Source organism: Cupriavidus sp. 05N38 (assembly GCF_056397345.1).
Genome location: NZ_JBFTNF010000063.1, coordinates 1 through 42460, shown reverse-complemented (window position 1 = coordinate 42460; position 42460 = coordinate 1). Strand labels below are relative to the sequence as shown.

The window sequence follows — 42460 nt, the reverse complement described above, 5'->3', positions numbered from 1 at the left end:
CGGCGCCGTCTTGCGCTCGATCAGCGATAACAGTTCCTGTCTTTCTTTCTTCGCCAACTTCACTGGCGTTGCATGGCGGCCTCGACTCATCCCGCCATGATATCCGAGGCGATTATTTATTCAAGCTATTTACGGGATGTTGTACTAGGTCCCATCGGCGGCATGAATTGTTCTGCAGCCCTAGCTTTTACGTCGCCCTCGAATCGCGGCCTCTGAAACAATGGATTGGCACGATCGTTCGTCCACCGGATATTTCGCTTCGGTAAGATGCAGGCCCCACACTCCGGTATCGAGGCGTTCTTTCCCGAAAGGGGCGATTCCGATGATGGCCGGCATCTCGCCGTCATTTCGCCCGGCAACTTGTGAAAATGTCCCCAAAGGCGATTGAGCCTCTAACGAGCGGCCATTTCTGGGCCACGCCCCGCGCACCCTTTCCACTAGACGGTCCGAATGGACATGATGGGGTCTTCCCTGGGGCCCGCTGTGTGAGCGACGGCAAATGGGTCACGTTCTAGGCTGAGGGAGGGGGGGGATGTCAAACCGCGTGCTCGCATCAACCACCTTTCGATACTTTGGCGCTGCTTCACTCTGCGGCAGTGCCGCATATATCTGACTTGATGCCGGCGACGAAGACGTTTATTGTGTCCGTTCGGCGCGCGCTCCCAGCGCACCGAACGCTCCTCGCACCGATACGCACCCACTGCCGTCGCCACCATCCACTGTGGAATCGAGCTCGGGGCAGCAGTCGTAGTTCGTTTTTCCAGCCACGACAAAGGAGGCCGATATGCTAAGCCCGCATGAAATCGCCGCGCTGCTGCTGCTTGGCGACACGCAGGAGATCGACGACCTCGAGCCCGAGCAATTGGACACCTTATTGGCTCACAAGCTGGTCACGTTGGAGCGTGGTCATGATAGCGGCGATGCCTACCCCCGCCTGACAAGTCAGGGGCATTACATGCTTGAAGCCGTGCGCCGCATTCGGTAATGCGTCCGTCAGCTTGTGCCGAAGGCCAAGCGGAGCGCGCTTGGCACTTTCCGGCCTGGCAAACGCCGCCCTCCCGATTGCGACGCCCGACGCGCTTCCTATCGATGAAGTAGCGTGAGAGCGTGCCGGCAGACGTTCTCGGCGGTAAAGCCGTATTCGCGCAGCATCACCTCACCGGGCGTCGACGCACCGAAACGATCTACCGCCAGCACGTCGCCACCCTCGCCGATAGTCGAGGCACACCCGCTCTGCCGTGGAAGACAGGCCACGAAGCCTCGCTGCAAGTGACTCTCCGGCCGGCTACCGCCTGATTTCGCTCCAATAGTACGGCTACCCCACATAGACAACGGACAACGCCACAGGGAATTCCTCGAATTTTGCACCGTCAGGCTCATGCCACGCCTTGCGCAAGGGGCCGGCGGCTTCCTACCATGAACTTCAGGTGCCAAGGTTGCCAAAAGTGGAGTGCGTCATGAGTGAGGACACAGTCGTTACCGTTACCGTGCAGGATAATGGGCCCTTGCGTATCAAGGGCCCTGTCAAGATCGTGACTCCGACAGGCGAGCCATTCGTCTTCGAGGGCGAGCAGGTTTGGCTGTGCCGCTGCGGGCATTCCGAGAACAAACCGTTTTGCGACGGTTCGCACAAGCGCGTCGGGTTCTCCAGCATGCCGAGACCGAAGCCAGAGTAAGGTTTGGCAGTTGTCAGTGCTCTACTGTCGGCCGGCTCGATTGCGATGCGACGTCGGCGGATCTGGCGAATGCGAATGTCTCGTCCGCCGGCGATAGCATCAGAACCTCCAGAAGAGGAACTGTCGATGCCGTGGCTTATGAACCGTGCGAGGAGGCCGGGTCTCGGGGCCGAGCTGCGCATCCGGATCGATCACTCGCGCGCGCAGCGCCATGTCGTAGAACGCGCCCACCATCGGCAGGGCGCTGTGCGCGCCCTCGCCCCAATAGTTTCCGAGCGTCACACGTCCATCGTCGAAACCCACCCACGCGCCCGCGACCAGTTGCGGATGCATCAGGATGAACCAGCTATCCGCGTTGTCCTGCGTCGTGCCCGTCTTGCCGGCCACGTCGGCGCGAATCCTGAAGCGCGTCCGGATGTCCGCGCCGGTGCCCCGGCTAACGACATCGCGCATCACGTCGACTAGCGTTTGCGCTGCACCGGCTGGCAGCGCCTGTTCCGGCGATGTGCTCGCGAATGTGGCGAGCACTTTGTGGTCGTGATCCTCGATGCGCGTGACCATGCGCGGTTCGATATAGGCACCGCGGTTCGCGATCGTGCTGTACGCCGACACCATTTCCTTGAGCGTGACCGGGCTCGTGCCGAGCGCGAGCGACGGCACCGCTTCGAGCGGACTTGTGCGCACACCCATCGCGTGCGCTAGCCGTGCGACCTTCTCGGGCCGTTCCTTTTGCATGAGCTGAGCGGTGACGCGGTTGCGCGAATACACAAGCGCGTCGCGCAGCGTCATCGGCCGGCCGGTGGGCGGTTCCGCGTCGGTAGGCCGCCAGATCGCATCGCCGGTCAGCGCAATGGCGACGTCCCGGTCTACGATCGTATCGCTCGGCCGCGCGCCGTCCGCGAAGGCCGCGCCGTAGACGAACGGCTTGAACGTGGAACCCGGCTGACGCCGGGCCTGCTGCACGTGATCGAACGGTTCGTCACTGAAGTCGCGGCTGCCGACCCATGCCTTGATATCGCCGTTGCGCGGATCGATCGCGACAAAACCCGCCTGGATCTGCGTCTTGCTCCGGCAGAGCGCACGGACGAACGTGGGGTTCGTTCCAAGCTTCGCGAGCGCGGTCTGATCCGATTGACCAGCATCGCGCGCGGCGCGGTAGTCGGGCGTCTGCCGGATGAATGCCCGGAACAGGTCGCTGCCCGGCCGGCAGCCCGTGCGTTCGTTCCATGCGCCGTTCGCGATCCATTGCAACTGGTTCGTCTGCCAGTCCATCGCCTGCGCTGCCATGGTCTGCAGACGCGAATCGATCGTCGTGCGCACGACCAGCCCGTCGGCATAGATGTTGTAGCCGTTGCGATCGGCCCAGGCGCTCAGCCACTTGCGCAATTGCGCCGAAAAATGCGGCGCGGCGCCCGGCGGCGCAGTCTGCAACTCGAAATTGACGTTGAGCGGTTGTCGCTTCAACCAAGTGTAGGCATCGGGCTTGAGCTTCCCGTACTTGTTCATCTGCCCGAGCACCGTGTTCCGCCGCTGCAATGCACGCTCGGGATTGAGCACAGGGTTGTAAGTGCTGTTGGCCTTGAGCATGCCGACGAGCGTTGCGCTTTCAAGAACGTTGAGCTGGCTGGCCGATTTGCCGAAGTAGGTGCGTGCGGCCATTTCCACGCCGTAGGCGTTGTACAGGAACGGCACCGTGTTCAGGTACGTCTCGAGGATCTGATCCTTGCTGTACACGGCTTCGATCTTGAAGGCCGTGATGGCTTCCCTGAGCTTGCGCGTGAGGGTTGGTGCGCGGCCGATCTCGTCGGGATACAGGTTGCGCGCCAGCTGCTGCGTAATCGTCGAGCCACCTTGCCGGTCGCCGGAGAACGTATGCAGCGCGGCCGACGCGGTGCGCTTCCAGTCGATGCCAGGATGCTCGTAGAAGCGGCGGTCTTCGGTCGCGATCAACGCGTCTACCATGTACGGCGAGATCTGCTTGAGCGGCACCCACTTGCGGTTGACCGGCTTGAACTCGTCGAGCAGTTTGCCGTCGGCCGACACGATCAACGCTGGCCGATCGACCCGGGCTTTGCGGATGTCGTTGATGCTGGGCGTAAACGGCACGAGCGCAAGCCCATACAGCACGAAGAGCGCCGGCAATGCGGCGAGCATCAGCGCGATGCCGCGTCGCGTGGGGTGGCGAAGGCGGCGCAGCGCGCTGTTGAAAACGCGTCTGGTTCTCGTGCTGCCGGCGGCTGCCAGCGGTTGGACGCGGGCGAGCCACCGTGCGCAATGCTCACGAAACAACGATGCATATCGGCGATTCACGGTGGGGGGGCGCTGGCGGAAAGAGCGGGATCGTACCAAAGCGCAAGGACGCTTCTGTCGTCAAAGCGGGGTGCGGCACGCGGAACTGACAAACAATTACAATTGTTTCGTGTGGGCAACGTTCGCCATGGCAGAGGAAGCAGCGATCACCAACCTTGAACTGAATGAACGCTCGCCCCCATGCTGGACAGATGCCGCACCTCGATATCCGGATTCGCCGTCAGCAGTTCCTGCACGACATCTTCGTTTGCGCCTTAGAAGATACGTTAGCTTGCGCGGAAGTGCCTTGCATGGCGCTTTTAAAGGAGCGCTGCTCTTTAAGGAAAATTGTTACCGTCGCCCTGCATCGCATAGCCGGCGGGCGACCAGCGGGAGCAAATTTGTACAGACCGAAGGGAACACTTTAAGTGGCGCGTGCGATCTGTGTTCTGTAAGGCAGCTTGGAGTAAACAGGCCGATCGGTGACGCTCCCGTTAGCCGACGGGATGCAAATCGACGCGTAGCGGCATTCAGAGGCCGAACCAGTTCGCCAGCCGCAAACCAGCCAACTCCGCAAAATCCTTCGTATTACGCGTCACCAGGGTTAGCCCGTGCGCTATCGCAACCGATGCAATCTGCCCATCCACGAATGGCAATGTGAATCCAGCCCGCTCGCGCGACTGGCGCAGCTCTGCGTGGATCCGCGCTGCGGCAGCGTCATAAGGCAAGACTGGCAAAGTGCCCACGACATCTTGCACAAAACGGCCAATAGCGTCCTTCCGTTGGTCATCCGGCATGCGCAACCAACCAAAACGGAGCTCGTGCCAGACCGGGGCTGAAATGGCTAGCTCCCCCTCGTAGCGGGCCAAATTTTCCATTACCGCGACGTCTGGTCTCGGCCGCATGGCCTCTGAAACAATGTTGATGTCCAGCAACCAGCTCACGGCGCTCACCATGAGAATTCTCTTCCCCCATCGGGTTGACGTAATTGCGCGAAGGGATCGGTCTCATCCTCCCCTGTCACATGTCTTTGGCGCCACTCGGTCAAACGCGCAGAAAAGCCAGAGGAAGACCCAACCAGCTGCCGATATTGTGACCACGACATCAAGACGCCGGCAGCCTGCCCGCGCCGGGAGATCACCAGGGGCTCTTGTGCCACTTCCACTCCGCGGAGCGCATCGGCGAGATGCGCTCTTGCCTCAGAGAACGGGATAGTCTGCATGGAAAGGTGCTCCTTGCTTGATGTGTACATTTCAATTGTACATTAGGAGAGGGAATCAAGCAGAAGTTCCAAGTCAAGGCGCGCCCCTTGTTTCCGCGACACCGAGGGCGGGGATTCGGAACGGCACCTGGATCAGTTCTCGAGATCATTCYGGGCATAGCTGACGGGGTTGGAGCTGGGCTACGAGTTGCAGGCATGGCGGGATTGACTGTGTTCGAACCGCCGATCGAAATCCCCGGCTTTACCCAGAACCGCCGCCTGGCACGAACGCACGCATCGCGACGCTGCGCATCGTTGGCTGCGAGACCTGCTGTTCGAGACCAGCGCCGATACTCGGGGTCATGCACGAGCTGGCGCGTAGCGCCACTCAGGGCCCCGTGAACAACTACACCACGCCGGTCATATTCTGGTTACCCAGCCCCTTCTGGCCATACGCGAGCGCGGCGCGCATGGCCTGCACGGCCTCCGCATGCTGCCCCGCGCTATGCAGGGCGAGCGCCAGCATCACTGGAATCTGGACGGACAGGTACTGCATACCCGCCGCACGCAACTCCGCTTGGACACCCTGCAGGAAGGGCATGGCTCGCGTTCGCGGCGGCGCCAGCTTCTTGCGCCTACATTGCCGAAGACCTGGACTGGACTACCCCCCCCACTTAGGGAGGATCCTTGCCAACGCCGCAACGATACGCGGATCATTGCGTTGGCGATGCTTGTTTCTTCAAGCTGACGACGAATCTCGCCTTCCCACAAGCAACGACTCGCGAAGGGAATCGCAGGCCTGAGAGTGACACGTGTAGTTCCAAGCATTCGTGCCTGCCCTCGATTTCCGTCTCAGTGATGCCGAAATCGCTGACCTAGCCACCTTCATCCGGAGCGCCTGGGGAAACCGCGGCGCGCAGGTGGAGGGCAATCGCGTTACTCGACTCCGCCGCGAACTGCGGGCCGAGCCTGGCCCGGCAGGCGCGAGATGAATTCAACCAAGGAGCCTGCCATGTCGACAATCTCAAGACGTTCCTTCGTCCAGTCCATCGGTGCCGCAACACTCGCGCCGGGCGTATTGCTCGCCTCGTCCGAGGCTGAGGCTGCGGCCGAAAGCGCCGCACCGCCCCAGGGGGGCGGTGCGAACTACGCCGATTACAAGCATATCCAGGTCACCCAGGACCGCGGCGTCGCCACCGTTACGTTGAACTACCCGCCGTTCAACCTGCTCGACGAGGTCCTGTCGGAGGAGTTCGACGGGCTGACCCGACAACTGGAACAGGATGCGAGCGTACGCGTCGTCATCCTGCAGAGCGCCGTGCCGAAGTTCTTTATCGCGCACTCAGGCCTGCACCGTGTCGGCTCGGCGCCGAAGACGACTTCGAATACACGCACCTTCCGCCTGACCCAGATGCTTGGCGAGCGCCTGCGCAACATGCCCAAGGCTGTGATCGCCAAGGTCGAAGGCATCGCCCGTGGCGGCGGCTGCGAGATCGCGCTAGCCGCGGACATGTGTTTCGCCGCGACCGGCAAGGCTGTGTTCGGCCAACCGGAAGTCGTCTGCGGACTCGTCCCTGGCGGCGGCAATACACAGCGCCTGCCGCGGCGCATGGGGCGCGCACGCGCCCTCGAGGTGCTGCTGGTCGGCGGAGACTTCTCGGCGGAACTGGCCGACCACTACGGCTATATCAATCGTGCACTGCCGGCCGGGGAACTGGGGCCATTCGTGGACAAGCTCGCACGCCGCATTGCGACCTTCCCCCCGACCACGATCGCCCACCTGAAAAAGGCCGTGGACATGGGGTCGGACACCTCCTTCTCCGAAGGGTTGTTGGTAGAAGCGCACGAGGCCGATCTTTGCGTAGCCAACGAAGCGATACAGGCGCGCGTGAAGGCGATACTAAAAGCCGGCGCCGAGACCTACGAAGGCGAACTCCACTTCCCCGAACTCTCCGCGAAGCTGCCGCCCGCCGATTAAGCGATCGACCTGCCTCCGAACGGTGGCTGCCGGTGCAAAAGCCGGTAAAAACCAAGCTCCAAAACCCGTTATTCTTTCAGAAGGAAGCCCATCATGACGTCCCAGACCGACAGCAAGCAGCCGACGCCTGATCCAGCCGAGCGCAAGGCGTTCTTTCCCTCCCCTTACTCACTCGCACAATTCACATCGCCAAAGTCTGATCTCTCCGATGCCGACTATCCGGACGCTTATCAGGGCGGCCGCTGGAAAGTACTGCTAGTCGCCGCGGATGAGCGCTATCTGCTGACCGGAAACGGTACCTTCTTTTCGACTGGCAACCATCCCGTCGAGACCCTCCTGCCCATGTATCACCTGGACCGCGCAGGCTTCGAGTTCGACATTGCCACCTTATCAGGCAATCCGACCAAGTTCGAATGGTGGGCGTTCCCTTCTGAAGACGCCGAGATAAAGGCCCTCTACGCGAAGTACGAGCAAAAATTCCAGCAGCCGCTCAAGCTTGCTGACGTAGTAAATTCCTTGGACAAGGATGCAAACTACATTGCCGTTTTCGTCCCTGGGGGACATGGTGCCCTGATGGGGCTACCGTTCAGCGCGGACATGAAGGCCACCCTGCAGTGGGCTATGCAAAACGATAGGTACATCATCACGCTGTGTCACGGGCCCGCCGCCTTACTTTCGGCCAGCGTCGACGAACCCAACGGCGGAGATCTTTTCCGCGGCTACCGCATCTGCGCATTCCCAGATGCTATGGACAAGCAGACGCCGGATATTGGCTATATGCCCGGTCCATTGCGCTGGTTCTTCGGTGAAAAACTTGCTGCTATGGGAGTCGAGATCGTAAACACTAAAATTGATGGAAGCACGTTTCGAGACCGGAAGCTCCTCACGGGTGACAGTCCCTTCGCGGGCAACAATCTTGGCAAGCTGGCTGCGCGCGCGTTACTGGACGAAGTGCAGAATACAGGTGGGCGCTAGTTCTCACGCCATCAGAGACCTTGTCTGCTCAGGCGCTTGAATTGGCACTGCCTGCGTAGACTATCGAGTCGCCTTTAGTCGCGGCGCGGGATGTTTCACTCGTCCCGCGCCGCGAGGCTTTCCGGTGGAATCTGAATGTGATTATTTGGTCCTGGAAAACTATCATGGCAATCACGCCGAGGCCGAGCGTGACACCGCGCACGCCGAAGCGGTTGCTCTGTCGGCGCAGTTAATCGAAGGGTCCCGCCCAGGTGCGCCGTCAAGCGAGCAAGCGCAACGTCGGACGGCCGGCGACCAGGCGGCCGATACCTGAGCAATGTCCGCTGGCACCCCCTCCCCCCTAATTTGCCGACTTGGTGACGTTGCAGTCGACGCCAGCGGACGTGCCGCCGCCGGCATTCTTCAGTGTAAGGGTAAGCCTGCTTCCTTTCGCCGCCGTGATGGTCTGCCCATAACTAACCGTCGGCATGAACTGAATATCCGGTGCRACTGCCAGCGGAGGGTTCTTTGTGCCGTCGACGGTCAGGTCAAGCTCCACGGTAATGGAGTCAAAAGCAATGCCCCAATCCTGCTTCCTTCCCTCCAGATTCTTTTTGAAAGTGCACAGGCCCTGGGCCACTTGTTCGAGTGCCGTGGGAATATCGACTGGCTTGCCCGGGGGAATCGGCGCCGTATTGCAGCCGACCAACAGGAATGGCAAGAGAAATAATGGGAGAAAAAGGTAGGAGCGCATCAGGATCCCGCTGGACGCTATACGAAGCGTCAATCTGTGCCTGCGTCGCCCCCGCGTCCGTACGCTGTCGAACAGACACGTTGGGTGTCCGTGCCCTTGAGAACTGTGCGCCCACGGCAAACCACATCTGCATGACCTGCCAGGAGCCACGATGCCAGGTGTCAGCAGCATGACTGCCACGCAAAGGCACCCGGAAGCCTCGCTTCAGGCGGCAACTCCCGTGATCTCCCCATCGCTTGGTTAGTGCCGCATGAGGCGCTCCGGGTGGTGGGAGGGAATGGGTGGGAGGGAATGGGCGGGAGGCTCCGCGCCGAAATTCTGTGGGCCTCTTGCGGGATACCATTTCGATGAGAGAACATCACGCATGTGTTCTACTGCGCCATTGAAAAGGGCGGCCTATCTCTCGTGTTCGCGTGTGCTTATTGATTTCATAGACCCAAGGGCTGAAATGAATCGCGTCACTCAACCACGTCTCAAATGGCTGGCCATCCTGTGGCCGCTCTGCTTGACGCCTGTCCTGGCGGTCGCTCAAGGCATCTCGGAATTTCAGCTGCCTGGAGCCAATCTTCAGAAGAGTGCCAATGCGGTGATCTCGCTGATGTCCTTCGCGGTGGTTCCAGACCTTGCATCCAGCTCCCTGGCGATCAATAACGGGGCGACGGGCAATCCGAATGTCACCCTCTGGCAACTCGGCGGAGGGTTCACCTGGAGCAAGACGCTGCCGTTGTATCTCGAAGGTTCGATCGGCTACAACCGCTACGATCCGACCTACGTTGCTTCCAACGGGGTCGACTCTCGCCTGATACCAACCAAGTGGAACACCGTAGCCGGAACGATGGGCGTGGGGTGGGATTTCCCGCTCACCGCAAATAAGGAGTTGGTGTTCCGCCCCATCTTCAACGTCTCATTGGCCCGTGTCACCACGGACGCGTCGGTGGCGCAGTTCCTGCTAGGTCAGAAGACTGGCAAGGATATCAACTTCATCGAAAATGGCCACCTCAACGCCTATGGGTTAGGCGGCTCGGTGATGCTCGATTGGGAGCGCCATGCGCCGACTTACGACGCTGACGTCGAGTTGCGCTACACGAACATCCACCTGCAGAGCTTTGGCGGCACGAGTTCCGCAGTGACGGGGACGGGGTCAGCCCAAACCGCCAGCCTGTATGCGCGTTATCGCGCCCCCACTGGCATGTGGGCCCTGGATCGGCCGGTACGCTACGTACTTGAGTTATCGCACTCGCGCTACCTGGGGCGTGATGCCAGCACGCTGGGGTTTAACGACCTTACCACGCTCGGCACTGGCCTCGAACTCGACACGTCGGCGCATGAAGTCTTTGTCACGAGGATTCGGGCCGTGGTGCGCTATGTGTTCGGCAACAATGTGTCGGGTATTTCCTTGGGAATCGCCGCAAGCTTTTAGTGGAGCAGCACAGCGGCCTTTTTAAGTAAGGGGTGACAGCCCGATCTGGGGCCTTCGTACTCCGCCGAGAATCTCACTCGAGGCCGCGGACCTGATCGATGCGTGCCCCTGTCAGTTGCTCGCTGAGTTGCCAAAGTCGCCCGGCGGCGACCGGGTCCGTCGCTCGCGGCCGTACGCCGTGCATCTCCGTTGAGGTGTCAGAAGGCAGTGCGCGGGCGATCTCGCAGTCGGCGCAGTAAACGCCACCCATGCCGTCAAGCTTCGGGCTCGTCGCGCACCATACGGTCGTAGCAGCACCTTGTTGCGCCGTCTTCTTGTTGTTCTCCGGATCAATGATCGGCCTGCCCTCCTTGTCGAGGATCTCGCTTGCATCGATCTGCGCTTGCGACATATGCCGGACGAGTGCCGTCACGATGCCTCCCGGGTGCACGGAGAAAGCTCGCACGCCGTGACGTTGCCCGATCGAATCCAGCGCGACAGCGAACAGGGCATTTGCGGTCTTTGATTGGCCGTAGGCAATCCACGGGTCGTACTCGCGAGCCTCGAAATTGGGATCATGGAAGTCGATCCCCGCGCGCCGGTGCCCGTAGGAGCTGAGTGCAATGACGCGGGCCCCGTTGGCACGGCGCAAGGCAGGCCAAAGCCGGCAGGTGAGCTGAAAATGGCCAAGATGGTTGGCGGCGAATTGCGATTCGTAACCACGCGCATCGCGCGCGAGCGGCGGAGCCATTACGCCCGCATTGTTGACCAGGATGTCGATCGAATCTGTGGCTGCGAGCACACGTTCTGCAAGCCTGTCGATCGACGCCGGATCGAGGAGGTCCATATTCTCCAGGACCACGCCGGGAATGTCGCGAAGCGCTTCCTGGGCCTTGGCCATGTCGCGAACGGGCACGATAACCGTTGCACCTGCCGAGCGGAAAGCCCGGACGGTTTCAACGCCGATTCCGGAATACCCGCCGGTAACGACGACTTTCCTGCCGGTGAGGTCGATGCCTGTGATGACTTCCGCAGCAGTGGATGCTGGGCCGAATCCCGAACCGATGGGTGCTTGCAAAGTGGGCATGGAATCTCTCCATTTGAAGGATGGAGGCACTTTAGCCCGCCCAGCCCGTACTTAGAATGCTTGATAGGCCGTGTTTTATGCGCGATAGTTCGAGAAATGACCACAGACCTTCTCTCGGAACTGCTCAATCTCGTGCGCGCCCGATGCCGTCTCTCCGGGCGGCTCGTCGCCGGTGGAAGCTGGGGGCGATGCTTTGCCAATCTCGATGCGGTGAAATTCTGCGCGGCTGTCGAGGGCGCTTGCTGGTTTTTCATGGACGGGATGGCGGCCCCTGCACAGTTCGAGCGCGGAGACATTCTGGTCACGAATGGCTCCCGCGCGCTGGTTCTGGCCAGCGCACCGCACCTCATTCCAGACGCGGTCACGACATCGCTTGCTCAGGACGACAATGGCGATTACCGCCTGGGGCAAGGTGAAGATTTCGTGATGCTGGGCGGCATGGTGGAGATCGACGATCGGCATCAGCCTCTGCTACTTGGCGGCCTCCCGCCACTCATTCACGTCAGCGGCGCTCACCGCGAAGCGGCAAGCCTTGGCTGGCTGCTCGAACAGATCGTCCGTGAAATGAAGCCTCCGCCGCGTCCCGGATGGCCCATCGTGCTTGCAGAACTGGCTCAGCTTCTTTTTGTGCAGACGCTCAGGGCCTATGTCATGCAGTCACCGAAAAACGACGGCGGCTGGCTCAGGGCCTTGGGTGACAGACGGCTGGCGCCCACCCTCGCGGCGATGCACGCGGACCCCAGGCGCGCCTGGAGTCTGGAAGATCTTGCACAGGAAGCCGGCATGTCACGCACCTCCTTCGTCGTGCACTTTCGCGAAGTGATGGGCGTGCCCCCGCTCACATACCTGACGAACTGGCGCATGCATCTCGCGGAGCGAGAACTGCGCGCAGGCGCATCCGTCGCGGAAGTCGCCGAAGCAATCGGATACACGTCGGAAAGCGCGTTCAGTCACGCATTCAAGCGCGTGACTGGGACAGCACCAGGGCGATATCGCAAGGCGATCGACGAGGAGCGTTCAGCGCGCGAGGGCGGCGCATCTGAAAACGAGGCGGCAACCGCATTTTAGAGGTACAGCCATGTCAGTCGCGATAGCAGCAGCGTGGACGGTTCCTCGTAATCTGTTGATTAATAGAGGATTTCTCTTGGGCCATCGAGCAACCGCAAACGGCGTCATTGCGAGCTCGATTTCAGCCCGCAGCGCTTGTTCTGGGACGCGGCGCCCCCTTGATGCCCGGTTGGCTACCGCCAAGATTCGCGAGTCGTTTCGCGGCTTCACGCTGGATCAAGGCCTTTAGCGCTTCGCGCACGAGTGCCGTTTTCTCCTCCAGACCCGTATAGGCTTGAGCCTTGGCGATCAAGTCGTCATCAAGCGCAATAGTCGTACGCATGGGAATCTCCGCTAGGCATGAGCACAAACCATAGCATCGATTGATGACGAAAATGGTGCCTCTTGTCGTCCCGCGCGCCGGGCTGATTGCAGCGAGCCGTCAACACGATCCGCTCCTGCTGCAGATTCAACTGACGGCGGCACTGCATATTGACGAAGGCGATTACGAAGCGGCACTGAAATTTCTTCCCATGCTGGAACGAAAAGTCGAGCGTATCCTCGTCACCGGCTTCGGTACGGGAGTCAAGGCGGGCCACGCTATGGTACGCGGCGGGCCATATGCGGCTACGTCCGACGGTCGGACGTAAGCGCCCAGTGACCCCGACTTGAAGCAACGCAAGAGAGCAAGGAGCATCGTGTCCACCTAAATTCTTGGTGGACACGTGAACACTATCGAAGAGATGCCGCCTGCGCGGCGTCGGCATCGGCGTCGGCATCGGCATAGCGCCGAGCCGCCATCCCCATGGAACTGGTCCGACCATGTGGTTGATCGTGGCTATCGGCGAGCCAGACTGAGCGGCCCAAACGCCTGCGCGACCGGCATCATTTCTATCAAGTTAACGTTGACGTGTTCCGGCTGGCTCGCGATCCAGGTGACAGTACGCGCAATGTCCTCAGCCTTGAGTGGGTCGAGCCCTTGATAGACTGACTCCGCCCGATCATTGTCCCCTCTGAATCTGACACGGGAAAATTCAGTACCGCCACAAAGGCCGGGCTCGACGCAGGTGACACGGACGCCCGTACCGAGAAGGTCGGCGCGTAGATTCAAACTGAACTGGTGCACAAAAGCCTTCGTCGCGCCATACACATTGCCTCCGGGATACGGATAGGTTCCTGCCGTCGAGCCGATGTTGACGATATGCCCGCGCTTTCGTTCGACCATTCCTGGCAGGAACCGATGAGTGACATTCATCAGGCCGCTGATGTTGGTATCCACCATCCTTCCCCAGTCCGGGAGACTTGCTGATGGGGCTAGCTCCAGCCCTAAGGCGAGACCCGCGTTATTGACCAAAAGATCGATTTCCGAGAACACTTCCGGAAGTGATGCAGCGGCGGATTCCACCTCGTCTATTTTGCAAACATCCATTGCGACGGGCAACAGTCGCGACCCCAGTTCCGCACCGAGGGCGGCAAGACGGTCAGCACGCCTGGCCGCCGCTATTACGTGGTACCCGGCGCGGACAAGGTCCCGGCAAATTGCGGCGCCGAATCCAGCCGAGGCACCTGTTACGAGTGCAACTCGTCGCGGTTCTATTTCTGCCACCTACTTCTCCATTAACATATAAATAGTACTTCTCAAAACGATGTATTCCGGACCTGCTCGGTCCCGAGTGGCCCGAACGATCGTCATCGCTTGCTCGAACAACTGACTGTCGCGAGGACTCAGCCTAGTTGCAGGTGTCGGTTGGCTTCCTCCCGCACTACGTGCAACACATGGCGTTTTATAGCGTTGTATTCCTCATCCGCAAGCAGATCCTCTATATCTCTTTGCCTCTCGAAAGACAGGCGCACTTCCTCACGAATTGTTCCTGGGCAAGCGGACATCAGGAGCACCCGACTTCCCAGGATCAGTGCTTCATCAACATCGTGCGTGACAAACAAGACTGTTGTCCCGGTGCGCGACCAGATCTCGACCAGCAGCTCCTGCATCACCGTTCGCGTCTGAGCATCGAGCGCACCGAATGGCTCGTCCATGAGCAAGACCCGCGGCTTCATGATCCACGCGCGCGCCAGGGCTGCCCGCTGGCGCATGCCGCCTGATAGCTCCCAGGGCTTGGCGTTCTCATACGCGCCAAGCCCAACAAGCCGCAGGAACTCCTTCGCCTCAGGCAGGTACTGCTCCCTTCGGACGCCTGCCATGCGAGGGCCAAAGGTCACGTTGTCAATCACCGATAGCCAAGGGTACAGACACGGTTGCTGAAATACCATGCCACGCGCCGGTCCAGGTCCGACCACACGAGCACCATCGCAGAGCACTTCGCCCGTGATCGGAGATTCGAAACCCGCAACCAGGTTCAGGATGCTTGACTTCCCGCAACCGGAAGGACCAAGCAGTACGCCAAACTCACCTTGATTCAGCGTTAGGGATACGTTATCCAGTATGTTGGGCGCGTCACCTGACTTCCCCGCAGCGTAGTGAAAATTCACATTCAGCAGTTGAATCGCGTTCATCGCAGACTACTCCTTCCCAGCCCAAGGAACATAGCGTTGCTGTGCTCGCACAAGCATCCAATCCAAGGCGTACCCCAGACCGCCAAGGATCAGAATCCCAAGTATCACGACATCGGTTCGCAAGTATGAACTTGCGTTGACAATCATCCAGCCCACACCGGTCGTGGAAGCCACCATCTCTGCTGCGATAAGCGACGTCCAACCGATTCCCACGGCGATTCGGATACTGGTGAAAATATCTGGCAGACTGTTTGGCAGGATGACGTGAAGGAATACCTTTCGCTTGCTCAACCCTAGCGACCGAGCCACCCGAACGCGGGACCCAGGTATGTTCGCCACCGAGGCTGCCGAGCCCACCACGACGTTCAAGACGGTGGCAACGAAGATCAAGGCGAACTTCGACGATTCGCCGATGCCTAGCCAGACAATGGCAAGAGGTACCAGGGCAATCTTGGGCAGTGGCCTGAGGAATTGAACGAAGGGATCGAGCATTGCAGCCAGCACCCGGCTTTGTCCCATCGCGAGGCCAATTGGTACGCCCAGCGCCACCGCAGTTACGAAGGCAACTAGTGCGCGCCCGAGGCTGATTGCTATGTGCTGCCATAGCGGCACCTGTCCGTAGCCGTGCTCCCAGAGACCCCTTGCCGTGCCGATGATTTCGCTTGGCGCCGGCAAGAAGAGCGAGTCAGCCCATCCGAAAGTACCTGCGCACTGCCAGGCGGTGGCGACGCCAAGCACCGCCGCGATACTAATCAGTGCGCTTACATTTGATTTCATGATTCGTCCAGACTCAGCGAACTTGCTGCTGGGCGAGCCTGAGATAGGTTGGCTTGATGCTGCTAGCGAACGATGACGGGATATCCTGCCGCTTTACTTGCTCGATATCGGCCAGAAATTCTGCCGTCCTTCGCACCGCAAGGGAAAGCCCGGCACTGTCTGTATTTGACCCGTCGCCAAACCACGCCGGGGTCAACTGCTCCGTGATGGAGGGATACTGGTTGCCTGCGAGAGAGTTGCGAACAGCTGGCACCGAAGCACCCAACTCCTTCGAAATTGCCTCCGCAACCACTTCTGGTGTCTTCCGATAGATAGCAATCTGCTGCTCGTGGACAGTCAAGAGCTTTGCCACCAATTCCGGATACTTCGACGCAAAATCCTTGCTCACCGCATAGTTGTTATAGATCAGGTAGCCGTCTTTCTTGAGGTCCTTCGTGGCAAAGACCGCATGGCCACCTGCATCTTCCAGCGCAGAATTGAAGGGTGCCCATACATACCCTGCATCGATATCGCCACGGCGCCACGCCGCCACGAGTTCATCCGGACGCAGCGGAACAAACTTGATTTTGGTCCGATCGATCCCATGGACTTTGACGGCGGTATCCAGCGCATATTGAGCCGTGGAATTCGGCGGATATCCGACCGTCTTGCCTTCCAGATCCTTAAGCGTCTTGATGGAGTCTCGACCCACCAATCGTTCGTAGGTCGCAATTTCTGCAGAAACACCCACGATCTCGATGGGCAACTTGCGTATCACGGCGGAAACTGTAGGGCTGGATCCGAAATTTGCGATATCGATGCTCTTTGTGGCGAACAGATTTAATACGTCAGCACCCGTCGCGAATTGGATCCACTTCACCTTTGTCCCAAACGCCTTTTCCAGTGAATGGTCAACCTTGGCATTCACGATCAACTGTGCCCCACCGCTGTAGGCGACGCGCACCTCCTGCGGAATTGCCGATTGCGCGTGAGCGCCAAACATGCCAGCGGCAAGGCTAGCGGCTATTACAGCTTTGAGGGAGTCCAACATGGGCGTAACCTAGAATTGTGACGGCCCCAATCCTATGTTCCACCGGAGCCAACAGGAACTAAGTATTGAGGATATACATATCCGGATTTTCCACTCTTGCCGAGAGAAAACAGGATTTTCGGGAAGAGGTGCGCGCCTGGGCCGCGAGAGATCACCGCGAACGGTTGCCGCGCGACCGATCCGCTGCCTGCGTACACCTTGGCAACTGCGGCCAGCAGTTGCGCCGCGGGCAGCTAGCGCCGGCGGCCCGCGTTGACGGCCCGTCAAGCCCCGTTCACGCAGGAACGCATGCGTGGTGGGCGACACCGGCAGCGCCCCGAGCCTGGCCGCGCCACCATGTGTACAACCCCGCGGGATATGCCACCGTCGGCACGCCGCTGGGCGATGCGCCAAGCATGCGGCGCGATATCCCGGCCCGGCGGCTAAGCGTTACGGCTTGCCGCCATACTGTTTCTGCAGCTGCGCCAGCAGCGGCGAGCGCGGAACCAGGTCGAGCCGGGCTTCAAGCCCGACCAGCCAGCCCGAGCCGTGCAGGCGCTGCAGCACACGATCGACCGCCGCTGCCGTGTCCTTGTCGCCCTTGCGCACCCATGCCACCTGCGGCGCCGGATCGACCTCGTCGGGCAGCACGGCGTAGTCGCGCCACTCCGGATCCTTGGCCACCAACTGGCCCAGGGTCAGGCTCTCATGGACCGCGGCCACGCAGGACGCACCGCCGCGCAGCGCCAGCAGCGATTCCGGCATGCCTTTGAAGCCCTTGAGCTCGGCGCCGTAGGTGGCCGCCAGCGGCTTGGCATAGCTGCTGCCCTGCGACAGGCACACGGATTTGCCGCGCAGGTCTTCCCAGCGGCGAATACCGCTGCGCTTCAGGAAGATGGCGGTGCCGCCGTTGCGGTAGTAAGGGGTCGGCGCATAGTCCAGCAGCGTGGCGCGTTCCGGCGTCAGCAGCATGCTGGCAACGAGCAGGTCCACTTTGCCCTGCTGGAGGAACTGCACGCGGTTGGTGGGCAGCACCGGCACCAGCTCGGCCTGTACCGCCAGTTCACTGGCGATCTTGCGTGCCAGTTCCGGGTTGAAGCCGAAGGGCTTGCCGGTGCCCGGATCGATGGAGCCAAAGGCGCTGTTGCCGTTGATGATCACGCCGATGGTGATCTTGCCGCGCTCGCGGATCCGATCGAGTGTGGCGTCTGCCTTGGCGGCCGGCATCGCACCGCAGAGTGCGAGCGGCAGCACGGCAAGCGCCATGCGGCGCCCAAATCGGGGAGTGTGTTTCATCAGGAAGCCGGTTCAGGAACGATGAGGCGTGGGATCGTCGGCGAGCTGGTACAGGCAGTCGCCGCGTTGGGTCAGCGCCGGTACGCGCTTGCAGATGGCCAGCCCCGCCGCCGGAAAATACACGGTCACCGGCTCGCGCTCGGGCCGCTCGGGCGTGTGCAGCCGTGCCGCAGGTTGCCCCGCTTCGACACGCTCGCCGAGTTGCACGAGCGGCTCGAAGATGCCGTCGTCGTACGCGTAAACGTAGTGCCGCGTGCGATCCACCCGCAGCAGCCGCGTGTCATGCGGCGGCCCGGACGGCACCAGCGGTCCTTCCAGCGCTCCGATGTGCCCGAGCAGATGCAGCAGACCTTGCCAGGCGCTGCCGAGCACGGCGGCGTCCACAGTGCCCGCACCGCCCAGCTCGGTCAACAATCCCAGCACGCCGTTGCGACGTGCCGCGGCAAGCAGGCCGACCGGATTGGCGCTCTCGTTGACCAGGCTGTACGGCAGGCCGAATGCGGACACCGCGGCCAGCAGGCGCTGCTGGCGTGCCGGATCAGGCTCGGCCTGAGCAAACAGCGTCGCGCCATGGTACTGGAGCGAGCTGCCACCGGAATGCAGGTCGACCACCACGTCCACACGCGACAACAGGCTGCGCTCGATATAGTCCGCAATCACCTGCGTCGGCGTGCCGCGCGGATCGCCGGGAAAGCTGCGGTTCAGGTTGCCGCCATCCAGCGGTGAGGTCCGCAGGCCGGCTTGCGCGGCCGGGTAGTTCGCCATCGGCAGCAGGATCAGCCGGCCCCGCACCTGCTCGGGTGCAATTTCTCGGACCAGGCGGGAGACGAGGATCTGGCCCTCGTACTCGTCGCCGTGATTGCCGGCCATGACCAGCACGGCCGGTCCGTCGCCGTTGCCGATCGAGGCAATCGGAATGGGCAGCCAGCCGTAGGCCGAGCGATGCACCGAGTGCGGCAGGCGCAGGCAGCCGACCTGCTTGCCGGGGCGCTCGAAGTCGATTTCGCAATGGATCGGAGAGGCGATCGGGGGTTGGCGGTCAGCGCCCATCGCTCAGTCCGCCAACAACCGGACGCCGATGTCGGCTTCCCGCTCGTGCTGTGCAACACGCTCCGGCAACTGTCGTGCTTCGGCGATGAAAGCGGCCACGGCCGCGTGGCGCAGGCTGGCAACGTCGTTGCCTGACACTGCTGATAAGGAGAGATCTTGTCTGGTCATGCGCCGAATGTAACGCCGCCACCGCGCGGCGAGAAAGAAGGCTTTCGAGTATCGACATGAGGGCGGCTTCAATCGGGGCCGCCCGTGGCCCGGCGCGGGCCGCATATGCATACGCTCAAACATTCGTTGGTAGACGGCGGCCGGCTTCGTATGCTTGGTCGCCTGATCAGGCTCCGGTGCTTTCGCGCAAAGGACCCCCTGCAAGCTCCCCTCGCTGCTGGTTCCCACGCTGGACGAATCCGGCGCGCCGGACTTTGCCGTGGAGAGCTGGCAAGGACTGCTCGCGCCCGCAGCGGCCCGGCCCTCGTGGTCGACCGTATGAGCCGCGATGTGCCCGCGGTGCTGCACGCACCAGCGAGACACAGCCAGCTGGAAGATGCGGGCTATGTCGTGGTCGCCTCGTCGGCGCAGGAGCCCGTGCAACGCTGTCGCGCGACCTGCCCCGGTACGCCTCGGTGATCGCCGCATCCGGCATCGCCTTGCGCTGACCCGCACAACCAAACAATGACTGACATGACCCAAACCATCGACGCCCCCACCCTTCGCAACTGGCTGAACGATGGCCAGCCGTTCGCCCTGTTCGATGTACGCGAGCATGGCCAATACGGCGAAGGCCATCCCTTCTTCGCGGTGCCCCTGCCCTATAGCCGCCTTGAGCTGGAGGTCGGCCAGCTGGCACCGCGCCGTGCGGAACGCATCGTGCTGTTCGACGACGGTGACGAGGCGAATGCCGTGGCATCGCGCGCGGCGCGGCGCCTTGCCGGTCTTGGTTACCTGAACGTGACGGTACTCGACGGCGGCGCGCCCGCCTGGGCTGCCGCCGGTTACACCTTGTTCAAGGGAGTCAATGTCCCCTCGAAGACGTTTGGCGAGCTGGTCGAGCAGATCCAGCACACGCCCCGCCTGAGCGCCGACGACCTCGCCGCGCGCCGGGCTGCCGGCGAGAACTTCTTGCTGGTGGATGGCCGCACCGAGGAAGAACACCGCAAGATGACCATCCCCGGCGCTGTGAGCTGCCCCAACGGCGAGCTGGCGCTGCGGCTGCCCGCGCTTGTGCCGAATCCGAACATGCCGGTGGTGGTGCATTGCGCTGGGCGCACGCGCAGCATCGTGGGCGCGCAGACGCTGCTGAACCTGGGCTTGCCCAATGCGGTACTAGCGCTGGAGAATGGCACGCAAGGTTGGTACCTGGCGGGCCACGCGCTGGAACATGGCAGCGATCGCTTCGCTGTGGAGGTTCCGTCTGGCCCGGTACTCGCCGCGGCGCGCGAGCGCTCCGCCAAGCTGCTGCAGCGCCTTGGCCTGCCTTCGCTGTCGACTGCGCAAGCGCAGCAATGGCTGGACGATGCGCAACGCACCGCCTACCTGCTCGACATCCGTTCCGCGGACGAATTTGCCCTGCGCACGATCAAAGGTGCGGTGCATGCGCCCGGCGGGCAGTTGGTGCAGGCAACGGATCACTATATCGGTGTGCGCGGCAGCCGCGTCATCGTGTTCGACGATGACGGTGTGCGCGCGCCGGTGGTCGCCAGCTGGTTGCACCAGCTGGGCTTTGAGACGGCCGTGCTTGCCGATGGCGTGGACGCCGCGCTGCAGGTGCGCGCGTGGCCGAAGGCGGAGACAACATCCGCCCTGCCCGTGCTCGATGCCAACCTGCTGAAAGCACTGAGCATCGAAGCCCAGCGGCTGGCAGTCATCGACCTGCGCGAGAGCGCGGCATTCGAGCGAGGCCATGCCTCTGGCGCGGCCTGGTCGATCCGGCCGAGGCTACTGCAACAACTGCAGGAGCTTGGCGTGGCGCATGCCGAACCGGTGGTCCTGATCGCCAGCGAGCCAGGCGTAGCGGCACTTGCGGGAAAAGACCTGCTGGAGGCCGGCTATCGCCACGTGTACCGCACCGACGATGGCTATCGCACCTGGCAGTCGGCCGGACTCCCGGAAGCGCTTGCGCCGCAGCCGCTGCCGGCGCAGGCGCGCATCGATTACCTGTTCTTCGTGCACGACCGCCACGAAGGCAACCGGGACGCGGCCCGCGCCTACCTGGCGTGGGAAACCGGGTTGATCGCGCAGTGCGCGCCGGATGAGCTTGGTGTGTTCCGCATCGCCGCACCTGGGCGAGACGCACCCCAGCCAGCGGCGTCGGCAGTCTAGCGGCAGACCGGGCGGGCCGGCCGGCCCCTGCAGCCGTTTACGCCACCGCCACCTGGCCGCGCGCGCCCTTGTCGGTGATGGCGGGACGGATCGGCATTCAGGCGTGCGCTCGGCACCAGTGCGCGGGTCCTGCCGCCCAAACTCGAGCTTCTGGCCGCCAACGCATGGGAGGCCACCTGCCGCCCGCGCGCCACGCGCGACTGCGTGGTTTCCGGGTGGTCGTCATCGACCCATGGCCCGGCGCCGAACGCAATCACGGGCCGGCCAGCCCATGCGTTCCAGCGGGTGCGCCCCCCTTCCCCCGATTCGCGCGGCGTAACGCATAACGATAGTTGAAGCCGTTCGTTGCTCGGGCAGGCGCGACCTCGGAAGATTGCCGACTGCCTTGCTACGCCTTTCCGGCCTTCCCATTCGATGATCTCGCGCTCTCGCCACGCTTTGTCCGACTTCAGCGGACGCCTCCGGCGCGGCATCCCCCTGTATCCCAGAGCCGCATCGCGCTGACTGCCGCATTGACTCCGGCATTGACACCGGCATTGACTTCTTTCAACAAGAGAGACACCTCCCTCCTTCATGTCTTCGAACTCCAATTCCTCTTCCGTGGCGCACGACCCGCGCCTGCGTGTCGCTGTCGACGTCGGCGGCACCTTCACCGACGTGGTGCTGCTACGCGGTGCCGAGAAGCACACGCTCAAGGTGCTCACCACGCCGACGGCCCCTGAGCAAGCCGTGCTCGGCGGCGTCGAAGAAGTACTGCAACTGGCGAACGCTGGCTGGGCCGACGTCGACCTGCTGATCCTCGGCACCACGCTGGCCACCAACGCGCTGATCGAGCGCAAGGGTGCGCCCACCGCGCTGCTCACCACCCACGGTTTCCGCGACCTGGTGGAAATCGGTCTCGAAGACCGCTTCGCGCAGTACGACGTGTTTCTGGACAAGCCCGCGCCGCTGGTGCCGCGCCACTGGCGCCATGGCGTGGTCGAGCGCACGGATGCGGCCGGTCGCGTGATCACGCCGCTCGATGAAGCGCAGGTCGTCGAACTGGCCAGGCAGCTCCTGGCCGACGGCATCGAGAGCGTGGCCGTGTGCTTCCTGCACGGCTATGCCAATCCCGCGCACGAGCGCCGCGTGCGCGAACTGCTGCGCGAACATGCGCCGGGCCTGTGGGTGTCGCTGGCCTCCGACGTGTGCCCCGAAATCCGCGAGTACGAACGCCTGTCGACCATCAGCGCCAACGCCTACGTGCAGCCGCAGGTGGCTGGCTACCTGCGCCGCCTCCAGCAAGGGGCCACCGCGCGCGGCCTGCGTGCCGAGCCTTTCCTGATGACCTCGGGCGGTGCCATCACCACGCTGCAGGCGGGTATCGACGAGCCGGTGCGGCTGGTCGAATCCGGCCCCGCGGGCGGCGCGGTGCTCGCACGCCAGGTGGCCGAGCAGATCGGTGCCTCGCGCGCGCTCTCGTTCGATATGGGCGGCACCACGGCCAAGATCTGCTTTATCGACGACTACCAGCCGCAGATCAGCCGCAGCTTCGAGTTCGGCCGCGTGCACCGGCACCTGAAAGGCTCGGGCCTGCCCATTCGCATTCCGGTGATCGAGATGGTGGAGATCGGCGCGGGCGGCGGCTCCATTGCCCGCGTCAACCACCTCGGCGTGGTCCAGGTCGGCCCCGACAGCGCGGGCTCCTCGCCCGGCCCGGCCGCCTATGGCCTGGGCGGCCAGTTGCCCACCGTGACTGACGCGCACGCCGTACTCGGCACCATCGACCCGGCACGCTTCGCCGTGGGCAAGGTGGAACTCGACCCGCAGCGTGCGCGCGACGCGCTGCTGGAGGGCCTGACCGCGCAGACCGGCCTCAGCGTCGAGTCCGCCGCGCAGGCCGTGGTCGACATCGTCACCGAGAACATGGCCAACGCCGCGCGCGTGCATGCGAGCGAGCTCGGCAAGGTGGCGGAAGACAGCACGCTCATCGCCTTCGGCGGTGCCGCGCCGCTGCATGCCGCGTTGCTGGCGCGCAAGCTGGGCGTGGCGCGGCTGATTATTCCCAGGTCGGCCGGCGTGGGATCGGCACTCGGCTTCCTGTGGGCGCCGGTGGCCTACCAGACCGTGCGCAGCCTCGCACAGCGGCTCGATCGTATCGACCAAGGGGCCGTGGAAAAGCTGCTCGGCGAACTCACGGCCACCGCCGACGACGTGGTGCTGCGCGCCGCGCCCGGTGCCGCGCTGGTGCGCCATCGGCAGGCGTTCATGCGTTATGCGGGCCAAGGCCACGAGATTCCCGTCGAGCTGCCCGATGGCCCGTTCGATGCGGCCAGCAGCAAGGCGCTGCACCGGCGCTTCGAAGCACGCTATGCCGCGCTCTACGGCCGGAGCCTGCCACATATTGCGGCCGAGGTGGTGAGCTGGTCGGTCGCCGTGGAGGCCGGTGACCGCGCGGCGCCGGAGGCCGACGAGGTGGTCGCCGACACGCGCCGCGCCGAACCTTCAGGCTCGCGCCGCCTGTACGACGCCGACGCGGGCCAGTGGACCGACGTGCCCGTCTACGACCGCGCCGCGCTCGGCCCGGGCAAGTGGATCGAAGGCCCAGCGCTGGTGGTGGAAGACGAGACGACGACGCACGTCATTGCCGGTTTCGAGGCCCGCGTCAGCAAACTGGGCGCGCTGGTGCTAGACGACATCACCGTCGCGCAGCGGCACCACGCGCAGCCCGCCGAAGCGGAGGTCGTATGACCACCACTGCAGGCCGTCAGGCATTGCGCCACCAACTGGTCTGGAGCCGCCTGCTCGCCGTGGTCGAGGAACAGGCGCAAGCACTGATCCGCACCGCCTTCGGCACGCCGACGCGCGAGGCCGGCGATCTGTCGGCGGGCGTGTTCCTGCCCGACGGACGCATGATCGCGCAGGCCGTGACCGGCACGCCGGGCCACGTCAACTCCATGGCCGACTCGGTGCTGCACTTTTTGCGCGCCTTTCCGGTCGACACCATGCGCGAAGGCGATGTCTTCGTCACCAACGACCCGTGGAAAGGAACGGGCCACCTCTTCGACGTGGTCATGGTGACGCCGGTGTTCCATGGCGAAGGCGACACGAAGCGCCCCGTGGCGCTCTTCGCCTCCACCGTGCACGTGGTCGACATCGGCGGCGTCAACGCCGGGCCGGATGCGCTGGAGATCTTCCACGAGGGCCTGTTCCTGCCGCCGCTGCGCTTCGTGAGCCAGGGTGTGGTCGAGGAAGCGGTGCTGGACATCGTGCGCGCCAACGTGCGCGAGCCCGGCCAGGTAGAGGGCGACTTCCATGCGCTGGTGGCCTGCAATGCGGTGGGCGCGGTACGGCTGCGGCAAATGCTGCAAGAGTTCGGGCTGGCCGACCTCCAGGTGCAGGGCGACTACATCATCGAGCGCTCGCGGCTGGCCATGCGCGAGGCATTGCGCGAATGGCCCAGGGGCACGTGGCGCAACCACATGACGGTAGACGGCTACGACATGCCGCTGGAGCTGCATGCGGCCGTCACCATATCGGACGACGGCATCCTGGTCGACTTCGCAGGCACCTCGGCCAGCATTGCCCGCGGCATCAACGTGCCCAAGGCTTATACCGATGCGTATACCTCCTTTGGCATCCGCTGCCTGGTGGGCGCCGACGTGCCCAACAACTCGGGCTCGCTCGCGCCCATTCGCGTGGTGGCGCCAGAAGGCTCCATCGTGAATGCGCTGCCGCCCGCCGCTGTCGCCGCGCGGGCGGCCATCGGCCAGATGCTGCCCGACCTGGTATTCGGCGCGCTGCGACAGGCGCGACCCGACCGCGTGCCGGCCGAAGGCGCATCGTCGCTCTGGAACATCCGCCTGTTCGGCGGGCAGCCAATCGAGGGCGGGCCGAACGAGGCGTTGCGGCGCGCACAGCGTTTCAACATCGTGAGCTTTTCCACCGGCGGCACCGGGGCACGGCCGGGCAAGGACGGTCTTTCGGCCACGGCCTACCCGAGCGGCGTGCGCAACGTGTCGCTGGAAATCCTCGAGACGCAGGCGCCGCTGCTGTTCCGCCGCAAGGAGTACCGGCCCGACTCGGGCGGCGTCGGCGCGTCGCGCGGCGGCCTAGGCCAGGTCATCGAGATCGAGAACGCCGACGGCGACCCGATGGTGTTGTCCGCCACCTGGGACCGCGTGCGCTTTCCCGCGCGCGGCGCGCTCGGCGGCGGCGACGGTGCGCCCGGCGCCGCGCGGCTCAAGCTTTCGGGGACTGCGCTGCGCGGCAAGGGCCGGCAGGTCATTCCCGCCGGCGAAGTGCTGGTGGTCGAGACCCCCGGCGGCGCGGGGCTGGGCGACCCTGAAGCGCGCGACCCGGCACTGGTCGCACGAGACCTGACGGCCGGTCTTGTCACGAAGACCGTGGCCACTCCTACCAAAGATCCAGCAGGAACCGTTGCATGAGCAAGACTCCCACTCCCAAGGCGCTGGCCGGTAACCAGCTCATCCGCAACCAGCTTGCCTGGAACCGGCTGCTCTCCGTGGTCGAGGAACAGGCGCAGGTGCTGATCCACACCGCCTTCGGCACCTCCACGCGCGAGGCCGGCGACCTGTCGGCGGGTGTATTCCTGCCCGACGGCCGGATGATCGCGCAGGCCGTGACCGGCACGCCGGGCCACGTCAACTCGATGGCCGAATCGGTCAAGCACTTCCTGCAGCGCTTTCCCATCGACACGATGGCAGATGGCGACGTGTTCCTCACCAACGATCCCTGGAAAGGCACCGGTCACCTGTTCGACATGACGATGGTCACGCCCATCTTCCATGGCGAGGGCGACAGGAAGCGTCCCGTGGCGCTGTTCGCCTCCACGTTGCACGTGGTCGACATCGGCGGCATCGGATCCAGCCCCGACGGGTTGGAAATCTACCACGAGGGCCTGTTCCTGCCCATCCTGCGCTTCGTGCGCCAGGGCACGGTGGACCCGGCCGTACGCGCCATCATCCGCGCAAACGTGCGCGACCCGGAGCAGGTCGAAGGCGACCTGTTCGCGCTGGTCGCATGCAACGAGGTCGGCGGCCGGCGGCTGCGCACGCTGCTGCGCGAGTTCAAGCTGGCCGATCTCGAGACGCTGGGCGACTTCGTCATCGCGCGCTCGGCCCACGCCATGCGCGAAGCACTGCGCGACTGGCCGCGCGGCACCTGGCACCACACCCTGGTGGCCGACGGCTACGACGCGCCAATCACGCTGCAGGTGTCGGTGACCATTGCCGACGACGGCATCACGGTCGACTACGCCGGCACCTCGGGCAGCGTGGCGCGCGGCATCAACGTGCCCAAGGCCTACACCGACGCCTATACCTCCTTCGGGATCCGCTGCCTGGTGGGTGCGGACGTGCCGAACAATGCCGGCTCCCTCGCACCCATTCGCGTGGAAGCGCCCGCGGGCTGCATCCTGAACGCGCTGCATCCCGCCGCCGTGACGGCGCGCCATGTGGTCGGGCAGTTGCTGCCCGACGCCGTGTTCGGCGCGCTGCGCCAGGCCCGGCCCGACCGCGTGCCGGCCGAAGGCGCCTCGTCGCTATGGAACCTGCAACTGGTCGGCGGTGAAGTGCTGGCGGGCACCAGCCAGGCCGACGCCGAGGCCGTGCGCCGCGGCGCGCGCTTCAACGTCATCAGCTTTTCCACCGGCGGCACCGGCGCACGGCCCGGCAAGGACGGGCTATCCGTCACCGCCTACCCAAGCGGCGTGCGCAACGTCTCGCTTGAGATCCTGGAGACGCAGGCTCCGATCGTCTTCGAGCGCAAGGAATTCCGCGCCGACTCCGGCGGTACCGGCGCTGCGCGCGGCGGCCTGGGCCAGGTGATCGAGGTGCGGCATGCGCAGGAAGACGCCGCCATGCTGATCGCGGCAGCCTTCGACCGCGTGGCCAACCCCGCGCGTGGCGCGCTCGGCGGTGGCGACGGCGCACCGGGCCGGCTGCGCCTGGCCTCGGGCGCCACGCTGCGCGCCAAGGGCCGGCAGATTGTGCCGGCGGGCGACCGCCTGATCGTCGAGACGCCCGGCGGCGGCGGCCTTGGTGATCCTGCAAAGCGCGACCCCGCGCTGGTGGCACGCGACCTTCGTGAACGGTTGGTATCGCCCGATGTCTCGGCGGCGCATGCCGATGGCGCGCCGGCCGACCCCGTCAACCCGTGACCTTACCCTTTCCCTGACCCTGTTTTCCACACCATGTTCCTCTCGAACCCATCATTCCCTCTTCGCGGCACCCTCCTCGCCGCGCTGCTTGCCGTGGGCGTTGCCGCCCACGCCGCTCCGCCCAACCACAGCGGCACCCTCACGCTGCTATCGACCAGCGAGCCGACCGCGCTCGTCACCATCGGCAATGTCGCCACGCCCATCCTGAGCGTGAGCGCCAAGGTCACCGAAGGCCTGCTGAAGTACGACTACGACGTCAACCCGCAGCCGCAGCTGGCCACGAAGTGGGCGATCAGCCCCGACGGCCTGAACTACACGTTCACGCTGCGCCACGGCGTGAAATGGCATGACGGCAAGGACTTCACCTCGGCCGACGTCGCCTATTCCATCGAACTGCTGAAGAAGATCCACCCGCGCGGGCGCAACACCTTCGCCAACCTCACGGCCATCGACACGCCCGACAAGTACACCGCCATCCTGCGGCTGTCGAAGCCCGCGCCGTACCTGATCCGTGCGCTCGTCGCGACCGAGACGCCCATCGTGCCCAAGCACATCTACGAGGGATCCGACCCGGCCAGCAACCGGAACAACAACGCGCCCATCGGCACGGGCCCGTTCAAGTTCAAGGAATGGGTGCGCGGCAGCCATATCGTGTACGAGCGCAACCCGGACTACTGGGACAAGCCAAAGCCCTTCGTCGACCAGCTGATCGTGCGTTTCATCACCGACCCTGCCGCCGCTGCCGTGGCCTTCGAGACGGGCACGGTCGACCTGGGCTACCGCACGCCCGTGCCGCTGGCCGACCTGGATCGCCTGAAGAAGGTGCCCTCGCTGCGCTTCGAGACCAAGGGCAACAGCTACTCGTCGAACGTGACGCGGCTGGAGTTCAACCTCGACAACGAATACTTCAAGAACGAGAAGGTGCGCCAGGCCGTCGCCCACGCGGTGGACCGCAACGTGATCGTGAAGGTCGTCAACTACGGCTACGGCCAGGTGAGCTACTCGCCGATCGCGCCCGGCCTCAAGGCCTTCCACGACCCGGCGCGCTCGCCCTACCCCCTCGACGTGAACAAGGCCAATGCATTGCTTGACGAAGCGGGCTACCCGAAGAAGGCGGGCGTGCGGTTCAGCGTGCCGCTGGACTTCAACCCCATCAGCGCCGATGGCCAGCGCCTGGCGGACTACCTGCGCGCGGCGCTGGCGCGCGTGGGCATCGCGGTGACGGTGCGCGCGCAAGACCCGAGCGCTTTCATCAAGCGCATCTACACGGACCGCGACTTCGTCTTCACCACCAATGGCGCGAGCAACCTGTTCGATCCGACCGTGGGCGTGCAGCGGCTGTACTGGTCGAAGAACTTCATCAAGGGCGTGCCCTTCTCCAACGGCACGCACTACCAGAACCCGGTGGTGGACAAGCTGCTGGAGAATGCGGCCGTGGAAAACGACCCGGCCAAGCGCGTGAAGCTCTTCAAGGCGTTCCAGGACACCGTGGCGCGCGACGTGCCCGACCTGAACCTCTACCAGCCGCTGTTCATCACCATCGCCAACCAGCGCGTGCATGACCATTCGCTGACGGCGGATGGCGTGGAGTCGAACCTGGCGGATGTGTGGGTGGACGAGCCGAAGAAGTAGGCGGGAGCGCCGTGGGTGCGCTGGCCGGCTAAGCCAGGGCACCCGGCATCCGTCCGGGATCGGGGTGCATCGCCCGCCGCACCGAGAAGCTCAGGCGGCCTTGCGCTGCTCCGCCCCCGGCACGGCCGCGATCAGGCTGCGCGTGTACGGGTGCCGCGGCTGGTCCCAGATGTCGCGGTGGCTGCCGGTCTCCACGATCTGGCCCTTGTTCATCACCATCACGCGATCGGCGATGTAGCGTACCACCGAGAGGTCGTGCGAGATGAACAGGTACGAGAGCCCGAAGTCTTCCTTCAGCTCCACCAGCAGGTTCAGGATCTGCGCCTGCACCGACACGTCGAGTGCCGACACGGGCTCGTCGAGCACCACCAGCGATGGCCGCAGCACCAGGGCGCGCGCGATGCCGATGCGCTGGCGCTGCCCGCCCGAGAACTCGTTGGGGAAGCGGCGCCCCGCGTCGGCCGGCAGGCCCACGCGCTCCAGGATGGCCGCGATGCGGTTGCGGCGCTCGGCGCGGTCGGCCACGCCGTGCACCTTGAGCACCGCTTCGAGGATATCGAACACGCTGCGCCGCGGATTCAGCGAGGCATACGGATCCTGGAACACCATCTGCACCCGGCGACGCCAGGGTTTGAGCGCCTTCTCCGACAGCGACGCGATGTCGGTGCCGTCGAACACGATGCGGCCCGACGTCGGGTTCACGAGGCGCAGCAGCGTGCGCGAGAGTGTCGACTTGCCGCAGCCCGACTCACCCACGAGCCCCACGGTCTCGCCCGCACGGATGTCGAAGGACACGCCGTCCACCGCATGTAGCACGCCGCCGCCGCGCTTCGGGTAATCGGTGCGCAACTCCCGCACGGACAGCAGGGGCTCGCCGGCCGCGGCTGCTGTACGTGCAGGCTCTGAGGCCCTGGGAGCAGGTACGTGCAGCGCGAAGTCGCGCACGCCAGTGACCGGGTCGAGGCGTGTGTGGATCTCCGGCAGGCGCGCATCGGCGTAATGCAACGCACTGCCCGCGTGCAGCGAGGCGCCAAGCAGGCCCCTGGTGTAGGCGTGCGACGGTGCGTCGAACAATGTGGAGGTCGGCGCGTCCTCGACCTTCTCGCCGCCGTACATCACAGCCACGCGATCGGCCCATTGCGCGACCAGGCCCAGGTCGTGCGTGATGAGTAGCAGCGCCATGTCGAGTTCGCGGCGCAGGCCGGCGAGCAGTTCGAGGATCTGTGCCTGGATGGTCACGTCCAGCGCGGTGGTCGGCTCGTCGGCCACCAGCAGGCGCGGCTTGCAGGCCACGGCCATGGCGATCATGACGCGCTGTCGCTGTCCGCCCGACAGGTTGTGCGGATGGTCGTCGATGCGCTGGTGCGGCTCGGGAATGCGCACGAGGTCGAGCAGTTCGATCGCGCGCTTGCGGGCGGCCAGGGCCGAGAGCTTTTCATGCCTGCGCAAGGTCTCCTCGATCTGCGCGCCGATGGTGTGCACCGGATTCAGCGATGTCATCGGCTCCTGGAAGATCATCGCGATCTCCCGGCCGCGCACTTCGCGCAACTGGGCCGCAGACAGCGCAAGGATGTCGCGCCCGTCGAAGTGGATGTTGCCGCGGAGCACCGTACCGGGCGCGAGCAGGCGAAGTAGCGCGAGCGCGGTGGTTGACTTTCCGCAACCGGACTCGCCCACCAGCGCAAGCCTCTCGCCACGCTGCAACGTCAGGTCGAGACCACGAACGGCCCGGATGGGACCGTCCGATCCGTGGAAGAAAACATCGAGGCCGCGCACGTCGAGCAGCGGCGGCTTGGCGGTGGCTTGATCTAGTACCATTTCAGTGGCGCCCCCTCAACCGAGGATTGAACGCATCGTTGAGCCCGTCGCCCACGAGGTTGAGCGCCAGCACCGTCAACACGATGGCCGCACCCGGCAACGCCGTGAGATACCACGCCGTGCGCAGCAGCTGCCGGCCCTGCCCGATCATGCTGCCCCACGACACCGCATTCGGGTCGCCCATGCCGAGGAAGGACAGCGCCGACTCGATGAGGATGGCGCTCGCCACCAGCACCGACGTCGTCACGATCACCGGTGGCAACGCATTGGGCAGCATCTCCTGGAAAATGATGCGGGCATGGCTGAAACCCTGGCTGCGGGCGGCGAGCACGAACTCTGTTTCGCGCAACGCACGGAACTCGGCACGCACCAGCCTCGCGATCACCGGCCACGAAGCCAGGCCGATGGCGAACACGATCATCGGGACCGAGGGCTGGCCGATAGCCACCACCACGATCACGAACAGGAACGACGGCATGGTCTGGAACAGCTCCGTGATGCGCACCAGCACGTCGTCGATGCGGCCACCGAAATAGCCGGCGGTGGCGCCCAGGAGCACGCCGATCACCACGCTCAGCACCGCGGCCACCACGCCCACCGCGAGCGACACGCGCGCACCGTGCGCAATGCCCGCGATGACGTCGCGGCCCAGCGAATCGCTGCCGAGCGGATATGCCGCGTCCCGGCCCGGCCACAGCAGCGGTGGCGCGACCATGTCGAGCGGGTCGCCCGGGTAGAGCAGCGGCGCGACCAGCGCCAGTACGAGCATGAACAGGAGCAGCACCACGCCCGCCACGGCGGCGGGGTTGCGCAGAAAAGCGCGCAGCGCGGCATGGCGGCTGGAGACAGGTCTGGCATCGGCCGCGGCCCTGGCGACTGGGGCGGCAGCGGGTTCAGGACCACGGGCCGCCACGGGCACCGGCGGAAGTGCCGGCGGAAGTGCCGGCGGATGGGCGATCGCGGAATCGGATGGGAAAGGTGTGGACATCGAGAGCTTTGAAAGCCTGGAATTTCGGAAAGAAAGAAGGGGCTGACGGGACCTCTCAGCGCACCTGAATGCGCGGGTCCAGCCATGCCTGCAACAGGTCGACCAGCATGTTGGACACGATGACCAGCAGCGACGACATCAGCAACACGCCAAGCAGCACCGTGTAGTCGCGCCCCGCCACCGAGTCGAAGGCCAGCCGCCCCAGTCCGGGCCAGCTGAACACGGTCTCGACCACCACCGCGCCGCCCAGCAGCGTGCCGAAGTGCATCCCGGCCACCGTGGTGACCGGAATCAGCGCGTTGCGCAGGATGTGGCGCAGGTTGACGGTCCACGGGTGCAGCCCCTTGGCCTGTGCGGTGCGCACGAAGTCCTGACGCGCTACCTCGAGCATCGCGGCGCGCGTGAGCCGGGAGAAGATTGCGATATAGAAGCCCGCCATGGCCAGCGCCGGCAGCACCAGGTGCCGCGCCACGTCGACCACATGGGTCCAGCCCGTGTAGCCCGCGCCGATGCTCTCGCTGCCGCCTGTCGGCAGCCAGCCCAGGTGCACCGAGAACAGCACGATGGCCATCAGGCCCAGCCAGAAGCCCGGCGTGGAATACAGCAGCAGCGCCAGCACGGAAAGCGTGCGGTCCTGCCAGCGGCCCACGCGCGTGGACATCACCGTGCCCGCGGTAATACCGATGGCCAGGGCAAACCCCAGCGCCGAGACCATCAGCAGYAGCGTGTTGCCAAGCCGCGCGCCGATCAGCGACAACACCGGCATGTTGTAGCGTGGCGAAACGCCGAGGCTGAGGTGCGCCAGGTTGTTCAGATAGGCGACCAGTTGCTGGGCCACGGGCAGGTCGAGCCCGAAGTGCGCGCGCAGCTGCGCCATGCTCTCCGCCGTGGCCGAGCCCGACTCTGCCGCCACAACATCGGCGGCGTCACCAGGAATCCATTGCATCAGGATGAAATTGACAAGGATCACACCGATGACGGTCGGCACGGCCTGCCATGCCGTGCGCACCAGCGTGCGACCCGCATTGCGCAGGTTCATGACGCCGCCGCCTCGGTCGGCCTGACAAGGCGGATGCCCAAGTCGCCTTCGCCTTTGCGTTCGACTTGTGCCACCAGGCCGATGCCCCAGTCCAGGTATTGCTGGTAGCCGGCATCGCGCCTGGTCAGGTCGGTGTTCGCGCGTAGGCTGCGGCAGTGGTCGTCATCGCAGGTCAGCGCATCTTGGGCGCCTGTGACCAAAGACGGGTGCGGGGCAACCGTGGTTAGGGCGACAACGCGGAGAAAAGCGTCGATGGCGCGCATTTGAGCGCCGGCAATATCGTTACCCGCGGTTTCCACGGGGAGGCAGGAGAGGCTCATGAGGGGCTGTCTGGGGAGGAATGCAAATCTGACAGACTAAGGCGGTCACCGCGCGCGCCCAACGAACTTTATCGTCTACGCATATCCGGTTTGCTTCGTTGAGCACGCGCGGGCGCGTACTACCTTTGCAGGCCGCGGAATCGAATGGAAGGGACTTCCCCGTCCCGAGGTCGCGGCGGAAGCCACCAGTTGGCACCGAAGTGCCATGATGGCTGCAACACAACCAGAGACGGGGAAGTCCATGACTATCGTTACCGTTGGCATGGGCAATGGCAGTGTGAGGGCAAGGTGCGCACCTGGTGGCACAGCGCGTGGTGGATCTGTCGCCAATGCCGGGCGGGCTGGAGACCAACGGTCGCAATTTCTGCTTGGCGCCCGGGTACAACCGTTATGATCACGGGTGGATTTTTCCGGAGCCTCTAGCCTCGATCCAACCTTTTCAACGAAATACATACGACGCGCCCTTTCGCCTGGTCCATGAGATGCCGGTGGTCAAGAAAACGGGTGATCCGGCCGATAGAACACTGTTGGACAGCTAACGGGTTAAGTAGAACAAGAGGGAGGGATGCAACAGTGGGTAGATGCCAGCGACCATGAGCGGCGCATCCCGGATCTGAGGCACGAAGAGCTAAGCCTTCATTCCGAGATCGCGAACATCGACAGAAAGCTGGTTGGCAGTCCGACCGCCGTCAGTCTCGCGTTGCGGGACGCCCGGAGGCGTGAGTTCGCCGTAGTCGAAGCAAAACTGAACGCCGTTGGCGGAGCGGCAAAATCGCAGACCGCAACGGACAGAAGATAAAAGAACGGAAGAGCAATGTCAGACGGATTCCATGTACACGGTGCCCACGACCACGTGCTTGAGCACGCGGCGGAAGTCGGTCACACCGACGGTTTTTCAGGTCGTATCGCTGTGATGACAGCGATCTTGTCGACGGCCGGGGCAGTTTTCGGCTATCAGGGCGGAGCGACCCAGAACGAAGCGCTTCTTCTGAAGAACGAAGCCGCCATTCACAAGACCGAAGCCGCCAATCAATGGGCCTACTACCAGGCGAAAGGACAGAAGCAGGCCATTGCTGAACTGACCGCACAGCTGCCCGGCGTGGATCAAGCCGCCGCCAAACGGGAAGCGCTGCGCTACGCGTCGGAGAAAGAGCAAGTCCGGCAGAAAGCAGAGGCGCAAGAGCGGGCCGCCAAGGACGCGGACGAGGCCAGTGAGACAGCCGTGCATCATCATCACCGCTGGGCCCAGGCCGTGGTTGCCATTCAGGTTTCTATTGCCTTGGCGGCGATCACGCTGCTCACGCGGCGCCGGTGGTTGCAGGTGGCATCGTACGGGATAGGCGCGGTTGGCGGTGTGCTCGCTGTCCTTTCAATGCTCCACGTCTAGGCAAACATGAAAACGACAAGCAAACAGCTCGGCTGGATTGTCCGCAGCGGAGACTATCTCTGCCCAAAGGGCCATCCCTCTTGGCTCGGGAAGAGCCTGGCATCCCACAGGCACAGGCGCTGAGACCTGAATTCGGGATGCTGGGGATTGATCCGAGCGTTCCAATCGAGCGGCGCGGCTATGTAACAGATATGTGATCCATGGTCATCTTCATGCCGGCTTGACTTCGGTCTGCATATTTTGCGGCTAAGCCGGCGCATTACGCCACGCCGTGCGTTAAGACGAACCGCTGACCAAGCGCGGCGGCACACTCACTGGCGTCCGCAAACTACCCTCCTTCACGCAGACTTGCTATACTTGTACAAGTTCCAGTACGAGTTATCCAAGGAGGGCGGTATGCGCACCATCCATTTCTCCGACGCCCGCAGCAACCTGAAGGCAGTCATGGACCAGGCCATCGACGACCACGACGCTGTCCTCATCACGCGCCGGGACGCGCCGAACGTGGTCATCATGTCGCAAGAGCAGTACGACAGCTGGATGGAAACGATGCACTTGCTCAGCTCGCCGGCTAACGCCGCGCGCCTGCTGCGTTCGATTCAGCAGCACCGCGCTGGCATGGCCGAGAAGCACGACCTGATCGACCCGGCCAGTGAATGACGCGCCAGCTGACCTTTATGCCCGACGCTTGGGAAGACTATGTCTATTGGCAGGGCCAAGACAAGAAAAGGCTCAAGCGCATCAACGCCCTAATCCAAGACGCCCAACGCGAACCGTTCGACGGGCTCGGCAAGCCCGAGCCGCTGAAAGGCAACCTGTCGGGCTACTGGTCGCGGCGCATCGACGACAGCAACCGCCTAGTGTATTTCGCCAACGACGATGAACTGACCATTATCGCTTGTCGGCTTCACTATGGCGACAAGTGAGCCTTAGAGGTTCTGATGCGAACTTCATCGCAGCAGCGACCGACCAATTCCGCCATCGAGAGATTTTGGTCTGCATAATAGTTATCAAATTACAAAGCAAGAAGTGTAATTTAAAGCACCTGCGACAAGGCTTCCCAAGTCGCGCGGGGCTGGATTCCTGGCAGCACCCACTCCGCCAATAAGGCAACGGCTATCGTGCCTTACCGCCTCCTCCTGCGTTGCTGCGTTACGATTATCCGAGCGCCGCTCGCTAAGGGACCCCGTGCTTATTCGAGTGGACGGGATACGCAACGGCGGTATCCGGCCATCCACGGACCGCTCGACCTCGGAAGTGCCCGTTCGCTCAACGCGCGTCGAAGGGCCGCAGTGGGTCGGCTTCGGAAAACTGCACGGTCCCTTGCACAGGGGTTGAATCCGGGCTAGGTTGGAACAGCCGTCATGCGCCGGCGGGGGCAGATATGGTGCGATTTGCACTTCTACCGAGGTTGCTGGCCTTTGCGGCCATGCTGTTCGGACCAGCGCTGCTTGCCCAGCAGAGGCCATCGATGCCGCTCATACTGACATCCCCCGCGTTTGCCCAAGGCGGGGAGATTCCCAATGTGCACACGTGCGAAGGCGCCGATGTGTCACCGCCCCTGGCGTGGTCAGGGTTGCCGCCCTCCACTGCCAGCCTGGCCTTGATTGTCGATGATCCGGATGCGCCAGACCCGGCGTCACCGCAAATGACATGGGTCCATTGGCTCGTGTACAACCTACCTCCGCGGCCCGGCTCGCTTGCACAAGGTATGAGCCGGCATAGCTTGCCGCCCGGCGCTCGCGAAGGTGTCAACGACTGGCACCGTGCCGATTACGGCGGGCCGTGTCCTCCAACTGGCCGGCACCGGTATTTCCACAAGCTATACGCCCTGGACGTCGTGCTGCCAGATCTCGGCAAGCCGGACAAGGCGGCGCTGGAACAGGCGATGCGGGGGCACATACTGGCCCATGCCGAACTCATCGGGACCTACCAGAAGCATGCGCGCTGACGTAGTCGTGCACTCGGTTCGAGCAGCACAGGCAGCGCGAAGCCATCGGTCTACGTCGGTTCATGCCACCGCATGACGACGGGGCATTTCGCCTCTCTTCGGACATCGCACGCTGTGCGAAGACGTCTAGAATTCGAGCGATCCTTGGAAGCGGTCCGGGCTGCACCCATCAAAGATCGACTCTGTCGGCACGAAGATAACGCGGACCGCAACCAAAGCGAAGTAGCAATCCGAACGACATTGATTGCGGAAATCGATTGTTCAGTCGGCCTTGATGTTCGCCTCCTTGATAACCTTGGACCATCGCGCTACTTCCGCGGTGATCTGCGAGCGGGCTTCATCCGGAGTGGTGTAGACGGGAATGACTCCCTGCTCGGTGAGCGCGTTCTTCACCTCTGCCTGCGCCAGGATGTCCTTTAGCGCCGCGCTCAGTTTGTTGGCAATCGGGGCAGGCAGGCCTGCTGGCGCCAGCAGGCCAAACATGGAGCTGACTTCAAACCCTGACAGGCCAGCTTCACTTGCCGTGGGCACGTCCGGCAAGACCCGTTGAGGCGTAGCCGAAGCCAAGGCACGCAGACGGCCGCCCTTGATAAACGACTGGGTGGCGGGCAATGTGTCGAAGACGACGTCCACCTGGCCGCCCATCAAATCGTTCAGTGCCGGGCTGCTTCCCTTGTACGGAACATGAGTGAGATCGACACCAGCCTGGCGCTTGAATAGCTCGGCTGCAAGATGCTGCGGCGACCCGTTACCCGAAGATCCATAGTTCATGCCGCCAGGCTTGGCTTTCGCCGCGGCGATGAACTCGGCAAGAGTCTTCCCCTTGAATGCCGGCCCCACAGTGACCACGAGTGGCACGCGTCCAAGCACTGCGATAGGCGCAAAGCTCTTATCCATCGTGAACCCTGCTGTAGATGGCAGCAAGACGCTGTTGATGGAGTGACTCGTCAGGGCGCCGAGCAGCAGCGTGTAGCCGTCCGGCCTTTCCTTGGCGACGTAAGCCGCACCAAGGTTGCCCGCCGCGCCAACCCGATTTTCGACGACGACTGGCCGGCCTAAGGACATCGAGAGCTTTTGACCTATGACCCGCGCAATCACGTCGGTCGCGCCGCCAGGCGTGTACGGCACGACGAGCTTGATAGGCTTGTCCGGGTAATCCGCTCTTGCAAGAGCAGGAAACAGCATATTTCCACCAATGACAACGGCTGCTATGAGTAGGCGTCGGCGCCGCGCGCCAAGGTAACCGAATGACAGATTCACGGAGTGTCTCCTTCCATGTGGGTCGTGTGATTAGTTGTGCCTGGCCGCCCGCCAGGAACTAGGTCCGAACTCTAGACAATCAGATTATTAATAATATAGGTGATATCACTAGCAACAATTTTCGAGGGGCTGGGCTATCCTTACGACCTACGTAGCAGCAAGGTGCGACGTTTCTGTCCCAGTACTCAGCAGGAAACTCATGTCCAACGAAGACCAAACCCCCAAAGGCGCTACTCCGCGCCATGACATCGCACCCGAAGCCGCGGCCACGGGCATCTCAAAGGGCCTTACCAACTACGGGGACCGCGGGTTTTCGCTGTTCCTGCGCAAGGCGTTTATCAAGGGGGCGGGTTACACGGATTCGGCGCTGGATCGCCCGGTCATTGGCATCGTCAACACCGGGAGCGCTTACAACCCGTGCCACGGCAATGCACCCCAGCTCATCGAGGCCGTGAAGCGCGGCATCATGCTGGCGGGCGGTCTGCCCATGGATTTCCCGACGATCTCGATCCACGAGAGCTTTTCGGCGCCGACAAGCATGTATCTGCGCAACCTCATGTCGATGGACACTGAGGAGATGATTCGCGCGCAGCCGATGGACGCCGTGGTGCTCATCGGAGGTTGCGACAAGACGGTTCCGGCCCAGCTTATGGGCGCCGCGTCCGCGGGAATTCCGGCTATCCAGCTGATTACTGGCTCCATGCTGACCGGCTCGCACCGTAGCGAGCGCGTCGGTGCCTGCACGGACTGCCGCCGCTATTGGGGCAAGTTCCGCGCAGAAGAAATCGATTCGGAAGAAATCGCGGACGTGAACAACCAACTGGTGGCCAGCGTGGGCACGTGCTCGGTGATGGGTACGGCCAGCACCATGGCTTGTATCGCCGAAGCGCTGGGTATGACGGTGCCTGGCGGTGCCTCACCCCCCGCAGTGACTGCTGACCGCATCCGCGTGGCGGAGCAGACCGGCGCCGAGGCTGTTCGCATTGCGAAGGAACGCCTCACCATCGACAAGATTCTCACTCCCGCCGCCTTCGAAAATGCCATGCGCGTCTTGCTGGCAATTGGCGGCTCGACCAACGGTATCGTTCACTTGGCCGCAATTGCGGGTCGTCTGGGCTATGACATCGACCTCGCTGGTCTGGATCGCATGGGCCGTGACACCCCGGTGCTGCTGGACCTGAAGCCGTCGGGTGACCACTACATGGAGGACTTCCATCACGCTGGCGGTATGGCAACCCTGCTGCGCGAACTGAAGCCTCTTCTGAACCTGGACGCCATGACGGTCACCGGCCGTACTCTGGGAGAGGAAATCGAGCGCTCCGGCCCCGGCTTCGCCCAGAACGTCGTCCGCTCTCGCGAAAATCCCATCTACCCGCAGGGCGGTATCGCCGTACTGAACGGCAACCTTGCCCCGGGTGGCTCCATTATTAAGCAGTCCGCGGCCCATCCGAAGCTTATGGAGCACGAAGGGCGCGCTGTGGTGTTTGAGAACGCCGAAGATCTGGTTAACCGTATCGACAGTGACGACCTCGATGTCACGGCCGACGACATCCTGGTGCTGAAGAACATCGGCCCGAAGGGCGCGCCCGGCATGCCTGAGGCCGGCTACATTCCAATCCCGCGCAAGCTTGCTCGCGCAGGTGTAAAGGACATCGTCCGCATCTCGGACGGCCGCATGAGTGGAACAGCCTTCGGCACCATTGTTCTGCACGTAACGCCGGAGGCTGCAGTCGGCGGGCCGCTAGCGCATGTTCGGAATGGCGACCGCATCAGCCTGTCAGTCTCGCGCCGTGAACTGAAGCTTCATGTCAGTGATGAGGAACTGAAGCGTCGGGCCGAGGAAAAGCCTGTGGTCGTACCGACGGCGGACCGCGGTTACCGCAAGCTCTTCCTCACGACGGTCAACCAGGCAGACCAGGGGGTCGACTTCGACTTCCTGCGCGCTGTGGAGAATCGCGGCAAGGTGCCTGGCAAGGGCGAATAGGGCTCAGGAGCCAAGGGCTCGGGAAAATAGTTCACAATGACAGCTTTCATTCCGAATCGTACAACCGCACCGGGCTCGCCCGCCGGTGCGGCTAGCCCGATGCCCAGCTCCGAGATGCTCTCCGCCGCTTTTGACGATAGCGCCAAATCCGATTTCGCCCAGCCAGATTCTTTGAGCGACATGGTCGCGACGCTTGAAGAAGACATCGTCTTCGGCCGGCTGCATCCTCGAGAGAGATTGGTCGAAGACGAGCTGATGGAGAGATTTGCCGTCAAGCGTCACGTTGTCCGGGACGCCCTCGCTGCCTTGGACCGCATGGGCTTGATTGAACGCCGCAAGAATATTGGCGCCCTGGTTCGGTCGTTCTCAGTTCAGGAAGTGAAGGAACTGTACGAAGTCCGAACCATGCTCGAGACTGAGGCAGCCAGGCGAATTGATCTGGAAATCGTTCCGTCACGCATCGACCACCTCATTGCCATTCAGCGGCAACACGACGCGGCTGTCGCAGCTGGCGACGCGCGCACCGTCTTCCGAGTGAACCTTGCCTTCCACCGCGAACTCTTTGCCCTGTGCAGCAACAACACACTGCAGAAGGCGATCTCTGAGTTCGCGCGGCAGACACACCCCATCCGCTTTGCCTCGCTTGTTTCGGCTGAGTACAGAGAACGGGCCCGCAAAGAACACTGGCTGATGATAGAAGCGCTTAAGGAGGGCGATATCGACACGCTCGTCACTCTTTGTGCTGGCCACCTTCTCCCATCCCGTGACGCATACCTGGAAGCGCAGCAGTACCGGCGGTAATCCAGCTTCTCGGCTCAATTCCTAACAAGTATTGATATGCCGCGCTGGGGCGCGGCTCGTGATCCTGCACGCATTTAGCGGCCGACCCTCCTATTGGCCGGACAGCGCTTGGCGTTGCGGACAGAACTAGATCTTGCCTTCGAGGGACTTCCGCTCGCGCCAGATCTCCTGGACAAAGGGGTCGGTGACGCCGTAGATACCATGTCCCTTACGCATGATCAGGTTGGTCGCCAGTAGTTCATTGATGACTGGCTGAACCTCTTCCACCTTGACCTCACGTCCGACGGCTTTAGAGTAGCTTGCCGCTGCCTCTCCAGAGAACAGGCCTCGGGCGTCGCCCTCTGTCGAGGCGATCCGATCAAAGACGGCTGTCGGGACGCTGCCAAGCTGCTCCAGTTTCATGATCTCGATGTCCGCGGCGGCCGACCGTAGCGTGTTGGCGATCACCGGCAAGTGCTCATCTGGGTTGGCCCCAGCCGGTAGGTGAAAGTGTAGTTGCCTCAGAGCCTTGATCATTTCTTCCGGGCGGTTGCCGAGCGCCTGAAATGCCTTCACAGCGACGTCGGATGACGGCAGTGACGAGAATCCCTCCGTAGCCAGGCGATCAAGCAGGTACGCGACGTATTCCTGGTCCAGGACCGGATACGCAACTGACGTGGCACCAGCGAAGGCCTGATTGCGTCGCGCCGTCAACTCGCTGACCAAGGCTCGATGCGACCCCGTCCCGACGAACAGGAAGTAGCCGGGCGTATCCGGACGGAGGTTGATGGCCTCGCGCGCCGCTTTCAGGGCAAACAACAACTGATTGCCCTCATCGGAGGTGATGGCGTGCTGCACCTCATCAACGATCAGCACTAAATCGGTCTTCGCCTGGTCGACTACTTCCGTCAGCGCCTGGGCGAGCGTTGCTCCGCCGGGCTGGCCCAGGCTGTCGAGCTTAAAGCCAAACTTGAAGCCGAACGCCCCGACATCCGCCCCAGTGAGGCGCCGCAGCTTTCTGGTTGCCGATGCAGGTGCGGTCTCAAGGTCCTTGAGCGCCTTCTTGACCGCCTCCAGAATCAGCGCCGCCGGGCTTCGCTGAGTGTCGCTCCAGAGGTCGACGTAGATCACGATCGCCCCGCCATTCTCTAGAGCAGGGATGAGGTCGTTCTGCAGGAACGTGGTTTTTCCTGTGCGCCGCAAGCCGGACAGGAAGAGCCCTGACCGCAGCCCCTCATCCAGGACACCAGGATTGAGGAGTTGCCTGGCCATCTGTTCCGCAAGCTGCGGGCGCCTGTAAATGTTCGTCATGGGGCATTTATGGCAAATTATTTGTACGGAATAATTATAGTCCACGAATAATTATCGGTAAAACGATGGCCAAAATGCGCTCATTAGCGCGCAAACCCCCACTTCCCTGCACACTCGCAGATCGACTTGCTGGCGGGCCAGCGCCGGCCACGTTTCCGTCTGTCAGACCACAAGCGGCCAGTGACCAATCTTCTTCCGCCAGCCGTCGCAATATTCAGATATTTTGAATAACTATGACAGTGATGGGCCACTTTCCGCGGTCTGACGCTGGTTATAGTTCTGCACATGGACAGCGCAACAAGGCAACGAAGCAAGCCAGGCGCTACCGGACAAAACTCAAAATCATTGAATCACCTTAATTGGAGAACATCGTGTCGAACGCCAAACTGCAAGTCCTGACCCCGCGCAACAGCCAGCTGATCGTCATCGACCACCAGCCCCAGATGGCCTTTGGCGTGCAGTCGATGGACCGCCAGACCA

37 protein-coding genes and 2 pseudogenes are annotated in these 42460 nt (G+C 63.3%); 19 read left to right on the top strand and 20 right to left on the bottom strand.

Annotated features, from left to right (window positions below):
* Positions 1-784: 784 nt before the first annotated feature.
* On the top strand, positions 785-985 hold the full coding sequence (locus tag AC1DK4_RS32380; RefSeq protein ID WP_441622788.1) for a hypothetical protein: 201 nt from the start codon (positions 785-787) through the stop codon (positions 983-985).
* A gap of 472 nt (positions 986-1457) precedes the next feature.
* Positions 1458-1676, top strand: coding sequence for a CDGSH iron-sulfur domain-containing protein (locus AC1DK4_RS32375; protein WP_441622786.1), 219 nt, complete (start codon positions 1458-1460; stop codon positions 1674-1676).
* Positions 1677-1775: 99 nt separating this feature from the next.
* Here AC1DK4_RS32375 and AC1DK4_RS32370 read toward each other — a convergent pair whose 3' ends face one another.
* From AC1DK4_RS32370 to AC1DK4_RS32355, 4 genes are all read right to left on the bottom strand, one after another.
* On the bottom strand, positions 1776-3965 hold the full coding sequence (locus AC1DK4_RS32370) for a penicillin-binding protein 1A (protein ID WP_441622784.1): 2190 nt from the start codon (positions 3963-3965) through the stop codon (positions 1776-1778).
* A 530-nt stretch (positions 3966-4495) separates the two neighbouring features.
* Positions 4496-4921, bottom strand: a complete 426-nt coding sequence (locus AC1DK4_RS32365; protein ID WP_441622782.1) for a type II toxin-antitoxin system VapC family toxin — start codon at positions 4919-4921, stop codon at positions 4496-4498.
* Positions 4915-5187 (bottom strand): type II toxin-antitoxin system Phd/YefM family antitoxin, encoded by a 273-nt coding sequence (locus AC1DK4_RS32360; RefSeq protein WP_441622780.1) that lies wholly within the window; start codon positions 5185-5187, stop codon positions 4915-4917. The genes AC1DK4_RS32365 and AC1DK4_RS32360 overlap by 7 nt, the downstream gene beginning before the upstream one ends.
* Before the next feature lie 385 nt (positions 5188-5572).
* Positions 5573-5767 carry a hypothetical protein gene (locus tag AC1DK4_RS32355; protein WP_441622778.1) on the bottom strand — a complete coding sequence of 65 codons (195 nt, stop codon included), beginning with the start codon at positions 5765-5767 and terminating at the stop codon, positions 5573-5575.
* Positions 5768-6154: 387 nt separating this feature from the next.
* On the opposite strand from AC1DK4_RS32355, the gene AC1DK4_RS32350 reads away from it, so the two are divergent.
* Together AC1DK4_RS32350 and hchA are read left to right on the top strand one after the other, a co-directional pair.
* On the top strand, positions 6155-7144 hold the full coding sequence (locus tag AC1DK4_RS32350; RefSeq protein ID WP_441622776.1) for an enoyl-CoA hydratase/isomerase family protein: 990 nt from the start codon (positions 6155-6157) through the stop codon (positions 7142-7144).
* Positions 7145-7237: 93 nt separating this feature from the next.
* Positions 7238-8119, top strand: a complete 882-nt coding sequence (hchA, locus tag AC1DK4_RS32345) for a glyoxalase III HchA (protein ID WP_441622775.1) — start codon at positions 7238-7240, stop codon at positions 8117-8119.
* Between the two features lie 340 nt (positions 8120-8459).
* On the opposite strand, the gene AC1DK4_RS32340 is transcribed toward hchA, so the two are convergent.
* Positions 8460-8852 carry a hypothetical protein gene (locus AC1DK4_RS32340; RefSeq protein WP_441622773.1) on the bottom strand — a complete coding sequence of 131 codons (393 nt, stop codon included), beginning with the start codon at positions 8850-8852 and terminating at the stop codon, positions 8460-8462.
* Between the two features lie 448 nt (positions 8853-9300).
* Between AC1DK4_RS32340 and AC1DK4_RS32335 the strand changes: the two genes are divergently transcribed.
* Complete coding sequence (locus tag AC1DK4_RS32335; RefSeq protein WP_441622771.1) at positions 9301-10272, top strand: hypothetical protein; 972 nt, start codon at positions 9301-9303, stop codon at positions 10270-10272.
* A 73-nt stretch (positions 10273-10345) separates the two neighbouring features.
* On the opposite strand, the gene AC1DK4_RS32330 is transcribed toward AC1DK4_RS32335, so the two are convergent.
* On the bottom strand, positions 10346-11338 hold the full coding sequence (locus tag AC1DK4_RS32330) for an oxidoreductase (protein WP_441622769.1): 993 nt from the start codon (positions 11336-11338) through the stop codon (positions 10346-10348).
* A gap of 96 nt (positions 11339-11434) precedes the next feature.
* On the opposite strand from AC1DK4_RS32330, the gene AC1DK4_RS32325 reads away from it, so the two are divergent.
* Positions 11435-12406, top strand: coding sequence for an AraC family transcriptional regulator (locus AC1DK4_RS32325; protein ID WP_441622768.1), 972 nt, complete (start codon positions 11435-11437; stop codon positions 12404-12406).
* Positions 12407-12527: 121 nt separating this feature from the next.
* Here the strand turns inward: AC1DK4_RS32325 and AC1DK4_RS32320 are convergent, their stop codons facing one another.
* The gene (locus AC1DK4_RS32320; protein WP_441622766.1) at positions 12528-12728 is read right to left on the bottom strand and encodes a type II toxin-antitoxin system VapB family antitoxin; all 201 of its coding nucleotides are present in this window, start codon (positions 12726-12728) and stop codon (positions 12528-12530) included.
* A gap of 118 nt (positions 12729-12846) precedes the next feature.
* Between AC1DK4_RS32320 and AC1DK4_RS32315 the strand changes: the two are divergent.
* Positions 12847-13032 (top strand): annotated as a pseudogene (locus tag AC1DK4_RS32315) (aldehyde dehydrogenase (NADP(+))); the annotation flags it as partial.
* Positions 13033-13223: 191 nt separating this feature from the next.
* On the opposite strand, the gene AC1DK4_RS32310 reads toward AC1DK4_RS32315, so the two are convergent.
* The 7 genes from AC1DK4_RS32310 to AC1DK4_RS32280 form a co-directional block, all read right to left on the bottom strand.
* Positions 13224-13982, bottom strand: a complete 759-nt coding sequence (locus AC1DK4_RS32310) for an SDR family NAD(P)-dependent oxidoreductase (RefSeq protein ID WP_441622794.1) — start codon at positions 13980-13982, stop codon at positions 13224-13226.
* A gap of 128 nt (positions 13983-14110) precedes the next feature.
* A complete protein-coding gene (locus AC1DK4_RS32305; RefSeq protein ID WP_441622764.1) occupies positions 14111-14899 on the bottom strand; it encodes an ABC transporter ATP-binding protein in 789 nt (262 codons plus the stop codon).
* A 6-nt stretch (positions 14900-14905) separates the two neighbouring features.
* The gene (locus tag AC1DK4_RS32300) at positions 14906-15676 is read right to left on the bottom strand and encodes an ABC transporter permease (RefSeq protein WP_441622763.1); all 771 of its coding nucleotides are present in this window, start codon (positions 15674-15676) and stop codon (positions 14906-14908) included.
* Positions 15677-15689: 13 nt separating this feature from the next.
* A complete protein-coding gene (locus tag AC1DK4_RS32295; RefSeq protein ID WP_441622761.1) occupies positions 15690-16706 on the bottom strand; it encodes a taurine ABC transporter substrate-binding protein in 1017 nt (338 codons plus the stop codon).
* Positions 16707-17135: 429 nt separating this feature from the next.
* Positions 17136-17981 carry a transporter substrate-binding domain-containing protein gene (locus tag AC1DK4_RS32290; RefSeq protein WP_441622759.1) on the bottom strand — a complete coding sequence of 282 codons (846 nt, stop codon included), beginning with the start codon at positions 17979-17981 and terminating at the stop codon, positions 17136-17138.
* Between the two features lie 12 nt (positions 17982-17993).
* Positions 17994-19031: a succinylglutamate desuccinylase/aspartoacylase family protein gene (locus AC1DK4_RS32285; protein ID WP_441622757.1), complete on the bottom strand. Its 1038-nt coding sequence runs from the start codon at positions 19029-19031 to the stop codon at positions 17994-17996.
* Positions 19032-19034: 3 nt separating this feature from the next.
* Positions 19035-19199: a hypothetical protein gene (locus AC1DK4_RS32280; protein ID WP_441622755.1), complete on the bottom strand. Its 165-nt coding sequence runs from the start codon at positions 19197-19199 to the stop codon at positions 19035-19037.
* A gap of 504 nt (positions 19200-19703) precedes the next feature.
* Here AC1DK4_RS32280 and AC1DK4_RS32275 point away from each other — a divergent pair.
* From AC1DK4_RS32275 to AC1DK4_RS32255, 5 genes are all read left to right on the top strand, one after another.
* Positions 19704-21350, top strand: coding sequence for a rhodanese-like domain-containing protein (locus tag AC1DK4_RS32275; protein WP_441622753.1), 1647 nt, complete (start codon positions 19704-19706; stop codon positions 21348-21350).
* 573 nt (positions 21351-21923) lie between these two features.
* Positions 21924-24080, top strand: coding sequence for a hydantoinase/oxoprolinase family protein (locus AC1DK4_RS32270; protein WP_441643579.1), 2157 nt, complete (start codon positions 21924-21926; stop codon positions 24078-24080).
* A complete protein-coding gene (locus tag AC1DK4_RS32265) occupies positions 24077-25777 on the top strand; it encodes a hydantoinase B/oxoprolinase family protein (RefSeq protein ID WP_441622750.1) in 1701 nt (566 codons plus the stop codon). The genes AC1DK4_RS32270 and AC1DK4_RS32265 overlap by 4 nt, the downstream gene beginning before the upstream one ends.
* Positions 25774-27510 (top strand): hydantoinase B/oxoprolinase family protein, encoded by a 1737-nt coding sequence (locus tag AC1DK4_RS32260; protein WP_441622748.1) that lies wholly within the window; start codon positions 25774-25776, stop codon positions 27508-27510. Before AC1DK4_RS32265 ends, AC1DK4_RS32260 begins: the two co-directional genes overlap by 4 nt.
* A gap of 33 nt (positions 27511-27543) precedes the next feature.
* On the top strand, positions 27544-29142 hold the full coding sequence (locus AC1DK4_RS32255) for an ABC transporter substrate-binding protein (protein WP_441622746.1): 1599 nt from the start codon (positions 27544-27546) through the stop codon (positions 29140-29142).
* A 90-nt stretch (positions 29143-29232) separates the two neighbouring features.
* Here AC1DK4_RS32255 and AC1DK4_RS32250 read toward each other — a convergent pair whose 3' ends face one another.
* From AC1DK4_RS32250 to AC1DK4_RS32235, 4 genes are all read right to left on the bottom strand, one after another.
* Positions 29233-30960 (bottom strand): ABC transporter ATP-binding protein, encoded by a 1728-nt coding sequence (locus AC1DK4_RS32250; protein WP_441650140.1) that lies wholly within the window; start codon positions 30958-30960, stop codon positions 29233-29235.
* 1 nt (position 30961) lies between these two features.
* Positions 30962-31873: an ABC transporter permease gene (locus AC1DK4_RS32245; protein WP_441650139.1), complete on the bottom strand. Its 912-nt coding sequence runs from the start codon at positions 31871-31873 to the stop codon at positions 30962-30964.
* Positions 31874-32003: 130 nt separating this feature from the next.
* Positions 32004-32987 carry an ABC transporter permease gene (locus tag AC1DK4_RS32240; protein ID WP_441622741.1) on the bottom strand — a complete coding sequence of 328 codons (984 nt, stop codon included), beginning with the start codon at positions 32985-32987 and terminating at the stop codon, positions 32004-32006.
* Positions 32984-33307 (bottom strand): hypothetical protein, encoded by a 324-nt coding sequence (locus AC1DK4_RS32235; protein ID WP_441622740.1) that lies wholly within the window; start codon positions 33305-33307, stop codon positions 32984-32986. The genes AC1DK4_RS32240 and AC1DK4_RS32235 overlap by 4 nt, the downstream gene beginning before the upstream one ends.
* An 814-nt stretch (positions 33308-34121) precedes the next feature.
* Between AC1DK4_RS32235 and AC1DK4_RS32230 the strand changes: the two genes are divergently transcribed.
* The 4 genes from AC1DK4_RS32230 (at position 34122) to AC1DK4_RS32215 (ending at position 36645) form a co-directional block, all read left to right on the top strand.
* The gene (locus AC1DK4_RS32230) at positions 34122-34694 is read left to right on the top strand and encodes a DUF4337 domain-containing protein (protein ID WP_441622738.1); all 573 of its coding nucleotides are present in this window, start codon (positions 34122-34124) and stop codon (positions 34692-34694) included.
* A gap of 396 nt (positions 34695-35090) precedes the next feature.
* Positions 35091-35354, top strand: coding sequence for a type II toxin-antitoxin system Phd/YefM family antitoxin (locus tag AC1DK4_RS32225; protein WP_441622736.1), 264 nt, complete (start codon positions 35091-35093; stop codon positions 35352-35354).
* Positions 35351-35620 carry a Txe/YoeB family addiction module toxin gene (locus AC1DK4_RS32220; protein WP_441622734.1) on the top strand — a complete coding sequence of 90 codons (270 nt, stop codon included), beginning with the start codon at positions 35351-35353 and terminating at the stop codon, positions 35618-35620. The genes AC1DK4_RS32225 and AC1DK4_RS32220 overlap by 4 nt, the downstream gene beginning before the upstream one ends.
* A 545-nt stretch (positions 35621-36165) precedes the next feature.
* Positions 36166-36645, top strand: coding sequence for a YbhB/YbcL family Raf kinase inhibitor-like protein (locus tag AC1DK4_RS32215; protein ID WP_441622732.1), 480 nt, complete (start codon positions 36166-36168; stop codon positions 36643-36645).
* A gap of 261 nt (positions 36646-36906) precedes the next feature.
* On the opposite strand, the gene AC1DK4_RS32210 is transcribed toward AC1DK4_RS32215, so the two are convergent.
* Positions 36907-37899: a Bug family tripartite tricarboxylate transporter substrate binding protein gene (locus AC1DK4_RS32210; RefSeq protein ID WP_441622792.1), complete on the bottom strand. Its 993-nt coding sequence runs from the start codon at positions 37897-37899 to the stop codon at positions 36907-36909.
* 205 nt (positions 37900-38104) lie between these two features.
* Between AC1DK4_RS32210 and AC1DK4_RS32205 the strand changes: the two genes are divergently transcribed.
* Both AC1DK4_RS32205 and AC1DK4_RS32200 read left to right on the top strand, forming a co-directional pair.
* Complete coding sequence (locus AC1DK4_RS32205; RefSeq protein WP_441622731.1) at positions 38105-39889, top strand: IlvD/Edd family dehydratase; 1785 nt, start codon at positions 38105-38107, stop codon at positions 39887-39889.
* Between the two features lie 114 nt (positions 39890-40003).
* Entirely contained in the window at positions 40004-40690 is a 687-nt protein-coding gene (locus tag AC1DK4_RS32200) for a GntR family transcriptional regulator (protein WP_441622790.1), read from the top strand.
* Positions 40691-40816: 126 nt separating this feature from the next.
* Here the strand turns inward: AC1DK4_RS32200 and AC1DK4_RS32195 are convergent, their stop codons facing one another.
* Positions 40817-41980, bottom strand: a complete 1164-nt coding sequence (locus AC1DK4_RS32195; protein WP_441622729.1) for an AAA family ATPase — start codon at positions 41978-41980, stop codon at positions 40817-40819.
* 371 nt (positions 41981-42351) lie between these two features.
* On the opposite strand from AC1DK4_RS32195, the pseudogene AC1DK4_RS32190 reads away from it, so the two are divergent.
* Positions 42352-42460 (top strand): annotated as a pseudogene (locus tag AC1DK4_RS32190) (hydrolase); the annotation flags it as partial.

What these genes read in the sequence shown, in the direction of transcription:
- AC1DK4_RS32380 (WP_441622788.1), top strand. Translation starts at nt 785, where the DNA reads ATGCTAAGCCCGCATGAAATCGCCGCGCTGCTGCTGCTTGGCGACACG.
- AC1DK4_RS32375 (WP_441622786.1), top strand. Translation starts at nt 1,458, where the DNA reads ATGAGTGAGGACACAGTCGTTACCGTTACCGTGCAGGATAATGGGCCC.
- AC1DK4_RS32365 (WP_441622782.1), bottom strand. Translation starts at nt 4,921, where the DNA reads ATGGTGAGCGCCGTGAGCTGGTTGCTGGACATCAACATTGTTTCAGAG.
- AC1DK4_RS32360 (WP_441622780.1), bottom strand. Translation starts at nt 5,187, where the DNA reads ATGCAGACTATCCCGTTCTCTGAGGCAAGAGCGCATCTCGCCGATGCG.
- AC1DK4_RS32355 (WP_441622778.1), bottom strand. Translation starts at nt 5,767, where the DNA reads ATGCCCTTCCTGCAGGGTGTCCAAGCGGAGTTGCGTGCGGCGGGTATG.
- AC1DK4_RS32350 (WP_441622776.1), top strand. Translation starts at nt 6,155, where the DNA reads ATGAATTCAACCAAGGAGCCTGCCATGTCGACAATCTCAAGACGTTCC.
- hchA (WP_441622775.1), top strand. Translation starts at nt 7,238, where the DNA reads ATGACGTCCCAGACCGACAGCAAGCAGCCGACGCCTGATCCAGCCGAG.
- AC1DK4_RS32335 (WP_441622771.1), top strand. Translation starts at nt 9,301, where the DNA reads ATGAATCGCGTCACTCAACCACGTCTCAAATGGCTGGCCATCCTGTGG.
- AC1DK4_RS32330 (WP_441622769.1), bottom strand. Translation starts at nt 11,338, where the DNA reads ATGCCCACTTTGCAAGCACCCATCGGTTCGGGATTCGGCCCAGCATCC.
- AC1DK4_RS32325 (WP_441622768.1), top strand. Translation starts at nt 11,435, where the DNA reads ATGACCACAGACCTTCTCTCGGAACTGCTCAATCTCGTGCGCGCCCGA.
- AC1DK4_RS32320 (WP_441622766.1), bottom strand. Translation starts at nt 12,728, where the DNA reads ATGCGTACGACTATTGCGCTTGATGACGACTTGATCGCCAAGGCTCAA.
- AC1DK4_RS32305 (WP_441622764.1), bottom strand. Translation starts at nt 14,899, where the DNA reads ATGAACGCGATTCAACTGCTGAATGTGAATTTTCACTACGCTGCGGGG.
- AC1DK4_RS32300 (WP_441622763.1), bottom strand. Translation starts at nt 15,676, where the DNA reads ATGAAATCAAATGTAAGCGCACTGATTAGTATCGCGGCGGTGCTTGGC.
- AC1DK4_RS32295 (WP_441622761.1), bottom strand. Translation starts at nt 16,706, where the DNA reads ATGTTGGACTCCCTCAAAGCTGTAATAGCCGCTAGCCTTGCCGCTGGC.
- AC1DK4_RS32290 (WP_441622759.1), bottom strand. Translation starts at nt 17,981, where the DNA reads ATGAAACACACTCCCCGATTTGGGCGCCGCATGGCGCTTGCCGTGCTG.
- AC1DK4_RS32285 (WP_441622757.1), bottom strand. Translation starts at nt 19,031, where the DNA reads ATGGGCGCTGACCGCCAACCCCCGATCGCCTCTCCGATCCATTGCGAA.
- AC1DK4_RS32280 (WP_441622755.1), bottom strand. Translation starts at nt 19,199, where the DNA reads ATGACCAGACAAGATCTCTCCTTATCAGCAGTGTCAGGCAACGACGTT.
- AC1DK4_RS32275 (WP_441622753.1), top strand. Translation starts at nt 19,704, where the DNA reads ATGACTGACATGACCCAAACCATCGACGCCCCCACCCTTCGCAACTGG.
- AC1DK4_RS32270 (WP_441643579.1), top strand. Translation starts at nt 21,924, where the DNA reads ATGTCTTCGAACTCCAATTCCTCTTCCGTGGCGCACGACCCGCGCCTG.
- AC1DK4_RS32265 (WP_441622750.1), top strand. Translation starts at nt 24,077, where the DNA reads ATGACCACCACTGCAGGCCGTCAGGCATTGCGCCACCAACTGGTCTGG.
- AC1DK4_RS32260 (WP_441622748.1), top strand. Translation starts at nt 25,774, where the DNA reads ATGAGCAAGACTCCCACTCCCAAGGCGCTGGCCGGTAACCAGCTCATC.
- AC1DK4_RS32255 (WP_441622746.1), top strand. Translation starts at nt 27,544, where the DNA reads ATGTTCCTCTCGAACCCATCATTCCCTCTTCGCGGCACCCTCCTCGCC.
- AC1DK4_RS32250 (WP_441650140.1), bottom strand. Translation starts at nt 30,960, where the DNA reads ATGGTACTAGATCAAGCCACCGCCAAGCCGCCGCTGCTCGACGTGCGC.
- AC1DK4_RS32235 (WP_441622740.1), bottom strand. Translation starts at nt 33,307, where the DNA reads ATGAGCCTCTCCTGCCTCCCCGTGGAAACCGCGGGTAACGATATTGCC.
- AC1DK4_RS32230 (WP_441622738.1), top strand. Translation starts at nt 34,122, where the DNA reads ATGTCAGACGGATTCCATGTACACGGTGCCCACGACCACGTGCTTGAG.
- AC1DK4_RS32225 (WP_441622736.1), top strand. Translation starts at nt 35,091, where the DNA reads ATGCGCACCATCCATTTCTCCGACGCCCGCAGCAACCTGAAGGCAGTC.
- AC1DK4_RS32220 (WP_441622734.1), top strand. Translation starts at nt 35,351, where the DNA reads ATGACGCGCCAGCTGACCTTTATGCCCGACGCTTGGGAAGACTATGTC.
- AC1DK4_RS32215 (WP_441622732.1), top strand. Translation starts at nt 36,166, where the DNA reads ATGCCGCTCATACTGACATCCCCCGCGTTTGCCCAAGGCGGGGAGATT.
- AC1DK4_RS32205 (WP_441622731.1), top strand. Translation starts at nt 38,105, where the DNA reads ATGTCCAACGAAGACCAAACCCCCAAAGGCGCTACTCCGCGCCATGAC.
- AC1DK4_RS32200 (WP_441622790.1), top strand. Translation starts at nt 40,004, where the DNA reads ATGCTCTCCGCCGCTTTTGACGATAGCGCCAAATCCGATTTCGCCCAG.
- AC1DK4_RS32195 (WP_441622729.1), bottom strand. Translation starts at nt 41,980, where the DNA reads ATGACGAACATTTACAGGCGCCCGCAGCTTGCGGAACAGATGGCCAGG.